The following is a 57,671-nucleotide window of genomic DNA, read 5'->3' as shown; positions in this document are numbered from 1 at the left end:
AAGCCTGAACACATTAATAAACCAAGGAGAATAGAAGATGATTGTAATGAAAACACTAAAACTGGCAGTAAAAGTAACGCGCTAATTTGTTTGGTTAATCAAACTTAAACACCGATCTACCAACTTATCGTCATCCATTGACGACCGCACACTTTTACCCGGTTTACTGTTGATCGTAAGTGATCAACATCTGCATGCCTGTAAGCATGACTCAATCCGGGGTCCTATCTATTTGAATTCGACCCAAGCTCAAACATTTTTGACGTCTCGACGCTTTTTGATCTGACCAACGCTTTTCGATCTCATCAACAACCTGAGATCTTACAAGACATTAATGCTCTCATAAGACTTTAATGCTCTCACAAGAAAAGAAAGCTCGCACGTCTGGGTAAATAGACATGAATTCACAAAACGCATTTTCTCATCCAATGTCACTTCAACAACTTGGATGGCAACCTGTATTCCAACAACAACTGACACTCGAAGACTATGACCATTCTGTCATTGCTCGTATCGTCGCACATCACCGTAGTGGCTATACCTTAGCGTCAGAGCAAGGTGAAATTGTTCTACCCATCCACCAAAACCAACCGGCAATGACCGTTGGCGACTGGGTGATTTTGAACTCCGATTTGCAATTCGACCGTTTACTAGACCGTCAATCGCTCTTCCGCCGTAAAGCTGCTGGCAGTCGCGTAGCTGAACAATATATTTCAGCCAATATCGACACGGTTTTTATCGTGGTTTCGTTAAATAACGACTTTAATCTAAGCCGCATCGAGCGTTATCTCGCTCTCGCTAATGAAGCGCAAGTTGAAGCCGTTATCGTACTGACCAAGAAAGACTTGTGTGACGATTACCAAGACAAAGTACAGCAAGTCCAAAGCCTAGACCCAATGCTGATAATCGAAGCCGTTAATAGCCTAGACCAAGACTCTACTCAAGTATTATCACCTTGGTGTAAAACGGGCAAAACGGTGGCTTTGATGGGGTCGTCTGGTGTTGGGAAATCTACACTGGTCAACTCGCTGCTTGGGGAGACTCAGCAAGCCACGGGTGGCATTCGTGAAGACGACAGCAAAGGCCGACACACAACGACGTCACGCTCACTGCATTTACTGACATCGGGCGGCTTACTGCTTGATACGCCAGGAATGCGAGAGTTGCAACTTGCAGACTGCGCCGAAGGGGTAAGCGAAACCTTTTCTGATGTCGAAGAATTAGCCATGCACTGTCGTTTCTCTGATTGCCATCATGAATCAGAACCTGGATGCAAAATACGCAAAGCCATTGAGAGTGGTGAGTTGTCTGAAAGACGATTTAATAACTATCAAAAGCTATTGCGAGAGCAAGCCAGAAATGGTGCCTCATTGGCAGAGCAACGTGCTAACAGTAAGCAGCTTTCGAAGATGTACAAAACCGTTCAATCAGAAAGTCGAAATCTTAAAAAAGCTTCTGACTAAACCTTTAAGTTAACGCCTATAAGTTGTATTTGAGACAAGCTTAGCCCCTTAGTGTTAAACACGTGGGGCTTTTTGTTTCAATTTGGTCTTAGTGCGACCATTTATGCACACAATGTTCTTACCAATAGCCGTTTACATTTCCAAATTTACAGTATATTGAGTCTATTAAATGTCATTCTGCAGATTTATAGCTCAATCAAAATACATTAATTTAACATTTAGCTCTAAAAACACCACGTAGCGCAAACAATCACCCTAAAAGTAAACTATTCCTAGACACCCTCTTAGATCCCGCTAATATGACCGCCCATTCCACTAGTGTATAGTCGGATTTGGTACAACTTTATAAAAAGATACATCACTATAATAAATTAACAATTGCAGGTATTTTATGCAAAATCACAACATGCTCGCCCGCATCGCTCGTGGAAATCTCGTTCTACAGATCCTTGCTGGTATTGTTTTCGGTGTCGTTCTCGCCATGGTTTCTCCTTCAGCAGCTCAAGATGCAGGCCTACTAGGTAGTCTGTTTGTTGGTGCTCTGAAAGCTGTTGCCCCAATTTTAGTATTCATTCTTGTTGCAGCTTCTATCGCAAACCAAAAGAAAGGTCAGCATACTCATATGCGTCCAATCATTGTGCTTTACCTGATTGGTACGTTCTCTGCTGCACTGACTGCTGTAGTACTGAGCTTCATGTTCCCAACCACTTTGACACTGGTTGCTGGCGCTGAAGGTGCTAACCCTCCTCAAGGTATCGCGGAAGTTCTTCATACCCTTCTATTCAAGCTTGTAGATAACCCAGTTAGCGCGCTAATGAACGCGAACTACATCGGTATTCTTGCTTGGGCAATCGGCCTTGGTCTTGCACTGCACCACGCATCTGCAACAACCAAAGCGGTTTTCGAAGACCTTAGCCACAGTGTTTCACACATTGTTCGCTTCATTATCCGTCTTGCACCATTTGGTATCTTTGGTCTTGTTTCGACAACATTCGCAACAACGGGCTTCGATGCACTAGCAAGCTACGGTCAACTGCTAGCGGTTCTACTAAGCTCAATGCTGATCATTGCACTTGTGGTTAACCCACTGCTTGTATTTGCAAAAACAAAACAGAACCCATACCCACTTGTACTGCAATGTATTCGTGAATCTGGTGTAACGGCATTCTTCACTCGTTCAAGTGCTGCAAACATCCCAGTGAACATGAACCTTTGTAAAAAGCTAAACCTAGACGAAGATACTTACTCTGTATCTATCCCACTAGGCGCAACGATCAACATGGCGGGTGCTGCAATCACTATCACTGTGTTAACACTTGCTGCTGTACACACAATGGGTATTGAGATTGATATCTTCACTGCAATTCTACTAAGCCTTGTTGCTGCAATTTCAGCATGTGGCGCATCGGGTGTTGCTGGCGGTTCACTACTGCTTATCCCACTAGCATGTGGTCTATTCGGTATTTCTAACGATGTAGCGATGCAGGTTGTAGCGGTTGGTTTTATTATCGGTGTGATTCAAGATTCAGCTGAAACAGCGCTTAACAGCTCAACAGACGTCGTGTTCACTGCGGCTGTATGTAAAGCTGAGCAAAACAAAGCTTAATAAGCTCTTAGGCATTAGGCTTTCACTCTAAGCTCTAAGCTCTAAGCTCTAAGCTCTAAGCTCTAAGCTCTAAAAGCAAATAGCACATAAATAAAAAGGGAAGCATCAGCTTCCCTTTTTGTTGTCTTGAGTTTCTCGATTAAAGCTAAACGACCTATCAACCGTACACAACCAATGAGTGCAATTTACTGGTTTCTGTTCCAGTTAGACTCTACCGCAGACTGACTGAAATCTAGAGAGCCACTCTGATTAGCTGGTTTATCTGTTACTACCTGATCGGCATTGACCTGTTGGCTGTAATCAACATTAGCCTCTTGAACATTCGGCGCTTGAGTCGCTATGTGGCTCGCATCTACATTCAACTCATTACCTTCTTCATCGAGCACTTCTTTTACTTTCTTCGGAATCGGTATATTACGCTTGTAGAGCTTGTTGAGCGCTTTAATGATTGAGTGCTTAGTGATTGCTTCTTGGGTCAGCTTAGTCATTATCGGCTTAGTCAGAGCCTGTAAGCCCACGACGGCATCTACACCAAGCTCCCCGCCTACTTTATCTCTCAAATGTTTGGCTTCTGAGTAACCAAAATGAGCTGATAGGAATAACCAGATATAAGCGATGGCGTTGCCGTGTTCACCATGGTCGATCCACGCTTCGCCTGCTCTAAACATCGCTTCTGCACTGTTCTTTTCTGCAGCCGTCTCAAACCAGTAAACAGCCTCACCATGGTTAGGCTCAACACCCACACCGTTCAAATAACTCATACCGAGTTTGATCTTGCCGTCTAGGTTGTTTTTTTCAGCGGCCTTTTGGTACCACTCGACAGAGCTTTCAGCCGAGTAATCTGGATTCTCTTTATCGAGACACCAGTCACCGATAAACAGCATCGCTTCGGTATTACCACCAGCCGCAGACTCTTCAATATAGGTATAACCCTTAGGGATGTTTTTATCGGTTCCACGACCAAAGACGAGCGCTTTGCCCATCTCGAATTTCGCCGATACGTCATTGTCTAAAGCAGAGATTGCTAACTGCCAAAAGTTGGCTTTCTCTCTTAAAATCAGGTCTTCTTTACGCTTCATGCTTAGGCGCACAATGCCGTACATGCCATTAATATTATCGAGTTGCGCCGCTTTATCGTACCAATACAAGGCTTCCTTAATATTGTTACGTTCGGCCTCTTTCGCTAAATACAGAATCGACGGAACATGGCCGGTTTCAGCTTTGAAGTGACGCTCTTTTTGCTCTTGTATGCGCGCTTTTTCAATCGCTTTTCGGTAAGCGACAGCACGAGCCTTACGTTCTTGTTCCAAGCGCTGCTTTCTTAGCGATAAAGAGATCAGCCACACGGCGACAAGTATTAACGAAAGAGCCGTCGCACCAATTGCGATTCCCATTGTACTCATAAAATATTTTAACCTAACTCGGCTGATATCAGCCTCAGTGTCGAGGAGTTATCAACCTATAGTGAATGTTTCGAATTACAGGGAAAAGCGCCGTTATTAAAACGTTCCGCCCTAAAATGAACTCAGTTCAGTATCTCAGGAATACATAACGATAAAAAGTCTACTTAGACCTATCCGTACGCACTCCATAAATGGTGTGATCTTGCTTCAATATCGTTTACTTATGAAGACCACCTTTCACCAGAAAATTAGTAGATTTTCCACTCTCTATCTCTTACATTTATGGTTAGGTAAGCTGCCCATAAATGTATGCCAACTCAGCGACCGTTTTCGCAGAAAACTTCTTCATCAAACTCGCTCGGTGTACTTCCACAGTTCTCATTGCGATGCACAATTCATCGGCTATTTTCTGGTTACGCTTACCGTCGATAATTTGTTTGAGGATGTCTATCTCACGATCGGTTAACGACGCGTACGCTTGGCGATACACGTTCATGTGTAAGTGCTTTTCAGAAGCGTCCAAACCTTGTTTGATCGCCTCAGCTAACTCATTACCTTTAACTGGCTTTTGAAAGAAATTCACCGCGCCGGCTTGTAAGGCTTCAACCGCCATTGGCACATCACCGTGACCCGTCAGATAAATCACCGACAGTGGGCTCTGCGCTTTCACCATCAACTTATGAACTTGCTGCCCTCTCATCTCTGGCATTCGGCTGTCTAAAACCACACAACCCGGCGCACTCAAATCCACTGAGTCCAAAAAGCTCGGGCCATCTTCATAGGCTGTCACCTTGAAATCGTGCTCTTCCAATAAGAACACCAATGAGTCACGCATCGACTCATCGTCATCAACCACATAGACCGGCAACGTTTGATGAACTTCAGGCATAACAATATTCCTTATGAATCATTTGAAATAGAGGAAGGCAGTGTCACCGCGACATGACAACCATGAGGAGCCAGTGAAGTGATGCTCATTTTGCCACTGTGGTCTTCAATTACATCTTGGCAAATCGCGAGCCCTAAACCCAAGCCGTTTTCTTTGCTGCTCACAAAGGCTTGAGTGACTTGTTGCTCAGTGAAATCTAAGCCCGTTCCGTTATCGATAATCGACAACATTATTTTATCCGGTTGATAATCGGTAATCACTTTAATTGTCGCCGGCTCACTGTTTTTGTTATCAATATCAGACGCAGCGCTTTGTTCGCGATGCTGTTGTGCATTACACGCGTCCGTTGCATTGTTAATCAGGTTTACAATCACCTGTTGCAAGCCCACAGGATCAACATTTAGTTTAATAGGCTTACCTACGGCATAGCGTTCAATGGTTATCTTGTGCTTGTGTAATCGGAATTGCAGTAACTCAATGGTGTCTGTAAGCAGCTGCTCGATATCGGTCTGAGATTTCTCTGATGAGCGTTTTTTGATCATGTTTCTCAAGCGCTGGATGATGGCGTCAGCACGATCCACTTGCGACTGGATCTTCTCAAATACAGGCTCTATATCAGTCAGCGGTTTGTTCTTCGAAATCCGCAGTAAACCACCTTCGCTATAGTTACGAATCGCTGCCAAAGGCTGATTGATCTCATGTGCTAAGCTACTTCCAAGTTCACCAACCACTGCGATACGTTGAGAGTGCTCTAACTGTTCGCTCTTGCTTTTCAGCTTGTGTAGCGTGGCTTCTAACTGCTTTTTGCTGCGGCTGAATTTGTATTCCAACCAAAAGTGGTAAGCATTCAATAGCACCACGAGAATAAAGAACGCCCATGCCCACTGTTGATTGTACTTGAGCCAGATTAACGCTTCTTTCCACCAAGGTTGTTGCAGTGGGTGCATGTCGAGTTGTTGATAAAGCTTGTCTATCGAAAGCAAACTTGTCGGTGACGTCCAACCCGATGCATTCGCTGCAATGGCCGGTGCACTGCTCTTAGGCATCGCAAATAACACCTGACTCATCTGTTTGGCCAGTGCCGAAGAAGCCCGCTCTGTCTTGGCGAACGACCAGTTGGGGTACAACGGCGTAGACACTTGGCATCGGAACCCTTCTGGCGCTTGATTCTCGATAATTCGATATTGCCCCGCCACCAGCAAACCTTCACTGATCATGTTCTCAACTAAACAGCTTGGTACGACAGCCGCTTCAATGTGCCCTTCACGCAGTTGATACAAGCTGGCGTCGATCGGGAAACCTAAAAATTGGGTGTTAGAGAAAAAGTGGTTGGGATTAAGCCCTTGCTGCATCACTTGATAACGCATTGTTAGATAGCCACCGAATGCATTTTCAGATACTGCCGCAATCGGCTTACCGCTCAATTGTTCTAGAGAGATATAAGGTGACATTCTTCTCACCACCAAGGCAGAGCCAATACTTCGGGTATTGCTGATGCTTCGATCTTCGAAGTTATGGCTGGTCATCGTCGCCATCCAAGAGAGGTCATATTGACGACCTAATCGTACCGCCTGACCCGGGTTGGTGATGACAAAGTCGACCTCAACACCTTTTACCGCATCAGCCATCTCTTCCAAGTTGAAAGGCTTGAGAACAAAGTGTTTGCCGGGAATGCGCTCCGACAACCAATCCATCGTCGGCTGCCAGCGCTGCTGCGCGGAAAGCTTGCCTCGGATAGCCAGCACACCGACCTCAATAACCTGCTCCGACTCAACAGTGCTTGTCGCTGTAATCTCTTGCTCCGTTTGAGCGGCTAAACACATTCCTGCAGTTAAGCTCAACCAACAAAGGCTAACGATTGATATTAGGTTTCGGACTGTCACTAAAATCTCTTTCTCCACACTGACGGCATGTTCACACTCAACTAACGCATCGAAGACACGTTAAATAGAGCTTTTAAACAAAGCATAACAGCTAGATTGGTAAAACCACATTTGTTCTAGATCAACTTTGACCTGGGTATGTGGAAATCCACAATACCCCGCGTACGCCCAAAATCTGACAATGAGCCCAACAGATAGAATAGTCATTTATAGGTACCAACATGGACTCATTGAAAAGACGGTTTCTCAGCCAATTCGGCAAGGTTTCCGCTGGTGCTGCGCTCATTCCCATCACCGGAATCAACACCGCAGTCGCAAGCACAGCCATTCGCAATAACAACCAACCTGACCGCAAAGGCGAAGTAGGTAAACGCTACGCCATGGCGGTTGATTTACGTAAATGCGTTGGCTGTCAGGCGTGCACCGTTGGCTGTAGCGTTGAAAACCAAGCGCCAATTGGCCAGTTCAGAACCACCGTAAAACAGTATGAAGTCTCCCTTGATGATGGTTCGACTGCTCAACAAGAGGTGAAGTCATTCATGTTGCCTCGTCTGTGCAACCACTGCGACGATGCTCCGTGCATCAAGGTTTGTCCTGTTCAAGCGACCTTCCAACGCGAAGACGGCATTGTAATGGTCGACAACGAGCGTTGTGTAGCTTGTGCTTACTGTGTTCAAGCTTGTCCTTACGACGCTCGCTTCATCAATAACGACACCCTTACCGCAGACAAATGTACCTTCTGTGCACACCGCCTTGAAGATGGCTTGTTGCCCGCTTGTGTCGAAACCTGTGTTGGTGGTGCGCGTGTCATTGGCGATCTCAAAGACCCAAACAGCGAAATCAACCTCCTGCTTAATGAAAACCAAGACGACATCAAGGTGCTTAAGCCAGAGCAAAATACCAACCCACATGTTTTCTATATCGGCATGAACGAGCGTTTCGTTAGCCATATCGAAGGTCAGCCTGCGATTTATGATCCAGCCGCCATCGATAACTCATCCTCTAGCAAACAAGAATTGGCAATCGCGACACAAGGCAAACAAGGAGAGACAGCATGAATATCACTGAGGTGTTAGTTCCCGCTCAAGAGATCGCTTGGCTACCGTGGGCGGTTCAGTATTTCTTCTACATAGGTTCGGCTTACGCGGCTGCGATTCTGTTTTTGATTGCCCTTATCTTCAAAAACTCTACCAGTCACCAATTCCGTTCTGCCCTTGTGCTTGTGATGGCCATTGGCGCGATTGTTGGGCCATTAGCCCTCACTGGTGACTTACACCAACCGGGACGTGCGTGGCACTTCTACGCTCACATCACACCTTGGTCATGGATGTCATTGGGCTCTCTGTTTCTTCCTCTGTTTTCTGGTCTGGCTGTTGCGACGGCTTGGGTTTACCTGCGTGATGACATCGCACAGCTCAAAGAGAATGAAAACCCACTTCTAAAGCGTCTGTCTTGGTTAACACTGGGCCAATGGCAGGTATCGAAAAAAGTGATGATTGCATTAGCCGCTGCAACTGCGTTATCAGGCCTAAGCATCGCGCTTTATACAGGTGCAGAGATTGCGATTTTGGCAAGCAGACCGCTTTGGCATCAACCGGCTTCCCCGCTGCTTTGGTTCACAACTGCATTTTTTGCTGCAACGGGATTAACGTTGTTGATTTGGGCTCTACTGCCTTCAAGTAAGCCAAGCTTAAAACCAACAGACCTAGCGCTAGTACAAAGAACCATTACGTTAACAGGTGGCCTTGCCATCATTCTTACGTCGATTTGGGCATCTAACCATGGTCATTTCAACCTGTATGAGAACGACGCTTGGGGTATCAACCTAGGCATCATGACCACCAGCATTATGCTGTGCATGATCTTAGTGCTGCCACTACAACGCCTATCGCAAAATAAGCTAGGAATTATCTGTGTTGCGCTTGCGACCATCGTTTCAGCATGGGCGGTACGTTGGGTCACCATGATGGAAGTTCAAACCATTCCACGCTTTGATGTGGGCGCATTCCCTTATGAATTGCCAATGGGTAGCTCAGGTTTACTTGGCATTGTTGGTATGTGTGGCCTTTGGTTAGCACTTGCGTTGTTTGCTTCTGAAATCGTGTCTACTGGATCGACAAGAACAACTGGCTCTGCGACAAAAACTGCATCTAAGCCAAACCAAAATACATCGTCACCACTTAACCGCTCACATAGCTTGTAGTCTGAGGAATCATCATGGATAACAAACGTCGTCAATTTTTGAAAACAGGCCTTGCTGCCGGTGGTGTTGGAGCTTTTGCTGCAGGTTATGCGACAACCACAAAACACATGGTTCACGGTGCTATCGATGGCACCGCGGGTAAGAAAACCAACCACATCCACCACGGTAATTCGTTAGAGACGGAATACAGTGTCGATGAGCAAGGTAAGATCTCGCCAAATCCAAACCAACGTGTGGCACCCTCTATGTGTTTTGGTTGTTGGACACTGTGTGGCTTGCGTGTACGTATCGATAATCGTAATGACGAGATCTTGCGTATCTCGGGCAACCCGTATCACCCGCTATCAAGTGACCAACAGATCCCATTCAAAACACCGGTAAAAGACGCCTACATTGGCTTGTCTGGTGAATCAGGCATCAATAACCGTTCGACGGCCTGCGCTCGTGGTAATGGCATGCTAGAGATTCAAAACAGCCCATACCGAATCACTCAACCGTTAAAACGTGTTGGTAAACGTGGTGAAGGTAAGTGGGAACCGATCAGCTACGAGCAACTTATCTCTGAGGTCACCGAAGGTGGTGACTTGTTCGGAGAAGGCGAAGTTGAAGGCTTGCGATCGATTCGCGACATCGAAACACCACTTGACCCAAACAACCCTGAATACGGTCCAAAAGCGAACCAGTTATTGGTGACTAATGCCGGAAATGAAGGCCGTGACGATATCTTGAAGCGCTTTGCATTTAACAGCTATGGCACACGCAACTTTGGTCATCATGGATCTTACTGTGGTTACGCGTTCCGTGCAGGTTCAGGCGCGATCATGAACGATCTAGACAAGTTCTCGCACTTAAAGCCTGACTTCAACAACGCAGAGTTCATTCTTTTCATCGGTATGTCTCCAGCTCAAGCGGGTAACCCGTTTAAGCGTCAAGCAAGACAGCTGGCTGAGGCTCGTACCAACGGAAAACTCAGCTACACCATTGTCACTCCAAGCCTTCCGGCAGGATCTTCAAGCCTTGCAGCGGGCGATCGCAACAACTGGCTGCCGATCAAACCGGGCACTGACTCAGCATTAGTTCTGGGTATGATCCAGTGGATCATCGAAAACCAGCGCTACAATCACAACTTCTTGTCTCGCCCAAGTGCGCAAGCGATGAAGAAAGCAGGCACCACACACTGGTGTAACGCATCTCACCTCGTGATCAGTGACGAATCGCACCCACAAAATGGGCGTATGCTTCGTGCATCGGATATGGGGTTGCTCGAAGCTGGCGAACCGATGTCTGACGATGACGGATTTATTGCACTAGATGTGACAACGTCACTGCTATCATCACATATTCAGGTGAATGAAGCGGCTCTGTTCGTCGATCAAGATGTAGAAATCGATGGTCAGACTGTTCGCGTTAAATCTTCTCTACAAAGATTGAAAGAAGAAGCCTTCAAATATGACCTTGCTTACTACAGCGAGCAGTGTGAAATCCCACAAGACCAGATTATTGCGCTAGCGAAACGCTTTACCAGCTACGGTACAAAAGCAGTCGTGGATACTCACGGTGGCAACATGCACACCAACGGCTTCTACAACTCGTTCTCTATTCTGATGCTGAACGCGCTGATCGGTAACATCAACGCGAAAGGCGGTGCGATGGCGAAAGCGGGTGGCTACCCGACTTCGGTTGCAGGTCCTCGTTACGACTTTACTAAGTTTAAAGATAAGACTAAGCCTCAAGGTGTATTCTTGTCCCGCAGCAAGTTCCCGTACCAAAAAACCAGCGAATACAAACGTCGCGTTGCCGCAGGCGAGTCACCTTACCCGACACGCGCGCCGTGGTACCCAATCTCAGCACCGCTTTTAACTGAGCACTTATCAGCTGCGATTGATGGCTACCCTTACCGAGCAAAGGCATGGATCAACCACATGGCGAACCCACTTTATGGTGTTCCGGGTTTAGACAACTTGCTGGGTGAAAAGCTTAAGGATCCAAAACAGCTTGGTTTGATCGTGTCTATCGATGCCTTCATCAATGAGACCGCAGCATTATCGGATTACCTCGTGCCAGACACAGTGACCTACGAAAGCTGGGGTATGGCAACACCTTGGCATGGCGTCGCGACTAAAGCGATCACCGCTCGCTGGCCGATTGTTGAGCCTAAAACCTCACGCACTCAAGACGGGCGTGCCATCAACCTAGAGAACTTCTTTATTGATCTAGCGAAAACGCTTGGCCTAGGTGGCTTCGGCGACAACGTAATCAAAGACAATCAAGGTAACTGGCACGGTATTCATAGCGCTGAAGACTTCTACCTGCGCTCGGCTGCTAACTTAGCGTTCGTAAAAGGTGGCGTGCCGAATGTCGATGCGGAAGATATTGTTTGGTCTGGTCTAGAACGCCTAGTGCCTGTGATGAACAAAACACTCAAGCCTGAAGAGATGCTCAAGGTAGCGTATATCTTTGCGCGTGGCGGTCGTTTCGAAGACGCCACCAATGCCTACACCAATGAAACCATGAAGTACAAATGGACTAAACCACTGGCTATCTGGAATGAAAAGCTCGGTACTTCTCGCAACACCATCAGTGGTGAGCAGTACATGGGTTGCCCAACATGGTATCCACAAAAGCTTGCAGACGGCACACCTTTGGCAGAGCAGTTCCCAGCAAAAGAGTGGCCATTTACGCTAACCAACTTTAAGTCCAATATTCACAGTGCGGTCTCTAACTTGTCACCACGCTTAGAATCCATTAAGGGAGTAAATCCAGTTTACATCCACCCGCAAGACGCCTCTTCTGCGGGTATCAAAACCGGTGACGTGTTTGCTATTGAAACACCGAGCTCAACCACACATGCGTTGGCGATGGTGATTGATGGCATCAAACCGGGAACATTAGGCTTTGAACACGGCTTTGGTCATAAAGAACTCGGTGAGCGTGCCCACTGGATCGGTGACACACAACAACCTGTGAAGATGAAGTCGAACGATGGCGTTAACATCAATGATATAGGCTTGATCGACCCGACCAGAGAAGGCAAAGGCGTGATGTTGGATTGGGTTGTGGGCGCAGCAGCAAGACAAGCGCTTCCGGCTAAAATCTACAAAGTCTAGGCGTTAAACTCCCCTATTTCAGTCAAATCACGACTGAGCATAGTAGAGCAACTTCGTCATTCGAGGTTGCTCTTCTTTTTCTAACCTATTCAACGCCCAACCATCAATTCTTCGCATCACTTCCCTGCAAGTTTCTCACCTAGCCCCATCAAGCGTCTATGCTTATACAATCGGTGCCATAAAAAGCCTTAACAAGCAGTCACACCGAGGCGAACATGGCAGTTCCCTTGCACTTCGTTAACGGCAGCTGGATTCGTCTATTGAAATCCACACTAATACCATTGTGGTGATTGAGGTTATTAATGTGAGACTTACCTCAAGTTCCAAGTGAATTAATGTGGAAATCCACAATAGCGCGAACAACCAATTATGTCGAAAATGCGTGCATTACAACCAATAGCGACGCCTCATGACTAAGCTGACAATTAAAACTCAAACTCTAACGCTTTGCATCGCTGCTCTAGGAAGCCTTTCTTTATCCGCTTTTGCACAAGCAGCACCCAATCCAATGCCAGAAGCCGCAGAAACTTGTAGCGGCTGCCATCAAGCCGACGGTAAAGGCATGCCCAACATTGCCCCTATGCTTGCAGGGCTCAATGCTGACTATCTAGAACATCAACTGGTTCTGTTCTCAAGTGGTGAGCGTCAAAGCGCGATCATGAAGGGAATGGCTGACGGTGTATCTGATCCCGCTGTTCGTCGTGAGGTCGCAGAATACTTTGCATCACTGCCTTCATACGAATTTACCGATTTAGAGCAGCGCGGCTCACAGGCTGATATCGATAACCCCTATCGTAAACTTGTATTCCAAGGCGATTGGGATAGAAACATTCCAGCCTGTGCAACCTGTCATGGGCCAAGCGGTATGGGCATAGACAAATTCCCGCGCCTAGCAAGCCAGCATGCCGACTACATTCAAACTCAGCTCAACGCTTGGAAAAACGGCACTCGTAAGGGTGATGATTTAAACATGATGGGTAATATCGCCGGCAAGTTAACCGACGATGAGATCAAAAACCTCTCTTACTACTTCGCATCTTTCCGATACTAAAGGGCTCGCATGAAAACATTACTCCTAATTACCGCAACCCTTGCCTCTGGAATCGCTTATGCCGAAGGTGAGTTACCCGATCGCCAAACCGAACTGCCCGCCGTAGAAAAACCACAAGACAATAAATATCTGGTGCCACGCGACTTGGTAGATATTCCTGATGGGGAATTTGGCGACAAAGTAAAACTGGGCTATTCCCTGTTTGTCGATTCACAACAGATGCGTGGTACGTTCGTCGGCAATGAGCAAAACTGTGTCAACTGCCACATGCAAGCGGGCATGAAGCCTAACGCTGCCCCTCTTTGGGGTGCATACATGGCCTACCCTGCGTATCGTTCCAAGAACGACAAAGTAAACAGCTACGCAGAACGTATCCAAGGTTGCTTCACCTACTCTATGAATGGCCTACCACCGGCAGAGGGTTCAAAAGAAATGGTCGCACTCACAGCTTATTCATACTGGCTGGCGATGGGCGGAATCTTAGACAAGAACGGCATGCAAGACACGCCTGTCCCTGAGATCAGCGATGCTGATTTACAAGTTGGTGGTAAAGCTGAAAGCTTCCCTCTTCCTGAAGAGCTGTTAAGCAAATACCCAATGGATGACCGCAGTAAGCTTGCCGGTCGTGGCTTCCCTAAGATTGATAACCCTGAACAAGAGCCGTCAATAGCGCGAGGTGAAAAGGTTTACCAAACCAGCTGCCAAACCTGTCATGGTCAAAATGGTGAAGGTATTAAAGGGGCGGATGGTCGCTCATACCTACCACCTCTTTGGGGCGAGAATTCGTTCAACTGGGGCGCAGGTATGCACCGTGTAAATACAGCAGCTTACTTCATCTACGAAAACATGCCGCTTGGAAAGAGCCAACAGCTTTCAATTCAGGATGCGTGGGATGTGGCCGCCTTTGTGAACAGTCATGAACGCCCACAAGATCCTAGATACAAGGGTGATGTTGCCGGCAATGCTAAGCGTTACCACAACCACCAAGGTTATTATGGCAAAGAAGTCGACGGTAATGTACTGGGTTCCAAAGCCTACTCAAGTGGTAAAGAAGTGATTCATGAGCATTGATAGACATCAGTGCACAAGAGCCTTTCACGTCAGCTATAGCTAAGCTTTACATTGTAAATCAGCTATAGCCAGAGGAATAAAAAGGAGCCAGATCGTTCGACGTTCTGGCTCCTTTTTTATGTTTGAACGATTAGAAAAACAACTAACCTTGCTGCATCTTTTCCCAAATCGTCGGAGAGCCGATATAGTCTTGAACCGTCGTAATGAACTCTTTGACCAGCTTGGTCTGTTTACGGTGCGGATACACCGCGTAGATTGCGGTATCAATCGTAGAGATCGGATAATCCGGAAGCAATGTAACCAAGCCAAGCTCTTTCATTGAGGCATACAGGTTTGATTGATCAAGGAAGCCATAACCTAGACCATCTTTCACACAAGACACCATAGTACGAACATCACTCACCTTATAGTTGCCACGAATCGTCAGGCTTTGAAAGGTATTACCATGCGGCTCTTCACTGATACGCAAGTGATCGACTGTCATATCGCCATTGGTATAAATCACCGCGGGTAGCGCGAGTAGATCTTGTGGCGTCTTCGGCTCTCCGTGCTCTTTCACAAAGTCGTTAGACGCGACCAACATAAAGTTGCTGTCGGCAATCTTCTTCGCAATCAAATTCGATTCAACAAGCTTACTGAAGCGAAACGCGATATCAAACTGCCCGGCAATGATGTTGGCGATCTTATCGTCTAGTGAGAGTACGATCTGAACATCTGGGTACTTTCTCATGAACTGAGTGATGATAGGTTGCAAATATTGCTGCCCAAAATAGATCGGTGAAGTAATTCGTAGCACACCTTTGGGTTCAGACTGGTATGAATCTGCAATGCCTTGAATCTGATTGATGGTGTCTTTAAGCACATAGGTTTGTGCGAGAATATCTTCTCCTGCCGACGTCAACGAAAACGAGCGTGTCGAACGGTTAAGCAGCTGAACACCTAAATCTTGCTCGAGCTTTTTGATCTGTTTAGAGAGCGATGAGTTGTCCATATCGTGCAAGGTTGCCGCTTTGGTAAACGACCCTTGTTGAACCACATCTAAGAACAATAACAACTGATTGGTATTTGGCACTGCGCCTCTCCTGAAATAAAACTCGACTAGCGTTCGTCTTTAGGGGTGTCCATCACAACCATAGTCGTAATAGATTGCACCTGAGCACATTCCCCAAGCACATCGGCATGAAACTTCTTATAGCCCGGTAGGTCTTTGGTTTCTACCCTTAGCAAGTACTCGTTGGCTCCAGTAATGTTGTGGCACTCCACCACCTCTTTTTCCATGCTGACGTGTTGTTCAAACTCTAACTGAGCCGCTTTGCTGTGGCTTGATAAACCAATCGAAACATATGCAATAAAACCGACCCCCATCAGCCCATTATCCAGAACCGCACGGTAACCTTGAATGATGCCTTTACGCTCAAGATCCTGGACGCGTCTTAAGGTCGCAGAAGCCGACAAGCCAATCCGTTCTGAAAGCTCAATGTTGGAGATTCTGCCGTCCAATTTAAGCTCTTGCAATATCCTTTCGTCAAATCTATCCATAAGTACTTATTATTGTGCATTTAGTGATAATAGAGGAAATAAAAGCACATAATTGCCTCACTTTCCACCTACTATGTTTCTCAACACGTGAAAGTCATGACCGGTCAGTCACTTCGTTCATTTTTTTGCTGGAGAACCATAATGCCTTTAGAACAACATAGCGCACTTGCCTTGTTTGCGTTTGTCTCGACCTTCACACCAGGTCCAAATAACATCATGCTCATGACATCAGGAGCAAATGTTGGCTTTGCCCGTACTATTCCGCACATGCTTGGCATTGCTCTAGGGTTTGCAGCCATGTTGCTGCTAGTTGGCTTCGGTTTAATGGGCATTTTCAACGCTTATCCGGTTACTCACCAAATCTTGAAATACCTAAGCCTTGCTTACCTCGTGTACCTTGCAATTAAGATAGCATTGAGCGGCAAAGCCAAAAGCACCGAGGCTTATAAGCCAATGACCTTCATCGGCGCGGCAAGTTTTCAGTGGGTGAACCCGAAAGGTTGGTCGATGGCGCTGACGGCAATTTCAGTCTATAGCAGCGGCAGTTCATGGTGGGAGCTTGCGATCATCGCAGGTATCTTCACGCTCGCCAACTTACCATCCGTGACATTCTGGACAGCGGCAGGTAAACAACTGCAACACTGGTTAACAACACCAGTCCGTATCAAAAGCTTCAACTACGGTATGGCAGGCTTGCTTCTAGCATCGACCATTCCGATGCTCTAGTCGAATAACTTCTGTATTTTAACGGTTGGTACTCCTGTGCTAACCGTTATTCTCTTTATAAATAACCCACAAGTTCACTAAGCCAACGACCAAACATCGTCTGCCCGCTCGGCGTTAACGTCCACACAAACGCCGCAACATTCACTGCCACTGTCACCCAATATATGGCTCTGAACGGCTGCTTCTGCGTTTTATGACGCAGCTTATCTTGAGCAATCAACGCCCCTAGCCAGCCACCAGCAACAGAAAAAATATGCAGAGTTTTCTCTGGCACACGCCAATTGCCATTGATCGCTGCTCGCTTGTCCTTCGCGTACACAAAAAACGTCACGAAACCGATAACCAAATACCACACCAACAGCGCTTTAGAACTTTCCGCAAACAACACAGACACCGCCACCAGAACCAAATAAGTGATAACGATTTGAATAGATGAAGACAACATGACTCCTTTTGAGCAACAGCTCACATACTGTAGCAATTACGCCCTGTAGATTTTGATAAGGATGAGTAAGGCATATTGTAATTCGGTTAGCCTGCAAAGAATAAACAAGCCCTTTCATCCCTACATAACATGATGGAAGTTAAAGGAATTATAAATATGTACAACCAAAAGTACGCCATCTACCAAGTTTTTACGCGTTTATTTGGCAATAAAAACACCCAACATGTTCCATGGGGCACAATCGAGCAAAATGGCGTCGGTAAGTTCAGTGATTTTACCGACAAAGCGCTGTCTGAAATCCGCAAACTCGGTATGACTCATATTTGGTATACCGGAGTGCCACATCATGCGCTCATCAATGACTACAAGCACCTTGGTATTTCAGACGATCACCCTAGCGTGGTAAAAGGCCGTGCGGGATCACCATATGCCGTCAAAGACTACTATTCCGTAAACCCAGATCTCGCAGACAACCCTGAATGCCGACTAGAGGAGTTCGAGGCACTCATCAAAAGAAGTCACGACAATGGTTTAAAAGTGATTATCGATATCGTACCGAATCACGTTGCGCGTCATTATAAAGGCTTAAACAACCCAGAAGGTGTCAGTGACTTCGGCGCTCAAGATGACACAACGCTGGAATACCACAAAGACAATAACTTCTACTATATTCCCAACAGCACCTTTGAATTGCCAGACATAGAGCCTGCTTTTACGCCGCTAGGTGGTGAACAGCACCCTAGCCTAAGCTCCCCGTTTATCGAAACACCAGCCAAATTGACGGGTAATGGCTCACGCTTAGCTAAACCTAATTTCGACGATTGGTATGAAACCGTAAAGATTAATTACGGTGTGCGCCCTGACGGTTCAAAAGATTTCCCTGAGATCCCCAAAGACTATGCCCAACGCGATTACCGAGAGCATCACCAATTCTGGGAATCGGTCGCTGTGCCTAGCTCTTGGGTTAAGTTCCGAGACATCGCCTTGTTCTGGTTAGACAAAGGCGTTGATGGATTCCGTTACGACATGGCTGAAATGGTGCCAGTTGAGTTTTGGAGCTACCTCAACTCATCAATAAAGATGAAAAACCACGATGCCTTTCTGATCGCAGAGGTGTATCAGCCGGACTTGTACCGTGAATACATTCACTTAGGCAAGATGGACTACCTCTATGACAAGGTAGATCTGTACGACGGCCTCAAAGCCATCATGCAAGGCAAGGCTTCAACGGCAATCATCCCTGAAATCCAACATCAAATGCACGACATTGAACATCATATGCTGCATTTTTTGGATAACCATGACGAGCAACGAATCGCCTCACCAGAGTTTGTAGGCAATCCACATATCGCAAAGCCTGCGATGCTAGTTAGCGCTCTATTGAGCAGCTCTCCAACCATGATCTACTTTGGGCAAGAAGTCGGAGAACCCGGTGCGGAGAATGCAGGCTTTGGACAGCCCTCACGAACTTCCATATTTGACTACATCGGAGTCCCACAGCATCAAAAATGGATGAACCACGGCGCATTCGATGGCGGGCTATTAGACGAAAACGAAAAACAACTACGTCACTTCTATCAGAAGGTTATGAACTTTTCGCTTGAGCATACTTCAATGACGGGGCAGTACCTAGACTTACACCAGAGCAATAATTTGAGTGATTCGGTTTACGCATTTCTGCGCTCTGACCACCAAGAGCTAACCATTGTTGCAGCTAATTTCAGCCAACATACCACTGAAAATATTCACTTAAAGATTCCAAGTGATGTAATCCAAAAACTCAAATTAGTTGATGGTCGTTACATACTCAATGAATATATTGAAGGCATAGCGCAACAAGTGCTCGACATTGAGAACAGTGTTGGCAGTTTTAATATTGAATTGAAACCGCTGGCGTCTTTGGCTTGGGTGTTATCCTTAAATGGATGATATACCTATCAATATAAATTACCGAACAACTCGCTTTTAGCTAATTGATAAATAACTTAATTTCCACATTAAATTAACACTGTCTCAATTCGATATATTACTCACATTAATAAGGATGAGTTCTCATCCTTATTAACTACGCCTAGCTTCTACGCCCTACACCATTGATATTAAACAAATGAGTCATTGATCCAATTAATTTAATAATAAACAAATACAAAGCGTGATATTGACACTATGTTTCCTATATTTACGAATTAAAAATAACTTTATACATTGCCATCACAAATAGTCGACCTTAGTTAAAGCTAGGATATTCATCTTCATAAAAAGTGAAATATGGATATCAAAACGTGAACAACATAAATATTAATAAAATTATCTCTCTACGAAATACCTTCAATGTGACCCAAAAGAGAAGCTTCAAGCGATCGACTTTGGCCAAAGCGATTTTACCTCTATTCACCGCAACTTTGATCGCAGGTTGTGGCAGTGATAGCGACAATGGTACCGACGCTGGCAACAGCGGTTTATACCAAGCTGGCGAAAACGAAGTCGTTGTTTATTACAAACGTGATGTTGCTGCTGCAAGTACATCTGGCTCAACTTACGACGGTTGGGGGCTGCATCTATGGAATGGTGAAGGCTGTACCAGCACAGACTTAGTCGCAATGGGATTGAGTGAAACCGGAACCGATTGGAACAGTCCTTACGAATATGATGGTATCAGCGATACCTACGGTGCTTACTATGTATTGAAAGTCGATCCTGATGCTTCTGACCCACATAAATGTATGAATTTCATCTTACACAATGGTGACGAAAAGGCGTTTGGTAGTGCAAACTCTAAAATCGAGCTAACCAAGCTTGGTGATTCACAAGGTGTATTCGGGTTCCATGGCAGCAGCGAGTTATATTATGACCCGATTTCAGATCGCCCAGTCAACATTGACGGTCAAAAAGCGCATTGGTTGGATGCGACCACCATTGCTTGGGAAGCCGCTAGCAATGCCGATTCAATGAAATTGTTCTACGCACTCGATAACAGCATCACGATGAACGACAAAGAGATCGTGGGTGGTACTGCAGTTGAACTAACTAAAGATGGCGAGCTATCCTCTGAATTAAAAGAGCGTTTCCGCCACCTTGCAAGCTTACCAGCCCTGGCTATCGACGTTGACGACAGCACACTTCGCACTATTTTAAAATCTCAGATAATTCTTGTTGCTTACAATGCCAATGGCGATGTTACCTCTTCAACTGAGGTTCAAAAACCTGGTGTGCTTGATGCAGTATTTGCTAACGAAGATGCTGGTAATGCAATGGGAGAAGAATTAGGTGCGATTGTTGAAGGCAGTGCGACAACCTTCAAGCTTTGGGCACCAACAGCTCAAGATGTAGAACTCGTCCTGTACAGCGAAGATCTCCAGACCTCACAAGTGATCCCGATGACGGAAAACACTGAGACAGGTATTTGGGCGACTGACGCGGTGTCTAATGCAGTCAACAGTTACTATCGCTACCAAGTGAAGGTTTACCATCCAACCACAGGCAACATAGAAACTCGCCTTGTAACGGACCCTTACTCACTCAGTTTGTCGAAAAACTCTGCATATTCTCAAGTGATTGACCTGAATGATTCAACTTTGAAACCAGCGAGCTGGGACGACTACGAACGACCAACCGTAGAAAAAGACGAAGACCACGTACTTTACGAATCTCACCTACGTGACTTTAGTTTCAGCGATAAGCTCGGCACAGCTAGCCTAAATGGAAAATACCTCGCTCTCACAGAAGCAGATCGTGAGTCGGTCAAGCACCTACAAGCTCTGAAAGATGCGGGTTTAACCACGCTGCATATCTTACCTGCATTTGATATCGCCACCGTCGATGAAGATGAAGCGAGCCGCGTCGATATTACTGACACCGTAGGCAAACTGTGTGATGTAAAACCGACTGCCGCCTTATGTGGAAACGAAGACGAAAACAAAGTCATCGAAGAAGTACTCGATGGTTATGACCCTTCAACAGGCGATGCGCAAGCGCTAATGAATGACCTTCGTATGCTTGATAGCTTCAACTGGGGCTACGACCCATTCCATTACACGGTGCCAGAGGGAAGTTACGCGACCGATCCTAATGGTTCGAAACGTATTCTAGAGTTCCGTGAAATGGTGAAAGCGACACACGACATGGATCTTAAGCTGATCATGGACGTGGTATACAACCATACCAATGCGTCTGGTGTGAACGATAAGTCGGTACTGGATAAAATTGTCCCTGGGTATTACCACCGTCTTAACGTCAACACTGGTGGCGTCGAAAACTCGACTTGTTGTGACAACACTGCGACCGAAAACCTGATGATGGGTAAATTGATGGTCGACTCACTCAAGGTATGGGCTGAAGACTACAAAGTGGATGGCTTCCGTTTTGACTTAATGGGCCACCAGCCAAAAGACGTAATGGTAGAAGCTCTTGCTGAAGTACGTAAAATCGACGAAAACACGCTGTTCTACGGTGAGGGTTGGGATTTTGGCGAAGTAGCTAACAATGCACGCTTCGATCAAGCAAACCAAATCAACATGGCGGGCACAGAAATCGGGACCTTCTCAGACCGTTTACGTGACGCAGTTCGTGGCGGTAGCCCGTTTGATGGCGGCGTCGATTCAGAAGGCAACCACCCACTTCGCTTTAACCAAGGCTTTGGTAACGCAGCGATTGCCAACGAAGAAACCAAAGTTGATCAAGATTCGATCAATGGTCGTTTACATAACCAAGACCTTGTTCGTTTAGGTATGGCAGGTAACCTCGCAGAATACGTACTGATTGATTACAAAGGTGATACCAAACTGGGTAAAAATGTTGATTACAACGGTGCGCCCGCTGGTTACACCAAGATGCCTTCAGAGAACATCTCTTACGTTTCAAAACACGATAACCAAACGCTTTGGGATAACAACGCTTACAAGATCGCCACTGGTACTAGCTCTGCAGAGCGCGCGCGTATGCAGTCGGTATCGCTATCTACCGTGATGTTAGGCCAAGGCATACCATTCATCCATATGGGTTCTGAACTGCTACGATCTAAGTCTATGCAGCGCGATTCTTACGATTCTGGTGACTGGTACAACCGCGTAATGTTTGATGGTACGGATAACAACTGGAACGTCGGCTTACCTCGTGAAGACAAAGATGGTGCGAACTGGGATCTGATCAAAACCATCATTGCTGACCCAACGGCGAAACCAGACGAAGAAGACATTAATCTGACTAAGCAGCAATTCCTAGAGCTATTAAAAATCCGTAGCTCAAGCGAACTGTTCCGCTTAGACACAGCAGACGAAGTCATGAAGCGTGTCGACTTCCGCAATGTTGGTGAAGATCAAATCGAAGGCCTGATTGTCATGTCTATCGATGATGGTGTGTCTGCGGGCGACGATCTTGACCCTGCAAATAATGCGATTGTGGCAGTTGTAAACTCAACTAATGAATCTCAATCGTTCAAAATCACAGGAGCGACAGGCTTTACACTTCATGACGTTCAACAAAACTCGGCTGACGATACAGTGAAAAGTTCAAGCTTTGCCGCTGAAACCTTCACAGTACCTGCATTAACCACCGCTGTATTTGTACAAGTTCAAGGTGATTCACAAGGTGCCGGCCTGCCGGTTGATAACACAGACAAGGATGTATCTAGCATTCCGCCATACGGCCAAACAACAGTTTACGTTAAAGGTGACATGAATGGATGGGGCGCAACGGATGATTGGGCAATGAGCTTTGTCGCTAATGGTGTTTATTCTGTGACAGGCAACTTGGAAGCGGGTAACTATGGCTTCAAGTTTGCTGATGCTGATTGGGTATCACCTAACTTTGGTTGTGATTCCGTTGAACTTGCTGATGGATCAATCGACCTAGGTACTGATGGTAACTGCCAACTAAGCGTAACAGAAGCTGGTAGCTATACATTCACTCTGAATGCGATTCACGAGCTGGATGACGACGTAGATGGCCCAGTTGTATCAGTAACCAAGAACTAAGTCTTAAAGCTTGGAATTCTAATAAAAAGATAATAAAACCAGCGAAAGCTAGCCTTTGGGAGACGTCAGTCTCCCTTTTTTTATCCTCAATAAACTCCAATCCCAATGCACCACACCATTGCTTTGCTTCCCATCGATAAATACTCACTATTAAGTGACAGATGAACCAGTTAACCCTTAGTCCTTAGTCCTTAGTCCTTAGTCCTTAGTCCTTAGTAGAAAGGATAACAACCTCAAGTGAACTGTTAGTTTAATCGAGAGGAGATATCATGAATATAATTTAGAAGCAGTTAATGGAGCAGCAGGTAATCTATAGGATTCATATCTAGTTACTCGAGAACAATAAGAGGGGGGAGCGTATTTTATGTCAAAACCTAGTCATTCAAAGCTATAAATAGCCGGCAACTTCCACTTATATTGGTTATTTATAATTATGCGCAAGTCAGTGGTCACTTTAATTTCAATAATTAAGTGAATATATACCTGCTCATTTATCTCAAACAATAAAAAAGGCTCCCTACTAGGAGCCTTTCTCTTTATATCAATCAGTATTTACGAATTAATCAACTACTTTTTATTGACGGCTTTTACAAAGACTTCTTGTGCGCCTTTAATACCCAATGCTTTTGCTTCATCTAATAAGCTAAGTGCTTTGGGAATATTGTCTGCGTCTACTGCTGCTTGAATGGCATTATGGTAGTAAGTTTGTGTTTCTGGTTGAATAGTCTCAACCTTAGCTGCTGCCGCTGGTTTAGCGTTAGATTCACTGCTAGAGCCAAATGAGAAGAAACCCACTCTATCAATAGTCACTTCAATCTTACCGACATTCGCGTTTGGAACGGGGATGTCTTCTACTTCTGGCAGGTAGTTACCGCGGCCTTCCGCATCTAAACGTGCAGGGTGAATGACATCAGTAAAACCACCAAGATCTTCTTGCTCTGTATAGATAACTAAGTAAACAGATTCAGCAGTTGTCGGTGGGTAAAAATCATTTTCTGCAACAAGACGGTTGCCCAAATGCAACCTAGGCTTCGCGTATTCGAAGCTCTCTTTGCCATAACGCTCTAACTCGCGACCGTTTTTATCGTAAATCACGGCATTCGGCACAAATGCTGTATCACCGATCATGCTGGTGATCTTAATAGAGTATTCACCGCGATCCGCTGGTAGCTCGATCGCTACTACAGGGCTGTTTATACCCTGATAGTTTAAAATTTGACTGTCTGGTGTTACATCGAAAATTGCCGAGCTTGGAAGCTTCATCGGGGCAAATTGAAGACCAGCAATAGAGTTAACTTGTTCAGCCTGTGCCACTTGCACTTGCTCGACTACTTGTGCAGATTGACAACCGGCCAACGCAACACAACCACTCAACATTAGAGCTTTAAAATACATAACCCTTCCTTCTTGTTATTTTTTAAGAAATTTACTAACTTTAATTACCACAAAGAGAACTATTCACCTAGGGAACGATCAACTTAATCGTACATTCCTTAAAAAAATAGCCGACGCGAGCCGGCTATGAATTAGGACAGTTTAGGATTTGTTAAGCTAAGTGTTTACCACCAAGCTTCAGCTTGAATACCGAACACATATTCAGTATCGTCGCCGTTGAATGCATCTTTGTTTTCAGTATCTAGGATGTAAGAACCGTAAACACGAATTTCAGGACGAGCCCAGAAGCTGTCACCCATAGCCCAAGCTTGAGCTACTGTGAATTTAGCGTTACCGAAGTCTTCGGTCGCTAGCCCCGTCAGTGGATTGGTTTCGCCACCAATGATGCGCTCACCAGCGTTGTAACCAGCTTCGAAGATTGTACGCATAGTGTCGTTCCACTTGTACATTGGACGAACTACAACTGAGTATTGGTCGATATCGAAAGTTTTGTTTGTGTAGTTACCATCTTTATCAGCACCACCGATGTCGCTACCCGCTAGGTAGGCTAGTTGGTGACCCATTTCCCAAGATTCGCCAAGGTTCATTACACCCCAGTTGATCAAACGGAAACCAGATGCTTCGTTGAATGCTTCAGTACCACGTGCGTAGTAAGAACCAGAACCCCAGAAGTTTGCAGCTTGTACGCCGTAACCGTTAGTACCGTACTGAAGTACAGTTTGGTGGAAGCCGTTGCTCGTTCCTTGGTGTAAAATTGCAGAAGCTAGTAGGCCATCATCAGCAGACTCGCTTGCGTCATTAGAATCAGTTGCGAAGTTGTACGCTAGAGCAAACTCTAGAGACGCATCTTGCCAAAGACCGATGTTCGCTAGACGAGCATCAAAGATGTAACCAGTTGAATCGTCAGTTGCGCCATCTTGAATCAGTGCAACAGATAGTTTTTGGTCACCAATTGAGATGTTCTCAACACCACCACCAGTACCTGATGTATTTAAGTAGTAGAAGTCAGTGATGTGGATGTCTTTACGTTGGTAGTATGTTTTACCAGCCCAAAGAGTCGCTTCTTGGTCAAAAGATAGAACGCCTTTCGCTTTAACAGCAAACTGAGCAACGTTAAAGTCAGAATCTTCCCAACCTTTTTCGCCTGGAGCACCAGAAGCAATCATTGATTCAACGCGCCAAGTTTGCTCACCAGTTTTCAGTTCTTCAGCTAAACCAAACTCAGAATAGTTATCGTTTTCGTTACCTAGACGACCAATACCGTTTTTATTTACAGATACGTCGCCGTTACCGTTACCGCTAATACCAGTACCAGCACGCATGTAACCATTAAAATCTACAGCGAACGCAGAGCCAGCAGCTAATGTAGTTGCCACTGCAGCAGCAATCAAACTTACTTTTTTCATTCTTAACTCCATTAAGGACGATTTATTTTAGGTTTTTATATTTTTGCTCTCTTGCGGCAACCAAAGGCAGTAATGGTAGTCGTAAGATAGAGAGGTTTAGGGTTTCCCCTGATTCGTTTCAACGGGGTCAATATTAAGAGGGGATGACAAGTTTGACTTCCTCCACCCCTAACTAAATTAAGGGGGACTAGAGGGGAGTAGAAAATATACAGAACGGTGTTTTAAAGAGGTAGATCACTTAATCTAGGAGGAGTAGGCAGCACTCAGATCTAATTATTCAGCATAAGTGAGATCTAGTTCAAATATATAATTTGAACTTCATCGATGAATTATTTTTTTAACCGTAATTATTATGTGAAGTTGCTTGACCTTACTGTGACAAAGCTTTTTACTTATAGTTCACTGATGTCGATAAACGAACAAGAAATCAAGCAATGACTAGAACGCTCGCTCGCCCTTATCCACTAGGCGCAACGCTAGGTAACACTGGCTGTAACTTTTCAATTTATTCTCCTGACTGTAAATCACTCTCTCTCGCTCTTTTTGACGAGAACGACGAATTCACCACTTATAAATTAGAAAATGAATACGCTGATATCAGATATGTCTTTATTGACGGTATTAAAGCGGGACAAAAATACGGCTTCATTGCAGAAACGGACAATGGCCCTATCCTGCTTTCAGACCCGTATGCCAAGGCAATAAGCGAACCGCTCGATTACGTCACGCCATATACCAATGAAAAAAGCTTTGCTATGGCGAAATGTGTTGTTGTTGATGACACCTTCGATTGGCAAGACGTAGAAAAGCCACGCATTAGCCGCGAAGATACTGTTCTTTTTGAAACGCATGTAAAAGGTTTATCTCAACTGCACCCAGAAGTGGCAGCCAATACTAAAGGTCGTTACTTAGGGTTAGTGAGCCCTGAAATGCTTGCGTTCTACAAACAACAAAATATCAACTCTCTACAGCTTCTACCCGTTGCTGCGTGTATGCATGAGCCTCATCTCTTGGACATGGATAAAGTGAACTATTGGGGTTACAACCCATACTTGTTCATGGTGCCAGACCCACGCTACGCAAAAAAAGACGCTGTTAATGAACTCAAAACCGCCATTCGTGAACTTCACCGCAACGGCATCGAAGTTATTCTAGACGTGGTGTACAACCATACGGCAGAAGGTGGCGAAGGTGGTACAACCTTCAACCTTAAAGCACTAGATAGCCGCTACTACATTAAACATGGCTGCCATTACGCGAACTTTACGGGTTGTGGTAACACAGTTGATCTCACCCACCAGCCAGCACTCAACTTAGTGATGGATACGCTTCGCTATTGGGTAAGTGAGTTCCAAGTCGACGGCTTCCGTTTTGATTTGGCTGCAACACTGGGGCGCGAAGGTGACAACTACAACCCTGAGGCTGCATTCTTTAAAGCTGTGGCTCAAGACCCTTTACTTAAAGAAACCAAGCTCATTGCAGAACCTTGGGACATCGGTCCGAATGGCTACCAAGTGGGTAATTTCCCATTAGGCTGGAATGAGTGTAACGACAAACTACGAGACATCACTCGTAGCTTCTGGCGTGGTGATCAAGGCTACCTAAAAGAGTTTGCAACCCGTTTGATGGGGTCACGTGACATCTACAGTGCAGCGCACTGGCCGTACAAATTAACCGTCAACTACATCACTTACCATGATGGCTTCACCATGCAGGATCTTGTTTCTTACAAGCATAAGCACAACGAAGAGAATGGTGAGAACAACCGCGATGGACACGGCGACAACCGTTCTGAAAACTACGGTGTTGAAGGTGAAACCGAAAACCTGTTAGTTATTGCGACACGTGAAAAGCAGAAGCGTAACTTCATGGCGAGCCTGCTGTTTGCTTTTGGTATTCCTCACATTTTGACGGCCGATGTGTTATCTCACACTCAAAAAGGTAACAACAACGCTTACTGCCAAGATGGCGTGACCAGCTGGCTTAACTGGGAAGATTCAGAGCGCAAGACTTACTTCAAGACTTGGTTATCTGAAATGATCTCTGCTCGTCAGCAATACATGGTGCCGTTTATTAAGGCATTCAGTGGCGAAAAGCGTAACTCTAACCGCATCTTCTGGAGCCGCGTAGATGGCACACTTATGGAACATGACGACTGGAACCGCTTAAGCTCAGTAGCTTTGCATTTAGGTATTGGTAAAGATGGCGACGAGTTGATTTATCTGATCAACCAAACCAATGCGCCCGCACGTTTCTCGTTACCTAATGATCGTGAACAAAACTGGGTAACCATTTGTGATACCAACTCGCGAAACGTCAAACCAGGTCATGCAGAAGGTGAAATGTTGTTGTCGCCAACTTCGATGGCAATTTTGCACTACTCGCCAGATAAAACTGATTTGATTAAAGCAAAAGCTAAGTCAGCTTAATAAAACACCGAAAATCATAGAGGCCGGTTATATTTATAGCTGGCTTTTTTGTTAGCTGAATATCTCAAAAATCATTCATCCATATGGAATCATTTGCATTTATGTGGTTAATGAAACTGTTTAGTATTGCCGTACTATAAAAATGAATCTATAACGTCTTTGGATATCATGGCTTTACCTAAAACATTAATTCGGCTTTTTAAACCATACATTATTTTATTAACTGGAGGGATGCTCTATCTTGCTGTGGCTCAGCTTGAAAAAGTAGAAACAGCAGCAACAGAACAATCATCAACAAACATTCGTATCGCAAGCTCTACCATTCGTTCCAACATCGAAGCCACATTCGGCAAACTCTATTTTTTAGAAACCAGTCTAGGCTTACCTAAAACGGCTCCAATCGGTGATAAAAAATTCAGGGAGTTGAGCGATAATATTCTAAAAAGAACACCAAACTTCTCTGATATCGTTCGTTACCAACCACAATCCCAACAATATATATCAAGTCGTGGATTACCTCTTTCCCGTGAACAAATTGACTCCATAAAATGGAACTCAATAGACAGTGTGGTTGAAGATTTCTACATCTCTTCGATTTACCAGAAAGCAGATGGTCGTTGGGTGTTCGCAGTTAAACACACCGCCGAAAAATTGAATGAAGAAATATGGATTGAGTTTGATCTTCTACACACCACACAAGGCTTAAGAGACTTAAAAACGCTTAATCACGGCTATGTGTTTGTCGTTGACCGAGCAACAGAACGACTGGTCTTCCACCCAGATCCAAAACGTATCGGAACTAAATCAGTCAGCTATCACGCAGGTATCAGCCATCAACTCTCACAAGGTGAAACCGTTGGTAAGCACGAATATTATTATCAAGATAACTTCAAAATATCGGTATTTGACGCTGACAACAGCTTGAACTGGGTATTCATCGCAGGCACCGATCGCCACGACATCTTAACCAGCTCACACCAATTTACGCTAACTGGCTTGGTACTTGGTTCACTGCTTCTATTGTGGATTGGCGCAAACTATTTGGCTTATCGTTTGAACGTGTCCTTGTCACAACTGAATAAGGTCGATGACCTTGTAAGCTTTAAGCGAGAGTTAAAATCCATACTGGATAGCTTTACCTACCAAAAAGGCATTCAATTCTGTCTCTATCAGCCTGAGAACCACGCATTCAGTACCATCGACTATCACGGAAACAAATCCACGGTACATTGTGACAAAGCCCTTGCAGAGCGATTTACACCGGACACTATGGCTTACCGAAGTGGTAAGTACGCCGATCCACTGGCGTGTAAACTCAAAATACACCAACGTCATTACTGTATTCCTTTGCACTCTCGTCAGCAGTTGATCGCAGTGTTGTACGTAAACGCAAACTTACCGATCAGCCAGAGTATTCTGCGAATGATCCGTGATTACACTGAAGTCTCTTTGTCTAACTTACTGCTTCAACATCAATTGAGCAGCAAAGATCTGATGACGCAGTTAGACAATAAGAGCAGTTTCAGCATCGCCATCGAAAACTACGTGAGCGAGCCCGATACCTATGTCGCTTTGCTAGATATCGATAACTTCGACCACGTAAACCGAGCCTACGGTGAAGCGGTGGGTGACAAGATGATCAAACTGACTGCAGAATCGATACGCTATTACTTCCCGAAGCCGAAAGGACTTTGCTTGGCGCGTATAGGAGGAAAGGAGTTCGCTGTATTGTTCAAAGCCAATGATGTGAAAGATGCCAAATTCCAACTAGACCAGTGCAGAGTCGGAATCGCGGAGAAAACCATCGTCACTCCAGATATCACCTTATCACTAGGGGTTAGTGTGGGGTACTCACAAATAGAAGGCGAAACAGACTCAGCTTTAGCGCTAGCGGAACAGGCAAAGCTTATCGCACAACAACTTGGTAAGAACCGAGTGGAAGGCCATATCAGAGCCGTTGCCAAAGCATCGTAAACGCATTCTAACAAGTCTATAGCCATCACACGCCACAAAGCATCTAGGATTCATACCCTAGGTGCTTTTGTTTTTCTAGAAAGTCATTACAATGCGCCTTCGATAAGACAATATCCCCTTTTCTAATGACACAAACCTTATGAAGCTAAGTAACCGACTGCAAACTCTCCATTCCCTTGTCAGCAATGACTACCAACATATTTGGGACTGTTGCTGTGATCATGGCTTTTTGGGTGTTCAACTGCTGTCGGATAATAAAGCGCCTCAGATTCACTTTGTCGATATAGTCCCGTCTCTGATGAATGAACTTGAAGGCAAGCTAGCGCGTTACTTTCCCCAAGGTGCAACCGCAGAACAAACGGTTACTAGCCAATGGCAAGTCTACTGCTTAGATGTCGCCACTATCCCGCTTGAGAAACATACTGGCAAACACCTGGTTATTATTGCGGGCGTCGGTGGCGATCTTACTCAAAAACTTGTTGATGATATTCATCGTCTACACCCAAACAAAGCGATCGATTTCTTGCTTTGTCCGGTGCATCAACAGTTCGAGCTAAGAAGTCATTTAAAAGCACTCAAGTTCGGTCTTATTGATGAAATGTTGATTGAAGAGAACCGTCGTTATTACGAGATTTTATTGGTGAGCAATAACCAAGGCGAGGCAGAAAAGAGCCAAACCATTAGCGAGATATCAAACGTCGGTGACAAGATCTGGACACCAAGCTGTGATGAACAAGTGAAGGTATCACAGCAATACAAAGCCAAAACATTGCAGCACTACGTGCGCATTCATCAAGGACAAGAGAAGCAAGGCAAACTGAGCCAAGTGAAACACATCATCGAGGCTTATCAAGCAATTTAACTTTGTATTCTCTTTGAGTGTCTTCGCTTTAAAGAGTTAAAAACATAGTAAGTACTAACTTCACGGTTCAAAGCCGATAAAACCAATTCAATAAAAAAGCCGACAGTTCAATGAACTATCGGCTTTTTTGATGCTATCTGTTTGGTTTGATCTTACTGCTCTTGCTTCTTATTAATCGTATCAAGCCCATCAATCGTTTCAGCCTCACGGAGCGTTTCAACCCCATAAACCGTATCAAGATAGGCGTCTTTCTCTTTCCACGTGTTATTCAACCAACTGTGGAAACGGCGCTTAAACGCTTTATCTTCAAAGTAATTACCGTTTACGTTCTCGTCCATCGGATGCAGTTTAATACGCACCACGACCTTGGTCATTTTGCCTTTTAGCATGTCTTCAAACGGAGAAGTCTGGTTTTCTGGATAAGCCAGAGTGACATCAACAATGCCATCTAAGATTGGTCCCATTGCCGATAATGCAAATGCTACACCACCAGTTTTAGGCTTCAATAGGTGTCGGTAAGGTGTTTTCGCGGTCGCCAGTTTCTCGTGATTGGCACGCGTCCCTTCAACGAAGTTAACCAAGGTTGTCGGCGCTAGCTTGAACTTAGTACACGCTTTGTTGATTGCATCGAAGTCATCATTACGACGCTCGGGATTACGCAGCAAAAACTCACGCGAGTGACGTCTCATGAAGGGCATATCTAGCCCCCAACATGCCAACCCAACAAAAGGGACATACAGCAGTTCATGCTTAAGGAAGAACTTAGTCATCGGCATCTTGTCTTTCAAGATAGAAGACAAAATCACGATATCCGCCCAACTCAGATGATTCGACATCATCAAATACCACTGTTTGGTCGAGATATCTTCCCCGCCTTCCACTTGCCACTCGATGTCATTGTTCACGTTCAACATCCAAAGGTTGAGCGAAGCCCAGCACCAAAATGTGAAGTTAGCTAAACGAGTACACGACTTCTGTACAACAGAGATTGGCAGAATCAATTTGATGAGGCCAAAGAAGCTCACGGTAAACGCAGTCATTGCGGTATTGATGGTCACGAACAATACGTTCAAGGCCATACGAAGATTATCAAGCATAAAACACGGCTATATTGAGATCGAAAGCCGCCATTATACTCATCTGCAAAATATTCTCTTTAGTAATTGGTTGAATACCCTAGGGGTCAAACCACTGTACTAATTTTGCTTGTATCCAAAGACCAGTTCATCGTTCTTAATCAACAAAATCAACATCAAAAAACACCAACAGCGTCATTTAGACACAAATTTAAATAAGTCCATTTGACACAAATGCAAATTATTTTCACCATAAAGCTAGTATTGATAAGCATTCTCATTATTGGCATGGTACATGCAACTCCAAAATGTAAATAGTTGAGTATCCTTAATGAGATAACTTCTCTACGTAAAGGTGATGATATGACAGATATTCCTCATGGTTTGGTAACCGGTAAAGTCTTAAACAAGACGGAATGGACAGATCAACTGTTCTCACTTCAAGTCAGTGCTCCTGTCTCTCCCTATCAGGCGGGGCAATTCACGAAACTTGGCTTGCTTAACAGTGAGGATGAGTTCGTAAGACGCGCCTATTCGATGGTGAACGCGCCAGAGCACGAACAAGGTCATCAACATCTGGAGTTTTTGATTATTAAGGATCAGAACGGTCAGCTTTCACCTCAACTTCATGAGTTGAAGGTGGGCGATGACATCTTTGTCGGCAAAGACCCAAGTGGCTTTATGACCTTAGATGAGATCCCAGAGATCGCCGACGATCTATGGATGCTTTCGACCGGAACCGCTGTTGGGCCTTTTATCTCAATGCTCGAAAGCATGCAGATACAGCAGCAAAACGGCTCTGAATCTGAAAAAGTCGCCTCGTTCAAAAACCTTGTACTGGTTCATGCCGTAAGAACAGAACAAGATCTGACTTATCGAGACCGTATCGCTCAACTCGTTAATCACTTCCAAGGGAAACTACAATATGTGCCAATTATTTCTAGAGAATCAGTCACCGGAACTTTGCGCGGACGAATCCCAAGCTTGTTACTTGGAGGCGACCTTGAGCAAACCGCGTCTGTCGCTTTCAATCAAACCCGCAGTTTTTTCTACCTTTGCGGCAATCCGCAAATGGTTCGCGACACAAGCGAAGCATTAACCAGCTTGGGTTTCGAGAAGCACTTGCACAGAAAACCCGGTCAATTCAGCAGCGAGAACTACTGGTAAATAACAACCGCCACCACTTATACCGAAGCACAGAACAGTTAGAGAAGAGGTTTTATATGAGTCATTTACGTATTCCGTCACACTGGAAAATTCAACGTTCCACTCCATTTTTCACCAAAGACAACATACCAGCAGCGCTTCTCAATCATCACAATACCGCTGAGGGCGTGTTCGGCCAGATCTGTGTAATGGAAGGCACGGTCACCTTCTATGGTTTTGCTAATGCTGAAGCAACAGAACCAGAAAATGTTATCACAATCGAAGCTGGGCAATTTGCCACAAGCCCGCCTCAATATTGGCATCGTGTAGAACTTAGCGACGACGCACAATTCAACATTAACTTCTGGTCAGAGAAAGAGACCAAGAAGATGTTCAACACCAGAAAGTAAGATCCATTCAATATTGATGAACTTATAAGCAAGCTACTTCGTAGTGTGATTTTCGATGTTCAAAAAGTGAAGACAAAAGACCAAATAACCATAGTAATTACAATGACTAATGGTGATAGACAAGAGAAAAAAACTCTAGCACACTGAACAGAGTTATTAGTTTTAATCCCGTTTCAGAGAATGAATCAGTGGGTTATTTATATTTTAGGTAAGAGAGGAAGCCATGCTCAACATTGCTTTTTTTAGCTCAAAATCATACGACGAAAAATCATTCGAACTGGCAAAAGGCGAACTCAACGCTGAGTTTCATTTTCACGATTTTCGACTCACCACAACAACAGCAAAAATGGCGCACGACAACGAAGTGGTTTGTGCGTTTGTAAACGATGACCTATCACGAGACGTGTTAGAGATTCTTGCTCAAGGCGGCACCAAGCTGATCGCGATGCGCTGTGCAGGCTTTGACAAGGTCGACCTAGACGCAGCTAAAGAGTTTGGCCTGCAAGTGGTTCGCGTTCCGGCTTACTCACCAGAATCGGTAGCAGAACACACGGTTGGCATGATGATGTGTTTGAACCGTAAACTACACAAGGCATACCAACGTACTCGTGATGCGAACTTCTCTCTTGAAGGCTTGGTAGGGTTTAACTTCCACGGTAAAACCGTTGGTGTGATCGGTTCAGGTAAGATTGGCTTAGCGACGATGCGTATTCTGAAAGGTTTAGGCATGAACATCCTATGCTACGACCCATATCCAAACCCGTTAGCTGTTGAGTTAGGCGCTAAATACGTAGAACTCGACGAGCTTTACCAAGAATCTGACGTGATTTCTTTGCATTGCCCAATGAGTAAAGAGAACTACCACCTGTTGGATGCAACGGCATTTGGCAAAATGAAAGATGGCGTGATGATCGTCAACACCAGTCGTGGTGAACTGCTGGATTCAACTGCTGCAATTGAAGCACTCAAACAAAGCAAAATTGGCGCGCTTGGTCTTGATGTTTACGACAATGAGAAAGAGTTGTTCTTCCAAGACAAATCTAACGACGTGATTGTCGATGACGTATTCCGTCGCCTATCTGCTTGTCACAACGTATTGTTCACTGGTCACCAAGCTTTCTTGACCAAAGATGCTCTGTTCAACATCGCCAATACAACGCTCACCAGTGTTGATGCCTTCTTTGCTGGCAACACCAGCGGCAACGAACTCGTTTAATAGCAGATTGAGTTAATCGCAGACTGAGTTAAAAACAAACTAGGTCTACAAATACAAAGCCACGCTATTCTGAAGTGAACAGCGTGGCTTTGTCGTTTATCCAGTATCCTAAAAACGTTCCTAGACGCAGAAATGACAATCTTCGGTGTCTAAACCATACACGCCTTTTCGAATGGCAAGGTGCTCTTCACCCGCTTTAATGCCCATCTCGTAACCTGCATTAAGAGTACTTTGATCCATAGTTAAACGCTTCACTGCGAACGCTTCTGGCGGCGCTATCACTTTAATGGTCGCATCTTTGGGTGGGTTACGAATGAACTCCAAAGACTGATTGTAGTTGTCGGCACGCACCGCCATCGACTCAGCAATATTTGGGAATTTCTTTAACAGTTTTTTTAGCATCCATTGGTGCTTTTGAGGCTTCATTCGGTAACTCAAAGGATGAGAAAGAATCACCGTAATATCTCGCGCACCACGACGGTATGCTTCGCGCACCGGAATCGAATCCGCGACACCACCATCGGTATAACAGCCACCTGAGAAGCACGGTGTTTCTCGGTAAGCAATAGGTAACGCGGTGGTCGCTTCCACTACATTAGAAAGGTTTTCTGGCTTAATATGGTAGTAGTCTGCACTGCCCGTATCGACATTTGTGACAGCAGCAATGAGTGGGATACTTGAAAACAGCTCACCACAATCGAGCGGATAACGTTGATTGGATTCGTTCCATAACCATTTAACGTCTACCAAGTTACCGCCCTTGGCAAAGCGAGCAGGGTTAAAGAAGGTCTTATCCGTCGCCATCGTGGTGATCACATCATAACTGCGTTTTGGTGCATGAGATAAGTAACCAACCAGATTCGACACACCTGCAGATACGCCGATGGCAAAGTCATAAGGACGGAAATCGTCTTGCATAAAGGCGTCTAAAACTCCGGCAGCAAAAATGCCTCTCATTGCTCCACCTTCAACGATTAATGCGCTCTTATTCATCTCAAACTCTTCTACTTTATAAACTGATAGTCGTAGAATAATCCCATCACTCTTACAAAGATAATGGGATAAATTTATCAATTCGATAGGTAAAAACTATCAATGATAATTGTTAAATTTTTCAATGATAATTGTTGAATTTTCAATGATTTAGGGTTGCTTAATAAACGGCGAGATCAAAAAAGGCCATCAAGTGATTCACTCAACGACCTTTCATTAATCAATCATCTTGATTACGACTTAAATTCACTCACATCGATTTCAAGCAGTTTACCAATACCTTCACCGTATGCAGGGTCGGCTTTGTAACAGTGTCTTAGGTGACGCAGTTGAATCTCTTTTGGTACGCCGCCTAGGTTACGAGCAGTGTTATCAAACAGAATCGCTTGCTTCTCTGGCGTCATTAGGCGGAACAAGTCACCCGGTTGCGAGAAGTAATCTTCATCTTCGCGGTGATCCCAGTGTGCTGCTGCGCCATCTAGGTTCAATGCTGGTTCAGCGAAATCTGGCTGCTCAGCCCATTGACCTTCGTTGTTTGGCTCATAACCTAGTGTGCCACCGAAGTTACCATCGACACGCATCGCGCCATCACGGTGGTAGCTGTGTACTGGGCAACGAGGAGCATTCACTGGAATGTGCTGATGGTTAACACCCAAACGGTAACGTTGTGCATCGCCGTAAGCAAACAGACGGCCTTGTAACATCTTGTCTGGCGAGAAACTGATACCTGGAACCACGTTCGCCGGGTTGAATGCCGACTGCTCTACTTCTGCGAAGAAGTTTTGCGGGTTGCGGTTTAGCTCGAATTCACCCACTTCAATCAACGGGTAATCTGCATGAGGCCAGATCTTAGTCAAATCGAACGGGTTGTATGGAACCTTCGCTGCATCCGCTTCTGGCATCACTTGAACTTTCAACGTCCATTTCGGGAAGTCTTGGTTATCGATGCTATCTAGCAAATCACGTTGGTGGCTTTCGCGATCATCACCGATCACTTGTGCCGCTTCTGCATCAGAAAGGTTCTTAATACCTTGCTGAGATTTGAAGTGGAATTTAACCCAGAAACGTTCGTTATCAGCGTTGATGAAGCTGAACGTGTGGCTACCAAAGCCGTGCATGTGGCGGTAAGTTGCAGGGATACCACGGTCACTCATTACAATAGTAATTTGGTGTAGAGCTTCCGGCAAAGAAGTCCAGAAATCCCAGTTGTTTTTCGCGCTACGCATGTTGGTGCGTGGGTCACGTTTCACCGCGTGGTTTAAGTCAGGGAACTTAAGAGGATCACGAAGGAAGAATACTGGCGTGTTGTTACCCACCATATCCCAGTTGCCCTCTTCAGTATAAAACTTCAATGCAAAGCCACGAATATCACGCTCAGCATCGGCAGCACCACGCTCACCCGCTACTGTTGTGAAACGTGCAAACAAGTCGGTTTTTTTACCCACTTCAGAGAACAATTTTGCCTTGGTGTATTTTGTGATGTCGTGTGTAACGGTAAATGTGCCGTATGCACCTGAGCCTTTCGCGTGCATACGACGCTCTGGAATCACTTCACGATCAAAATGGGCCAATTTCTCCAAGAACCAAACATCTTGAAGAAGTTGAGGACCACGTTTGCCCGCAGTTTGAACATTCTGGTTATGAGCAACAGGACAACCCGCAGCTGTAGTTAGTTTTTTACTCATCATCAATTCCTTATTACCTTTTAGGTGCAGCATCTTTGTTGCACCGCCACTTCTGTATGGTAGTTATTCATCACACAAAACCACGCAGTAACTAAGGATATAGAATAAGCTTGAATCAAAGTAAAATATAATCGTTTGTAATTATCGTTATCATGGACAAAACCTATCAAGTTAATGATCTAAATCATAATCATTTAATATTGATAAGAATATTTACAATATAATAATCATAAACTTACAACACACAGTAAACCAAATCTCGGTTCACCCCATCTTGTAGATGCCCATTATTTTTGCGATATTTTGTGACCTAGCCGTAAAGTCGCTGCAATATTTCTTGCCGTTCTCGTCAAGTTGATATCAGCCTCTTGTAGTACTTTTTCTAAGGTTTGAGGTGATCTCACGGTACCAAACAAGCTGTTCATTTCACCATACAATGCTTCAACCTCTGTACCTAAAGAACCTGCAATCCCTATGGTCGGAATGCCCTGTAAGCTCGCACGTTTGGCAATGCCATAAGGTGTCTTCCCTTGCAGAGTTTGGTTATCCATTTGCCCTTCACCGGTAATTACAAGATCTGCGCCTTTCAATACTTCATCGGCTTGTAAAACATCAAGCACCATCTCGATACCCGGTTTAATCTGCATGTTAAACAACAAACCAAGCCCCATTGGAGCACCACCAGCCGCGCCATAACCAGTGCGCTTGTGAACGGGGTCATCGCTGCCAACAAGGCCTTGTGTTTCTGCAACTTGAGCAAAATTCTCAAGCGCCTTATCAAGCATCAAGACTTGGTCAGGAGCCGCCCCTTTTTGTGGGCCGAATATATGGCTGGCACCGTTGTCACCACACAACGGGTTATCGACATCGCACGCCACAATTAACTCGATATCAGCACAGCGTGAATCTAAACCAGTCAAATCAACAGATGCTAAATCCGCTAGTGCAGCGCCTCCTCGGTTAAGCTCTTGCTCTGTATTATCTAACAGTGTCCCACCTAACGCTTGAACAATACCCGCACCACCATCATTAGTCGCACTGCCACCCAATCCAAGAATAATCGTTTGAGCCCCCTGCTCTATCGCTTCCAAAATCAATTGTCCTGTGCCGAATGAAGAAGCAATCAACGGATCACGCTGCTCTGGTTTCAACAAGTCCAAACCCGATGCAGCGGCTATTTCAATCAATGCCGTTTTGTTCGGGTTGCTATCGGATGGCTCAAGCATCGCCCATTCAGCATTAACCAATGCGCCCAACGGACCTTCCACTTGATGTGTTCGCTTCTGCCCCGCTAATCCTTGCAGTAACACATCCACAGTCCCTTCGCCGCCATCGGCTAAAGGCAAGGTCACGTATTCAGCATCAGGGAAGATTTCACGAAAGCCCTTTTCAATGCACGCCGCCACCGATACAGCCGATAAAGATTCTTTAAACGAGTCTGGTGCAATAACAATTTTCATAGAGGTTGATCCGTAAGTGTTACCAATGAGCTTAAAAAAGAGAAATCACACCAAATAGTATAAAAGCTCCCTAATTAGTACGCCCCAAAGCTGCCATTTGTTGTGACGTCCCTTTTAGTTTTGACGACGGTAAAAGCGAGATCCGTAAAGTTACTGTTCCTTAATATCTCCACATTTTGCAAAGTTGGCACGAACCAACAATCAATTGACCACAGATATTTGATTGAAATCCAATATGGATCACACCATTTGTTCCACATTACGGAATTTATCAGTCTTTTTGTTTCACTTTTTAACCAGTTAACAGTTATTAGAGAAAAACTTAATAAGGAAATATTTCGTAACTTTGCTCACAGAATATTTTCGGAATAACAACAATAATTCATTCCGTATTATGGAATTCAACTTACCGGAGAACACAGATGCCTTTAGTATCAACTGAAAAACTACAACAAGAATACGAACGAATCCTTTTGGCTCGCGACATGAAACCAGAAATGGCAACCAAGCTTGCGGCTGGTTTTGTTGAGATGGCAAACGAAGGTACTTACTCGCATGGCATCAACCGTTTTCCAGTGTTCATTGACCAAGTAGACAAAGGTCAGATCAAATTAAATGCTGAACCAGAATGCGTTAACAGTATGGGTGCACTAGAGCAATGGGATTGTAACTACGGCCCTGGCGTTCTTAACGGTCTTATCTGTGCAGAGCGTGCCATGGAATTGGCTCGTGACTACGGCATTGGCATGGTCGGTATGCGTAATTCTAACCACTGGATGCGTGGCGGTGCTTACGTATTGAAAATGGCTCGCGAAGGTTTTGCAGGAATTGCATCAACCAACTCAATCGCAGTGATGCCAGCATGGGGAGGTAAAGATCACCGTGTTGGTTCAAACCCTCTCATCATGGCGGTTGCGGGCGATCCACCGGTGGTTGTTGACTGTTCAATGAGCCAATTTTCTTACGGCCAGCTACAAAACTTCGTGCTTGCTGACAAAGAACTCCCTGTTGTTGGTGGCTTTGACAACGAAGGTGAACTCACTAAAGACCCGCATGTACTTTGGGAAAACAAACGCCTGCTTCCAATGGGTTTCTGGAAAGGTTCATCAATGGCCATCGTACTAGACATGATGCTTACGGCAATCACTGGCGGCCACTCAGTACCTGCACTGACTGAAGATATGGGTGGCGAGTTTGGTGTATCTCAATTCCTTATCGCTATCGACTTAAGCAAGACAATGGATCAAAGCACTTATGCACAAGAGATGAAGCGCATCCGTGATTACGTGCTTGAGTCAGAGCCTGCAGAAAGTGGCTCAGTAATGATTGCTGGTTCTGAAATTGAAAACTTCATCAAGAAACACGAAGCAGCTGGCGGCATTGAAATCAACGATGGGATTTGGGAACAAATTACGTCTCTGTAATTAGCCAAAGGTAGGGAAAGCGTTATGCAAAGTGTATTTAAGAGTATTTGGAAAAGTATCGATATCATCATGGCGGTCATTCTGACCTGTATGGTTGCGCTCGTGTTTACTAACGTAGTTTTACGTTATGGCTTTTCTTCTGGTCTTCGTCCCTCTGTAGAACTATCTCGCCTTGGTCTTGTATGGGTTGTCATGCTCGGTGCCGCCGTTGTGCTGCGCCGAGGTGAACACCTCGCTGTTGCGGAGTTTTCTGAACGACTCTTCCCAAAAGCAGTACCCGTATTAAGACGTATCTGCTGGGTAATAGTACTGATTTCTGTCGGCATGCTTTACGTCGGTTCATACCGTCAAATGATGTCTAACTGGTCAGATATTTCTCAGCTTACAGGGCTTCCTTCAGCATTATTTTACTTAGCCGGTGTGGTGTCAGGTTTGTTAATGGGCGTGATTGCCTTTATGCGAATCTTCAAGCCCGACTGGCAGCTAGATAGCTTAGATGAGGAGAAAGAATAATGACGTTAGCCATTTTCTTATCGGTATTGATTGTCTCAATCTTACTTGGTCTTCCTGTTGCGTTTGCACTGTTATTGTCTTCAATGGCGCTGATGCTTCACATGGACTTCTTTAGTGCAGACATTCTTGCGCAGTCTTTAATTAATGGTGTCGACAGCTTCACTCTGCTTGCCATTCCATTCTTCCTCATTGCGGGTGAAGTAATGGCATCAGGCGGTTTGTCGCAGCGTATTGTTCGCCTAGCAACCACTTACGTGGGACACCGTCAAGGTGGCTTAGGTTACGTTGCTATCATGACTTCGGTACTGCTTGCTGGCCTTTCTGGTTCAGCTGTAGCAGATGCAGCAGCCTTGGTCAGTATTCTTTACCCAATGATGAAAGCAGCGAAATACCCAGAAGCACCTTCAATGGGCTTACTTGCTTCAGGCGGTATCATCGCACCCGTTATTCCACCTTCGATCCCTCTGATCCTTGTAGGTGTTGCTGGCGGTATCTCGATCAAAAACCTATTCCTAGGCGGCATCGTTCCTGGCCTGTTAATGGGTATGACATTGATGTTTGTGTGGCGCTGGACAGTTCGCAAAGAAAACCTAGCGACATCAGAAAAAGCGACAAAAGCAGAAAAACGCGCAGCACTTAAAGATGGTGTATGGGCCTTGATGCTGCCGGTCATCATCATTGTTGGTATTCGCTTCGGCATCTTTACACCAACAGAAGCCGCGGTAGTAGCCGCAACTTACGCAATCTTCATCTCTACGTTTGTGTACAAAGAGCTCTCGATTAAGAAGTTCTACCACATCGTACTGAACGCTGGTCGTTCTACCGCAATGGTTATGTTCTTGGTGGGTTGTGCAATGGTTGCTGCGTGGCTAATTACAGTTGCTCAACTTCCTCAACAACTCGCAGAAATGTTAGGTCCACTAGTGGATAGCCCCCGTCTACTCATGGCAGTAATTATGTTGCTTGTGCTGTGTGTTGGCATGGTTATGGACTTAAGCCCAACAATTCTGATTCTTGTACCTCTATTAATGCCTGTCATCAAGATGGCTGGGATTGACCCAACGTACTTCGGACTATTGTTCGTTATTAACTGTTCAATTGGTCTGATTACGCCTCCTGTAGGCACCGTACTGAACGTAGTGTGTGGTGTAGCTAGAGTTCCTATGTCAACGGCTGTGAAAGGTGTATTGCCATTCATCGCTGCGTACATGGCTCTGCTCACACTGTTTGTCATCTTTCCAAGCATTATCACTGTGCCAATGTCGTTTGTCATTGGTTAATCCTCGACGGAGAAAATAATAATGAAAACCCTACTAAAACTTACGTTACTTGCTTCAACGATTGCATTGAGCTCAAACGCGCTTGCAACAACCACTCTAAAACTGGCGCACGCTGCACCAGAGTCAGATTTGCAACAAGACCTATCTTTGTTCTTTAAGAAAGAAGTAGAAGCTCGTTCAAACGGCGAAATCAAAGTAAACGTATACCCACAAGGTCAACTGGGCAGTGATAAGCAGATGATCGATGGCTCACGCGCTGGCATCGTTGATTTAGCGATGGTTGGTCTAAACAACTACAACGGTTTAATGCCTGAATCAGCAGCATTCACCCTGCCATTCATGTTTCCAGATCGTCAAACAGCCTACAAAGTACTAGACGGTGAACCGGGTAAAGAAGTGTTAGCGAACTTCGAGAAATTCGGTCTTAAAGGCCTTGGTTTCCCAGAAAATGGTTACCGCAACATGACCAACAACGAGAAGCCGATTCGTCTACCTTCAGATGTCGAAGGCCTACAAATGCGTGTTAACGGCTCGAAAGCACTGAATGACATGTTCAATGAGCTAGGGGCTAACCCGCAGCAACTTCCAGTATCTGAACTTTATACTGCACTTGAAACAGGCGTTGTTGACTCTCAAGACCACCCAATTTCTGTAACGCTGTCTTTCAAGTTTGATGAAGTACAAAAATACCTAAGCCTTACACAACACGCTTACTCGCCACTGGTTCTTACTATGAACCTACGTAAGTTCGACAAGCTAACTGAGGAAGAGCAAAAAATCATCGAAGAGGTTTCTGCTGAAGCCGTGGCAATGCAGCGAGAGCTAAGCATCCAGAAAGAAGACAAGATGATTGCTCAGCTAGAAGCGAACGGTATGCAAGTAAACCGTGATGTTGATGGCGCAGCTTTCCAACAAGCAATTCAGCCAGTATGGAGCGCTTACATCGAGAAAAATGGCGATGTCATGATCAACAAGATCAAGCTAGCTACTAAGTAACGCGATTGAGTGCGATTGCCTAGCGCGTTTTTGGCTAAGAATTTAGCTAGGCAATCAACTCGTACTTCAACTCAATACAACATAGGCAAATACCATGTCTCAAGAACCAAACGCGTATCAAGAATTAAAAGAACGAGTGTTCGCAGCAAACTTACAGCTGCCTAAATATGGCTTAGTCACTTTCACATGGGGCAATGTCTCTGAGATCGACCGCGAACGCGGCGTTATTGCCATCAAACCATCTGGTGTGGAATACGATGTAATGACGGCAGACGACATTGTGGTACTGGATTTAGAAGGCAACCGTATTGAAGGCAAGCTAAACCCTTCAAGTGACACAGCAACCCACGTTGAGCTTTACAAAGCCTTCCCAAACATTGGCGGCATTGTTCATACGCACTCTCGCAACGCGACCATTTGGGCACAAGCAGGCCGAGATATTCCAGCACTAGGCACAACACACGCCGATTACTTCTACGGCGATGTCCCTTGTACTCGATTACTCACTAAATCTGAAATTGAGTCTGATTACGAGAAAAACACTGGTCTTGTGATCATCGAAGCGTTCAACCAACGCGATATTGATCCGCAAGCCATGCCAGGCGCAATCATTGCTGGTCACGCACCATTTACTTGGGGTAAAGATGGTTCAGATGCTGTCCACAACGCTGTTGTGATGGAAGAAATCGCAGCAATGGCAACCGCAACTCGCTCAATCAGCCCAGAGGTCTCGATTCAACCAGAACTGCTTGATAAGCACTACAACCGTAAACACGGCAAGAACTCATACTACGGACAGAAGTAAGGCCTCGCACATGCATAAGTCATCACCGCACAAGTCTTGTAAACATAAGCTTCTAGCTCTCGATCTCGATGGAACAGTGCTCAGCTCTCAGCACACCATCAGCCAAGAGTTAATCGACGCTATCAAGAGCATCGCAAAAGACACACATGTGGTGATAGTGACCGGACGTCACCATGTTGCAGCTAAACCTTACTGCGAACAGTTGGGTTTATCGACGCCGATCATTTGCTGTAACGGTACGTACATCTTTGATTACCAGAGCAACACCGTCCTTGAAGAAAATGCCATCGACAAACAGATTGCTGCTGAATTTATCACGCTCTCTCAAGCGCATGATCTCAAGATGGTGATGTATGTGCGTGACGCCATGCTCTACTCAAAAAGTCGCCCTATCGAATACATGGAAGCGCTACTTGAATGGTCAGAGACATTTCCACCAGCGAAACGTCCGAACATCCAGAAAGTAGATGACTTCCATCATGAAGCCGCTGTGTCCGAGTACGTTTGGAAATTTGTCGTCGAGGGAGAAGTCGACCAATTCGCCAAACTTCCATTTGTCCAAGACCACTTTAATGGCGAGCGTTCTTGGATCGATCGCGTTGATTTCGCAGCGAAAGGAAACAGCAAAGGCAATGCGCTTACTCGTTACATCGAGCCACTAGGCATCCAACTTGAAGAGTGTGTCGCTGTCGGTGATAACCACAACGACATCTCAATGCTGCAAGCCGCAGGTCTCGGTATAGCTATGCACAATGCCGACGACACCGTTAAAAACACCGCAGACCTTGTCACAGACAAAAATAACGATGACAAGACAGGGCTCGCAGAGCTTTTAAGCCGCTTATTTAAATAGAGAATTTTATGCTAGTCGGAAATACTCAACCTTCTAAATTTACCCGAAGCTACCCAATCGCTGTTCAAAATGTGCTTGAGCATATCAACAGCCTAGATACAGATGCTCTAGCGATTGGACGCCACACCTTACCTGGTTTTGATGCAGACCAAGCTTGGTTCGTTGTACTGGAATATAAAAAAGAGCCACTCGCCTGCTTTAAGCCAGAAGTACACAAGCACTACTCAGACCTACAAATTGTACTTAAAGGTTCAGAGATCATGGCTTGGTCTAAAGACACTGGCGACCACAAGCTCGCAGAACCTTACAACGAACAGAGAGATCTGCAGTTTTATGAATTCGAAGGCGTTGAACTGAATTTTATCCATGCTAAACCGCAGCAGTTCTATCTCTTCACACCCGATACAGTTCATATCACCAACATCGAAAATGACGACAGCTCGATTGTTAGAAAGTTGGTAGTAAAAATTCACAATGACTTACTGGATGCCAAATAATGAATTACTACATCGGAATTGATTCTGGCGGTACCTTTATGAAAGCCGCTCTGTTCAATGACAAAGGCGAACAGCAAGGCTTGGCACGTGTCTCAGCGAGCGTCATTAACGAAAAGCAAGGTTGGGTAGAACGCGACCTAGACGCGCTGTGGGGCAACGCTGTCGCCGTGATTAAGCAGCTACTTGAAACCACGCAAGTTGAGCCAACAGCCATCAAAGGCTTGAGCATTTCAGCGCAAGGTAAAGGAGTCTACTTGCTCGACAAGCAGGGTAAAAACTTGGGCCACGGCATCATGTCGTCAGACTCTCGTTCGCTACCTATCGTTAAAGAGTGGTTAGAGCAAGGCAAAGCACAAGAAATCTACCCAACCACACTGCAAACACTTTGGACAGGTCACCCGGTTTCTATCATTCGTTGGATCAAAGACCACGATGCAGAGCGCTATAACAACATTGGCGCAGTGATGATGTCTCACGACTACCTTCGCTATCGTTTGACGGGCGAAGTGGCCGCGGAACTGACCAATATTTCAGAAAGTAACTTTTTCAACTCCATCACTGGTGAGTATGACAAAGCCCTTCTAAAAACATTTGGTATCGAAGAAATTTGGGATGCACTCCCTCCGGTTGTGAAACCTCAGCAACAAGCAGGGAAAATCACCGCAGCAGTCGCAACAGAGACAGGCCTTGCACTTGGAACACCAGTATTTGGCGGGTTGTTTGATGTGGTATCAACCGCGATCTGTTCTGGAATCAACTCTTCTGAAGACACTCTGAATTACGTAATGGGTACTTGGGCGGTCACATCTGGTATCTCAAAGCAAGTAACTCAAGAATCGCACAACTTTGTCTATGGCCATTACGCTGTCGATGGTGAATACATCATTCATGAAGCGAGCCCTACCTCTGCGGGCAATTACGAATGGTTCGCCGATTACCTTGGTGACAATGGTCAACTCGACCACCAGCAAAACCAAGCATTAGTTGAAGCATTAGACACGGCATCAAGCAGCCTCTATTTCGTGCCATTTCTTTACGGTTCTAACCAAGGTCTCGGTTTGAAGTCAGGTTTCTATGGACTGCAATCGCACCATACAAAAGGCCACCTTATTCAAGCGATTTGGGAAGGTATTTTGTTCTGTCACAACATACACCTTGAACGTATGCGTCAGCGTTTTCCGACAGCAAACGTATTGAAAGTGACAGGCGGTCCAGCGTCTAGTCCTGTATGGATGCAAATGCTGGCTGACCTAACAGGTATGACAGTTGAGATATCAGACGTTGATGAAACGGGCTCATTAGGCGCAGCCATGATGGCGATGGTGGGCGCAGGCGAATTCGCATCACTAGAAGAATGCACGCAAGCCATTACCAATTCTGTATCACGTGTCGAACCAAACCCTGAACACTACGACCTATACCAAACAAAATATAAGCACTATCAAAGACTGGTGCAGTTGTTTAAACAATTTGAGGATGAAATGGATGCCTAAGCCCTTATTGCAAATGGCACTTGATGCCACTGATATCGACACTGCATTAGCCTCAATAGAGCATGTTGCAGATAAGTTAGATGTGATTGAAATCGGGACGATTTTAGCCTTCGCCCACGGCGTAGATAGCGTAAGAATCCTACGAGAAAAATACCCAAGCCACATCATTGTGTGTGATATGAAAATCACAGATGCCAGCGCTATTTTAACGCGTCTAGCAATGGAAGCTGGTGCTAACTGGGTAACCGTCAGTGCAGCGGCTCATATCGAAACAATACGTTCGGCCAAAAAAGTGACTGACGAATTTAGTGGCGAAGTACAAATCGAGCTCTATGGACACTGGACTCTAGACGACGCAAGAGCATGGGTCGATATGGGTATAAAGCAAGCAATTTATCACCGTTCTCGTGACGCAGAACTCGCAGGTGTGAGCTGGACCGAAGAAGATTTGATAAAAATGCAGAAATTATCGGATATTGGAATTGAACTATCCATAACTGGTGGTATTGTGCCAGACGATCTGCATTTGTTTAAGAATCTGTCTGCAAAGTCATTTATTGCTGGTCGTGCATTAGCCGGTAGCAATGGCCGTGACATCGCAGAAAACTTCCATACTGAAATAGGTAAACACTGGTAGCACATATATGAGTGAACAAATTAAATCGTTGTCTAAAGCACTGACCGTATTGGAATTCCTTGGGAATTACCCTAATGGCGTTTCGCTACAAAAAGTGTCTGAAGGGACAGGCTTCAATAAGTCTTCTGTCCACCGCATTTTAGCAACGTTTGAAGCCTCTGGTTATGTTGCTCAAATGTGTTCAGGTAAAGAATATCGCTTAACAATGAAGTTGGTTCAGCTAGGACATGCTGCTATCAACTCTGATGTCACAGGCACAGTTAAGCCATACCTATCTGAACTGCTCGACGATGTGAATGAAACGGTTAACTTTCTCTCTTTTGATGCTGACAACATCATTTTTAAAGATAAGTTTGAACCCGCTAATTCAGCCTTTAGAACTCGAACTTACGTAGGGTTACATTCTCCAATGTATTGCTCTGCGGCAGGCAAATGCTACCTCGCATTCAGCTCAGAGAGCGTTCGAGAGACCTACTGGCAACGCAATGTCAGCACCATGAAACCGTTAACTGAAAACACGATTCTCGATAAGTCTCAGTTTTTTGATGTTCTCGATAAAATCAAAGCGCGTGGCTATGCGCTGGATGATGAAGAGAACGAGGCGGGTATTTCTTGTGTTGCTGTCCCTATTTTTGACAAGAACAAATCTCCTGTATACGCGGTTAGCGTTTCTTCGCTTACGCCAAAAATGAAAGCACTTGGCTACGAAGAGATCGCTAGCAGAATTCAAGACATAACAACGCGTATAGAACAACAACTCTTTTAAGGAAAAAGAATGTTTGATTCTAAAAACAAATTCAGATTAGGTATTTACGAAAAAGCGATGCCAACCTCCCTAACATGGGAAGAGCGCTTGATTCACGCGAAAGAAGCGGGCTTTGACTTTGTAGAAATTTCAGTCGATGAGACCGACGAGCGACGCGCTCGTTTAGATTGGTCAGACGAAGAGATTTATGAACTTCGCCGTCTGTGTGAAAAGCATCAAATGCCTTTCCAATCGATGTGTTTGAGTGCACACCGTAAGTTTCCGTTTGGCTCAATGGATGACGCTATTCGCACTGAATCTCTGATCATCATGGAAAAAGCGATTTCGTTAGCGTACAAGCTTGGCATTCGCTGTATTCAAATGGCAGGCTATGACGTTTACTACGAGCCACAATCAGCTGAAACTCACGCTCGCTTCATTAAAGGTATGCAGCAAGCTACCAAAATGGCAGAGCGCGCAGGCATCATGCTAGGTGTTGAGATTATGGATACACCTTACCTGAACTCACTGAGCAAGTTTGAAGTGTTAAAGCGTGAGATCCCATCGCCTTACTTCATGGCTTACCCAGATGTGGGTAACATCTCAGGTTGGAACTACGATGTGTGTACCGAGTTAAAACTGAGCCGTGACCACCTAGTGCAAGTCCATCTTAAAGACACACTACGAGTTTCAGAAACCTGTAAAGGTCAGTTCAGAGATCTGGTGATTGGTGAAGGCCAAGTCGACTTCCCTGCTATTTTCAAAACACTCGCTGAAATTGATTACAGCGCACCATTAGTGATTGAAATGTGGGCTCAAAATGACAACTGGTTAGGCGATATCAAACAAGCAAAAGCAACGTTGAAATCTATCGCTAACCAATCTGGCTTTGAACTGTAAGGAAACGACCATGACAATTTTTCGCACCGCTTTTTTCGAAGCCGATTTAACTGAAGAACAAAAGCAAGACTTCTACCAATACATGGAAAACGAAGTCGCGCCTATTATTCGCACATTTCCGAATAACCAAGGGCTAACGCTGAATAAGCCTGAAGCGATTGAAGCTGAGAGCCATAAAAACCTACTGCTGATGATGCAGCACAGCTACGAGAACGAGTCAGCAATGGCTGCAGCTTTAGATTCTGAGCAACGAATCAAAAGTATGCATGCGACCAAAGTGATTATTGAGAAATACAACATTCATGTTCATCACATCAATTTCGTTCGTGATTAACCGCTTAATAGGCAATACACCGTAAAGTCTCAATCGAAAAGCAGAAGATCATCTTCTGCTTTTTTTATCGCTATTGATAAGGAATCACTATGAGAGTATTCCCGTTAAAAGATGCCCCACTGGTCTTACTGTCTCTGATCTTTTTTATCTGGGGTTTAATTACCGTTTCAAGTAACTCGCTAATTCCACATTACAAAGAAGCTTTCTCTCTCGATTATAAAATGGCGATGCTATTTCCCATGGCCTTTTTTATCACCCGAATTACGGTGTCGCTTCCAACGTCATTTGTCATGGCAAAAATTGGCTATAGAACTACGCTGAGGTTCTGCTTGATATGGTGCCTTCTGGGCTGTCTAGCCATGGCATATTTAGTGCGAGGAGAAGAGCTTGTTCCAACACTCATTGGGATCTTATTGATGGCCTCAGGTGTGTCAGCAATTCAAGTAGTGAGTTCACCTTACGTATCACTACTCTCGACACCTGATAAGAGTGTTATACGTCAAAGTGTGGCAACGGCATCGAACTCCGTTGGCACTGTGCTTGGCCCACTAGTGCTTACCGCTGTCATTCTCGTGGCTACAAGTTTTAACGTCGACAACACCGCCCATCAAGTTTCGTATCTGTTCTTATTCATCGCCCTGTTCTTTTTCGGCTTACTGGTATTTTTTAGCAAAATGACGCTTCCAGATATCAAACCAAAACAGATGACTGGCTTTTGGCGAGGGTTAAGGCTTCTAATTAAAAATCAGCAGTTTGTGAAATTAGCCCTGGTACTGTTGCTGTACATCGGTGTAGAGGTCAGTTTTGGTACTTTTACTATTGCGTATCTTGCCGACCAGCAATATGGCGACCTTGGTTTGGTATTCGCAACACAGATCATCGCTCTTTATTGGGTATTAATGTTTGTTGGAAGAGTGTTATTCGCCAAGTTTGGAAGCACTGTAAACAAACACTATCTATTCTCACTGTCTTGCGTTATTGCCGCTTTGATTAGTGCCGTTGCGGTCTATCAAAATTATGTTTGGATTGGCTATTTGATGCTTGTCGTAGGGTTATGTAATTCTGCGCTCTACCCTATCATTTACGCACAAGCGCTACATGCATCTGGTAAGCAAAACTCACAAGGGGCAGCAATTCTCATTATGTGTTCAATTGGAGGGGTTGTTTTACCATTCGTACAGGCGAGTTTGATTGATGAGCTTTCGCTGAGTACGAGTTATATTGCGCCCGCATTAGCGTATGTATTAATGATGGTTTTGTACTGGTCTAGTTTAAAGCATCGTGTTTAAACAGTTGGTTTAGATAGGTAACTTGGTTTAGTCAATCACTTGATTCAGTAACTAAGTCGATGACTAGAAAGTCGGCCTGATTGGCCTAGAAGATAGAGAAAGTAAACTGGAGAAAGATAAGGAAATGAATTTGGTGCTTCTGACGTTAGTTTGAATCAGTGAGTGGCTAATCACCACCACTGATCACACTTAACGCGGGTTATTTAAGAAATTAAACCCAAGCAGAAGCAACAAGTAGGATAATTGCACCCATGATAACGGTAGACTTAGCAAAAAATAGAACTTCATTCATTACTGAAGGTTTTGCTAGTGATACGTTGTTTTCATTCGTGATTACTGTAGCGTTCATACTGTGTTCTCATCGTTATGTGATCTGAGGTCAATTTTGCGCCGTTATGTGACCAAAGTCAATAATAACTGTAGTTTTATTACACAATAAAAAAACTATAACTGAAGAGAACTCCAACAACGCAACCTCCCTTACTCCACGGGGTTTTTCATTAAATCAACATCTATTAGATACAAAAAAAGCCCGAAGCCTGATACACAGAACACTTCGAGCCTTTATACAGCAATCGATACACTACTTAATTCAATTGAGCTAACTCCGTTCGCATTGAATCGATAGCTTGTTGATAATCTTCACTATCAAAAATAGCAGAACCCGCAACGAACATATCGGCACCCGCTTCAGCAATCTCTTTTATGTTGTTAACTTTCACACCACCGTCGACTTCTAAACGAATATTTCGACCTGATTCATTAATGCGCGTTCTGATTGACCGGAGCTTATCGAGCGTGGCAGGGATAAAAGATTGACCACCGAAACCTGGGTTAACCGACATAACCAATATCAGGTCAACCTTATCCATAATGTAGTCAAGGTAACTCAATGGCGTTGCAGGGTTTAGTACCACACCAGCTTGGCAACCGTGCTCTTTAATTAGCTGCAAAGTACGATCGATGTGCTCTGAGGCTTCGACATGAAAAGTAATCATAGTCGCACCCGCTTTAGCGAACTCTGGTACCAGTTGATCCACAGGCTTCGCCATTAAATGCACATCTATCGGCGCTGTAATTCCATAATCCCGCAGTGCCTTTAATACTGGCGCACCAAAAGTCAGGTTAGGTACATAGTGGTTATCCATAACATCAAAATGAATAACATCAGCTCCAGCCGCGAGAACGCGTTCTACATCCTCACCAAGACGCGCCAAATCAGCAGAAAGAATCGAAGGTGCGATAAGATATTGTTTCATTTTTTTCCTAGTTATTTTTGTATCGTTAAATTCTGTTTAGCTCGCTGGAACAAATTTAGTTATCTGCCCGTTTTCAACCATGTAGCAATCCATGCCTGCCGATGTCGCTGCGTGCTGGCCTATAATCGTATCTTCAAACACCACACAATCGCTCGGTTCAAGCTCTAACTGGCTAGCGACTTTCAGAAAAGTATCCGGGTTAGGTTTGTGATTTTCTACGTCATCGGAAGTCACAATCGTACGTATCATTGATGGGATATCGGTCGTCTTTAAAATCGCCCTTGCATGCTTGGCTTGAGCACCAGTGCCGATGCCTATCTTTTTCAACTGATACTGTTGCTGTAAGAGTGCATAGGTTTCTGGAATAACATCCCCTTTGTGCTCAATGGCTTCAAAGTTGGCAATTTTGTCCGAAGTAATTTGTTGAGCATCAAGAGTTAGATCGTAACGCTTAAGGATCTCTTGAGTCACTTTTCGCGATGGCATCCCACCAAGTTGATCGAGCCACTCTTTGTCGTAGGGAATACCAAACTTCTGACAAGTTTGTTCCCATGCATGAGCGTGTGCCACCATAGAATTGACCAGAGTCCCATCGAGATCAAAAATAATTCCTTTATATTTATCTAACTTTGGCATCGTCAATCTCTCATATTGTTTTGAGACTCATACTACTAATCACCATACATAAAACCTATTCATGATCGTCTTAATATGATCTTATTCAACAATCCGACAATTAAACGAATTGATGCAATAAAAGCCGTTGTTTTACTATTGAAATCATATTTTGAGCACATCTCACCCATTTTTACTTAAACCAAGTAGAGTTGCATAAATTGAAGATGATATAGTCCACGAAAATCAAATACCTTGGACATGACCATGCATTCTAGCGACATCATCAAATTGGCAAATTTAGGCGTTAATATCGAAATTTCAAAAGACTCTTCATTGCATCCTTCTGATGCGTTGGAAGTGGTAAAGATTGTTGCTGAAATCGGTAGCCAAATCATCATCAAGAAGAAGTACCATACGGACTACCTGATTCAGATGGCTGAAGTGGGCCGTGATCATGTAACGATCGCTGTTTAAATACTGTAGCTATTGCGAAATTGACATAACCTCCGCTGCTTTAAATAGCTTAAAGTGCCGAGTTGATATAAAAATGCAGCATATTGGGGGCAATATGCTGCATTTTCTCTTTTCGTTAGGAGCATCGAGAACGCAAAGAGAAACCCGTTAATCATTCTAGGTAGAGTTAGTGGTCAAACAACATCGGAACACCCGTTTGAACACAAACTTCATTCAAACGTTTTTGTGCCGTCAGTATATTCTCTTTCCAGCGTTCATCTTGAGCCCACATCTCGATCACGAGTGGTACAACGCACTCAGTCTCTTTCAACGTTTCAAAAATAGCATTGAAGTCAACTTCGCCATCACCAATTACTAGGTCTCGGAATTGACCTTTGTATTCGTCAGTCACTTTATACGTGTCTTTGAGGTGAATCTGAGTGATATGAGGCTTACTCAACTTCAGTTCCGTCACTATGTCGTAGTTCCAGCCAGAGATATTACCCACATCTGGATACGCCGTGAAATACGGTGAATTGACTTCACGACTCAATACTTCAAACTTGCTCAAAGAGTTCAAGTAATCGGTATCCATGATCTCCACAGCAAGCATTACGCCCGACCTTTCCGCCAACTGTGCAGAAAGCTTCATTCCTTCAATGAACCTCTGGTGAGTCACTTTATCGGCTGGCTCGTAGTAAACGTCATACCCAGCCAATTGGATGGTACGAATACCCAACTTGTAAGCGAGTGAGATAGCTTTTTCCATATGGATGACAGCTTGTTCACGAATCGCCGGATCTGCTGAACCAAATGGGAACTTACGATGCGCGCTTAAACACATGGATTGCAGCGGGATACCATGCTTTTCGCAAAGATGACGCAAGGCATAAACCTCTTCGTCATTCCAATCTAATCGGCTGCGACGCTCGTCTGATTCGTCTACCGATATCTCAAGAAAATCAAAGCCGAGTTCTTTGGTTTGCTTAAGTTTATCTTCCCAGCTGAGTTCGTTAGGTAGAGCCTTCTCATAAAGCCCAACACGGTGGCGTAACAAGTTTTGATACATAACGTCTCCTAGTTCCAGTAGCGATCGATCTGAGCTTTTAGCGCTTCTGCTGTCTCTTTACCTTTGTCGCCCGCGAGTGCGCGGCCTGCGATAAAAGTTTTCGCTTTAATGCCTTCAAATAGGTATAGGTCTTCAGGCACGATACCGCCTGTAATAGAAAGCTCAATGCCCATTTCAGACAGTGCACGCATCTTCACTAGATCTTCTTCAGTCCAACCCACACCAGCTAATTCAGCGTCACGAGAACGGTGGTAAATCGCTTGTGAAATACCTAAGTCAACCCAAGATTGAGCGTCATCCATGGTCCAGTTACCATAGATTTCGATTTGAATTTCACCGTTAAATTCGTCAGCGACTTTCTTACATGCACCAATGGTTGCGATGTGTGCAGCCGCAGAAACGGTTATCCAATCCGCACCGGCTTCGAATGCCATTCGAGCCAAAATAGCGCCACCATCGGTGGTTTTCATGTCGCACACAAGGATATGGTCTGGGTGGTTTTTACGAAGGGTAGAAACCGCAGTCATCCCTTCAGCAAAAGCCAAAATAGTGCCCACTTCAATCACATCAACAAAGCTTTCAACGTTGTTTGCCACTTCAATTGCAGCAGGAAGATTTGTTTGGTCTAGGGCGATCTGAATCATTGGTTTAGTCATGTTGTTATCCTTTAATTTGTTCACGTATTAGACGGGCTAAGCCATCATGGTTGTTATCTGTTGAGCACACGCATTGAATGTGTGACTTGACGATGTCATCAGCATTGAGCATCGCTACACCGAATCCGGCGTACTTAAGCATGGAAATATCATTGTGGTTATCACCGACGGCAATCACGTCTGTCGGTTGGTAACCAAGTTCTGAGACATATTCAGCAAGGCGCAGGCCCTTACTGTTACCTTTCGCTGCAAAGTCGATTCGGTTTGACCAAGAACGCTCACCGTTGAAGTTCTCTTCAATCCATGGGTGTTGCATTAAACGGTCGACGGAATCTTGGCTCCCCTCCACCACAAACTTCCAAACGTGTTCAGCTTGTTGAGCTGTTTCTATGAATGATTCCACTTGGTAGATTTGAGGGCGATGTTGCTCTGGTGCCGTTTCAGCCCAGCTTTCCAATGCCAACATGTAGGCAAATGGGTTGTACTGTGAGTACGTCATGGCATGAGTTATATACATCACCATCTTGAGCTGAAACTCGTCAGCCATATCAATGAAAGTAAGTGCCTTATCTTTCTCTATGGCGTTTTGAGTCAATACCGTTTCAGTTTGATAGTCATAAACATAAGTACCGTTACAGCAGATGATTGGAGTATCTAGCCCCAATTCGTAATAGTAAGGTCGTGCTGCTGTGTGGTGTCGGCCAGTAACAATCACGACGTGACAACTTTGTTTGGCTTCTTGAATAGCCTTTTTTACTTCTGGATGAATCGTGTGATCATCCTTTAACACGGTTCCATCGAGATCTAACGCCAGCACTTTATACATAGAGTCCTCTCACTTATTCCCTGAAGTCGGGCCTAATCAATATTGAAGCTACTTCGAATAGAAACGACTTAAACGGCTTACTTAAACGAAAAGCCGATTTACTGTTGGCCGTAATAAGCATTTTCACCATGCTTACGTAAGTAGTGTTTGTCGGATAGTTCTGGTTGAATTTTGATGCCGCTATTCAATGTGCGCGTTGCTAACGCCATTGCCGACACTTCTTCTAATACCACCGCGTTGTGAACCGCGTCATTGGCATCTTTACCCCAAGAGAACGGCGCATGCCCTGCAACAATCACACTTGGAACGGCCATTGGATCGATTCGACGTTGCTTGAACTCTTCAATGATCACCAAGCCAGTGTTTTTCTCGTACTCTTCAGAAATCTCAGAGTGAGACAATCGACGTGTACATGGGATGTCACCGTAGAAATAATCAGCGTGAGTGGTGCCTAAGGCTGGAATGTCGATACCGGCTTGTGCCCAAATTGTGGCACTGCGTGAATGCGTGTGAACAATGCCACTCACTTCAGGAAACGCTTTGTAGAGCTCTAAGTGCGTTGCAGTATCACTTGAAGGGTTGAGTTTCCCTTCAACAATGTTGCCTTCTAGATCGACGACCACCATGTCCTCAGCCGTCATATCACTGTATTCGACACCTGATGGTTTAATCGCTATCACTCCGTTAACACGGTCAAACTCAGAGACATTACCCCAAGTGAATGTCACCAAACCGTATTTAGGAAGCTGCAAATTCGCTTCTAAGACACGTTGTTTCAATTGGCTATATTTAGACATATCGACTCCTTAAGCCGCTTCCGCTTGCAACAAAGCAGCATCAATTAAACGCGCGACTTCTTCTGGGCTTTTGCAGGCACGAAGTTTTGAGAAGTCTTCGTCAAATTCAATCAAGTTCGCGACTTGCATCGTTCCTTCGATGTGCTCTTCTGAGTCCTTACCCGCTAGCGTGATCAACACATCAACAGGCTCATCAACACCTTCAAAAGTGATTGGCGTTTCAAGTACAGTTAGCGCAAACCCAGTACGAATAACACCGTCTTCAGGGCGGCAATGCGGCAGTGCGAACGCATCGTGAATACAGATATATGGGCCTTCTTCGCCAATCGCTTTGGTAATCGCGTCGTAGTAACGCTCTTCTGCAATACCCGCTTTCACCAATGCATCAGTCCCAAGCTTGATCGCCGCTTTCCAGTCGGCTGCTTTTGCGTTCAGTAGGATAGAGTTATTCTTGATAAGAGATTCTTTTAAGTTCATGTTATTGCTCACTTATATAATTGTTTTTATTGGCTCAGCAGTGCGACACCACTGAGCCGTTTTTAATTATTTATGGAAGTTGTTCTCGATGATGGAAACAAGTTCGTCGCCGAAAGTTTTCACCATAATCATGTTCTTAACCGCTAACTGTTGCTTACCTTCCGGCAGACCCGTGATCTTCGCTGCAAGAGCAACCGAAGTAACGATGATGTCGAATGAACCAAGGTGTGATTTGTAATCAGTGATGGCGCTGTTAAAGGTCGAGCTTGGGATGCCTTTCTTGTCCAAGTACTCTTTGATTTTCTTAGAGCACATCATTGAAGAACCTTGCCCAGAACCA

Annotated in this window: 51 protein-coding genes (1 of these 51 only partly in view); 30 read left to right on the top strand and 21 right to left on the bottom strand. The window is 44.9% G+C overall.

From position 1 onward, the window contains the following. Positions 1-398: 398 nt before the first annotated feature. Together rsgA and sstT are read left to right on the top strand one after the other, a co-directional pair. Entirely contained in the window at positions 399-1,463 is a 1,065-nt protein-coding gene (rsgA, locus tag AB6E85_RS16565; protein ID WP_372143265.1) for a ribosome small subunit-dependent GTPase A, read from the top strand. Positions 1,464-1,854: 391 nt separating this feature from the next. After that, complete coding sequence (sstT, locus tag AB6E85_RS16560; protein WP_048609829.1) at positions 1,855-3,069, top strand: serine/threonine transporter SstT; 1,215 nt, start codon at positions 1,855-1,857, stop codon at positions 3,067-3,069. Positions 3,070-3,254: 185 nt separating this feature from the next. Here sstT and AB6E85_RS16555 read toward each other — a convergent pair whose 3' ends face one another. The 3 genes from AB6E85_RS16555 to AB6E85_RS16545 all read right to left on the bottom strand — a co-directional run bounded on the left by AB6E85_RS16555 (position 3,255) and on the right by AB6E85_RS16545 (position 7,244). After that, positions 3,255-4,463, bottom strand: a complete 1,209-nt coding sequence (locus AB6E85_RS16555; RefSeq protein ID WP_372143267.1) for a tetratricopeptide repeat protein — start codon at positions 4,461-4,463, stop codon at positions 3,255-3,257. Positions 4,464-4,758: 295 nt separating this feature from the next. Then, positions 4,759-5,361 carry a response regulator transcription factor gene (locus AB6E85_RS16550; RefSeq protein ID WP_372143264.1) on the bottom strand — a complete coding sequence of 201 codons (603 nt, stop codon included), beginning with the start codon at positions 5,359-5,361 and terminating at the stop codon, positions 4,759-4,761. 11 nt (positions 5,362-5,372) lie between these two features. Next, on the bottom strand, positions 5,373-7,244 hold the full coding sequence (locus AB6E85_RS16545; RefSeq protein WP_372143263.1) for a PhnD/SsuA/transferrin family substrate-binding protein: 1,872 nt from the start codon (positions 7,242-7,244) through the stop codon (positions 5,373-5,375). Positions 7,245-7,465: 221 nt separating this feature from the next. Here AB6E85_RS16545 and dsrO point away from each other — a divergent pair, with 221 nt between their 5' ends. The 5 genes from dsrO to AB6E85_RS16520 all read left to right on the top strand — a co-directional run bounded on the left by dsrO (position 7,466) and on the right by AB6E85_RS16520 (position 14,676). Beyond that, positions 7,466-8,302: a sulfate reduction electron transfer complex DsrMKJOP subunit DsrO gene (dsrO, locus tag AB6E85_RS16540; RefSeq protein WP_372143262.1), complete on the top strand. Its 837-nt coding sequence runs from the start codon at positions 7,466-7,468 to the stop codon at positions 8,300-8,302. Then, positions 8,299-9,447 carry an NrfD/PsrC family molybdoenzyme membrane anchor subunit gene (gene nrfD / locus AB6E85_RS16535; RefSeq protein WP_372143261.1) on the top strand — a complete coding sequence of 383 codons (1,149 nt, stop codon included), beginning with the start codon at positions 8,299-8,301 and terminating at the stop codon, positions 9,445-9,447. The genes dsrO and nrfD overlap by 4 nt, the downstream gene beginning before the upstream one ends. Positions 9,448-9,461: 14 nt before the next feature. After that, positions 9,462-12,554, top strand: a complete 3,093-nt coding sequence (locus AB6E85_RS16530) for a tetrathionate reductase subunit A (RefSeq protein ID WP_372143260.1) — start codon at positions 9,462-9,464, stop codon at positions 12,552-12,554. A gap of 409 nt (positions 12,555-12,963) precedes the next feature. Then, positions 12,964-13,605, top strand: coding sequence for a cytochrome c (locus AB6E85_RS16525; RefSeq protein WP_372143259.1), 642 nt, complete (start codon positions 12,964-12,966; stop codon positions 13,603-13,605). A 9-nt stretch (positions 13,606-13,614) separates the two neighbouring features. Further along, positions 13,615-14,676, top strand: a complete 1,062-nt coding sequence (locus tag AB6E85_RS16520; RefSeq protein ID WP_372143258.1) for a c-type cytochrome — start codon at positions 13,615-13,617, stop codon at positions 14,674-14,676. Between the two features lie 142 nt (positions 14,677-14,818). Here the strand turns inward: AB6E85_RS16520 and AB6E85_RS16515 are convergent, their stop codons facing one another. Then, on the bottom strand, positions 14,819-15,748 hold the full coding sequence (locus AB6E85_RS16515; protein ID WP_017630189.1) for a LysR family transcriptional regulator: 930 nt from the start codon (positions 15,746-15,748) through the stop codon (positions 14,819-14,821). A gap of 26 nt (positions 15,749-15,774) precedes the next feature. Then, positions 15,775-16,215, bottom strand: coding sequence for an Lrp/AsnC family transcriptional regulator (locus tag AB6E85_RS16510; protein WP_009845852.1), 441 nt, complete (start codon positions 16,213-16,215; stop codon positions 15,775-15,777). A gap of 141 nt (positions 16,216-16,356) precedes the next feature. Between AB6E85_RS16510 and AB6E85_RS16505 the strand changes: the two genes are divergently transcribed. Next, positions 16,357-16,941: a LysE family translocator gene (locus AB6E85_RS16505; RefSeq protein WP_372143257.1), complete on the top strand. Its 585-nt coding sequence runs from the start codon at positions 16,357-16,359 to the stop codon at positions 16,939-16,941. Positions 16,942-16,996: 55 nt separating this feature from the next. Here the strand turns inward: AB6E85_RS16505 and AB6E85_RS16500 are convergent, their stop codons facing one another. Then, a complete protein-coding gene (locus AB6E85_RS16500; RefSeq protein WP_017064222.1) occupies positions 16,997-17,386 on the bottom strand; it encodes a DUF1294 domain-containing protein in 390 nt (129 codons plus the stop codon). A gap of 156 nt (positions 17,387-17,542) precedes the next feature. On the opposite strand from AB6E85_RS16500, the gene AB6E85_RS16495 reads away from it, so the two are divergent. Together AB6E85_RS16495 and pulA are read left to right on the top strand one after the other, a co-directional pair. Then, a complete protein-coding gene (locus AB6E85_RS16495; RefSeq protein ID WP_372143256.1) occupies positions 17,543-19,315 on the top strand; it encodes an alpha-amylase family glycosyl hydrolase in 1,773 nt (590 codons plus the stop codon). 404 nt (positions 19,316-19,719) lie between these two features. After that, on the top strand, positions 19,720-23,358 hold the full coding sequence (gene pulA, locus AB6E85_RS16490; protein WP_372143266.1) for a pullulanase-type alpha-1,6-glucosidase: 3,639 nt from the start codon (positions 19,720-19,722) through the stop codon (positions 23,356-23,358). 567 nt (positions 23,359-23,925) lie between these two features. Here the strand turns inward: pulA and AB6E85_RS16485 are convergent. Together AB6E85_RS16485 and lamB are read right to left on the bottom strand one after the other, a co-directional pair. Further along, positions 23,926-24,753: a MalM family protein gene (locus AB6E85_RS16485; RefSeq protein WP_372143255.1), complete on the bottom strand. Its 828-nt coding sequence runs from the start codon at positions 24,751-24,753 to the stop codon at positions 23,926-23,928. Positions 24,754-24,917: 164 nt separating this feature from the next. After that, entirely contained in the window at positions 24,918-26,159 is a 1,242-nt protein-coding gene (gene lamB / locus AB6E85_RS16480; protein WP_372143254.1) for a maltoporin LamB, read from the bottom strand. A gap of 434 nt (positions 26,160-26,593) precedes the next feature. On the opposite strand from lamB, the gene glgX reads away from it, so the two are divergent. From glgX to AB6E85_RS16465, 3 genes are all read left to right on the top strand, one after another. After that, entirely contained in the window at positions 26,594-28,588 is a 1,995-nt protein-coding gene (gene glgX / locus AB6E85_RS16475; protein ID WP_372143253.1) for a glycogen debranching protein GlgX, read from the top strand. Between the two features lie 231 nt (positions 28,589-28,819). Beyond that, on the top strand, positions 28,820-30,562 hold the full coding sequence (locus tag AB6E85_RS16470) for a diguanylate cyclase (protein ID WP_372143252.1): 1,743 nt from the start codon (positions 28,820-28,822) through the stop codon (positions 30,560-30,562). 139 nt (positions 30,563-30,701) lie between these two features. After that, complete coding sequence (locus AB6E85_RS16465; RefSeq protein ID WP_372143251.1) at positions 30,702-31,424, top strand: tRNA (adenine(22)-N(1))-methyltransferase TrmK; 723 nt, start codon at positions 30,702-30,704, stop codon at positions 31,422-31,424. Between the two features lie 152 nt (positions 31,425-31,576). Here the strand turns inward: AB6E85_RS16465 and AB6E85_RS16460 are convergent, their stop codons facing one another. Beyond that, positions 31,577-32,521, bottom strand: coding sequence for an acyltransferase (locus AB6E85_RS16460; RefSeq protein ID WP_050651011.1), 945 nt, complete (start codon positions 32,519-32,521; stop codon positions 31,577-31,579). 342 nt (positions 32,522-32,863) lie between these two features. Here AB6E85_RS16460 and AB6E85_RS16455 point away from each other — a divergent pair, with 342 nt between their 5' ends. From AB6E85_RS16455 to AB6E85_RS16445, 3 genes are all read left to right on the top strand, one after another. Further along, a complete protein-coding gene (locus tag AB6E85_RS16455; protein WP_050651012.1) occupies positions 32,864-33,667 on the top strand; it encodes a ferredoxin--NADP reductase in 804 nt (267 codons plus the stop codon). Between the two features lie 56 nt (positions 33,668-33,723). Further along, the gene (locus AB6E85_RS16450; protein ID WP_050651013.1) at positions 33,724-34,056 is read left to right on the top strand and encodes a DUF1971 domain-containing protein; all 333 of its coding nucleotides are present in this window, start codon (positions 33,724-33,726) and stop codon (positions 34,054-34,056) included. Positions 34,057-34,279: 223 nt separating this feature from the next. Then, the gene (locus AB6E85_RS16445) at positions 34,280-35,272 is read left to right on the top strand and encodes a 2-hydroxyacid dehydrogenase (RefSeq protein ID WP_050647743.1); all 993 of its coding nucleotides are present in this window, start codon (positions 34,280-34,282) and stop codon (positions 35,270-35,272) included. A gap of 120 nt (positions 35,273-35,392) precedes the next feature. Here AB6E85_RS16445 and AB6E85_RS16440 read toward each other — a convergent pair whose 3' ends face one another. The 3 genes from AB6E85_RS16440 to AB6E85_RS16430 all read right to left on the bottom strand — a co-directional run bounded on the left by AB6E85_RS16440 (position 35,393) and on the right by AB6E85_RS16430 (position 39,410). Continuing rightward, the gene (locus AB6E85_RS16440; RefSeq protein WP_050647742.1) at positions 35,393-36,265 is read right to left on the bottom strand and encodes a patatin family protein; all 873 of its coding nucleotides are present in this window, start codon (positions 36,263-36,265) and stop codon (positions 35,393-35,395) included. Positions 36,266-36,498: 233 nt separating this feature from the next. Continuing rightward, on the bottom strand, positions 36,499-37,950 hold the full coding sequence (locus AB6E85_RS16435; protein WP_048609850.1) for a catalase: 1,452 nt from the start codon (positions 37,948-37,950) through the stop codon (positions 36,499-36,501). Positions 37,951-38,237: 287 nt separating this feature from the next. Further along, positions 38,238-39,410, bottom strand: coding sequence for a glycerate kinase (locus AB6E85_RS16430; protein WP_372143250.1), 1,173 nt, complete (start codon positions 39,408-39,410; stop codon positions 38,238-38,240). 422 nt (positions 39,411-39,832) lie between these two features. Between AB6E85_RS16430 and yiaK the strand changes: the two genes are divergently transcribed. The 13 genes from yiaK (at position 39,833) to AB6E85_RS16365 (ending at position 51,176) form a co-directional block, all read left to right on the top strand. Then, positions 39,833-40,834: a 3-dehydro-L-gulonate 2-dehydrogenase gene (gene yiaK, locus AB6E85_RS16425; protein ID WP_017108911.1), complete on the top strand. Its 1,002-nt coding sequence runs from the start codon at positions 39,833-39,835 to the stop codon at positions 40,832-40,834. Positions 40,835-40,858: 24 nt separating this feature from the next. Further along, positions 40,859-41,347 carry a TRAP transporter small permease gene (locus AB6E85_RS16420; protein WP_050651017.1) on the top strand — a complete coding sequence of 163 codons (489 nt, stop codon included), beginning with the start codon at positions 40,859-40,861 and terminating at the stop codon, positions 41,345-41,347. After that, complete coding sequence (locus AB6E85_RS16415) at positions 41,347-42,627, top strand: TRAP transporter large permease subunit (RefSeq protein WP_017108910.1); 1,281 nt, start codon at positions 41,347-41,349, stop codon at positions 42,625-42,627. The genes AB6E85_RS16420 and AB6E85_RS16415 overlap by 1 nt, the downstream gene beginning before the upstream one ends. Before the next feature lie 21 nt (positions 42,628-42,648). Continuing rightward, on the top strand, positions 42,649-43,623 hold the full coding sequence (locus AB6E85_RS16410) for a DctP family TRAP transporter solute-binding subunit (protein ID WP_372143249.1): 975 nt from the start codon (positions 42,649-42,651) through the stop codon (positions 43,621-43,623). A 94-nt stretch (positions 43,624-43,717) separates the two neighbouring features. Further along, positions 43,718-44,428: an L-ribulose-5-phosphate 4-epimerase gene (locus AB6E85_RS16405; RefSeq protein WP_372143248.1), complete on the top strand. Its 711-nt coding sequence runs from the start codon at positions 43,718-43,720 to the stop codon at positions 44,426-44,428. A 10-nt stretch (positions 44,429-44,438) separates the two neighbouring features. Further along, on the top strand, positions 44,439-45,281 hold the full coding sequence (locus AB6E85_RS16400) for a Cof-type HAD-IIB family hydrolase (protein WP_372143247.1): 843 nt from the start codon (positions 44,439-44,441) through the stop codon (positions 45,279-45,281). An 8-nt stretch (positions 45,282-45,289) separates the two neighbouring features. Beyond that, positions 45,290-45,778, top strand: a complete 489-nt coding sequence (locus AB6E85_RS16395) for a YhcH/YjgK/YiaL family protein (RefSeq protein ID WP_372143246.1) — start codon at positions 45,290-45,292, stop codon at positions 45,776-45,778. Next, a complete protein-coding gene (locus AB6E85_RS16390) occupies positions 45,778-47,271 on the top strand; it encodes an FGGY-family carbohydrate kinase (RefSeq protein WP_372143245.1) in 1,494 nt (497 codons plus the stop codon). The genes AB6E85_RS16395 and AB6E85_RS16390 overlap by 1 nt, the downstream gene beginning before the upstream one ends. Then, positions 47,264-47,908, top strand: a complete 645-nt coding sequence (locus AB6E85_RS16385; RefSeq protein ID WP_372076401.1) for a 3-keto-L-gulonate-6-phosphate decarboxylase UlaD — start codon at positions 47,264-47,266, stop codon at positions 47,906-47,908. The genes AB6E85_RS16390 and AB6E85_RS16385 overlap by 8 nt, the downstream gene beginning before the upstream one ends. Before the next feature lie 7 nt (positions 47,909-47,915). Continuing rightward, entirely contained in the window at positions 47,916-48,674 is a 759-nt protein-coding gene (locus AB6E85_RS16380; protein ID WP_048614519.1) for an IclR family transcriptional regulator, read from the top strand. Between the two features lie 9 nt (positions 48,675-48,683). Then, a complete protein-coding gene (locus AB6E85_RS16375; protein WP_372143244.1) occupies positions 48,684-49,553 on the top strand; it encodes an L-ribulose-5-phosphate 3-epimerase in 870 nt (289 codons plus the stop codon). Between the two features lie 10 nt (positions 49,554-49,563). Continuing rightward, entirely contained in the window at positions 49,564-49,887 is a 324-nt protein-coding gene (locus AB6E85_RS16370; protein ID WP_009845890.1) for a hypothetical protein, read from the top strand. Positions 49,888-49,976: 89 nt separating this feature from the next. Continuing rightward, entirely contained in the window at positions 49,977-51,176 is a 1,200-nt protein-coding gene (locus AB6E85_RS16365) for a sugar MFS transporter (protein ID WP_052879204.1), read from the top strand. Positions 51,177-51,387: 211 nt separating this feature from the next. Here AB6E85_RS16365 and AB6E85_RS16360 read toward each other — a convergent pair whose 3' ends face one another. From AB6E85_RS16360 to AB6E85_RS16350, 3 genes are all read right to left on the bottom strand, one after another. Further along, positions 51,388-51,525: a hypothetical protein gene (locus AB6E85_RS16360; protein ID WP_012600138.1), complete on the bottom strand. Its 138-nt coding sequence runs from the start codon at positions 51,523-51,525 to the stop codon at positions 51,388-51,390. Between the two features lie 238 nt (positions 51,526-51,763). Continuing rightward, positions 51,764-52,435: a ribulose-phosphate 3-epimerase gene (rpe, locus tag AB6E85_RS16355; protein ID WP_052879205.1), complete on the bottom strand. Its 672-nt coding sequence runs from the start codon at positions 52,433-52,435 to the stop codon at positions 51,764-51,766. A gap of 36 nt (positions 52,436-52,471) precedes the next feature. Further along, positions 52,472-53,071, bottom strand: a complete 600-nt coding sequence (locus tag AB6E85_RS16350; protein ID WP_048609861.1) for an HAD family phosphatase — start codon at positions 53,069-53,071, stop codon at positions 52,472-52,474. 246 nt (positions 53,072-53,317) lie between these two features. Here AB6E85_RS16350 and AB6E85_RS16345 point away from each other — a divergent pair, with 246 nt between their 5' ends. Then, the gene (locus AB6E85_RS16345; RefSeq protein WP_017092753.1) at positions 53,318-53,527 is read left to right on the top strand and encodes a hypothetical protein; all 210 of its coding nucleotides are present in this window, start codon (positions 53,318-53,320) and stop codon (positions 53,525-53,527) included. A gap of 166 nt (positions 53,528-53,693) precedes the next feature. Here AB6E85_RS16345 and AB6E85_RS16340 read toward each other — a convergent pair whose 3' ends face one another. From AB6E85_RS16340 to AB6E85_RS16315, 6 genes are all read right to left on the bottom strand, one after another. Continuing rightward, entirely contained in the window at positions 53,694-54,575 is an 882-nt protein-coding gene (locus AB6E85_RS16340) for an L-ribulose-5-phosphate 3-epimerase (RefSeq protein WP_372143243.1), read from the bottom strand. Positions 54,576-54,583: 8 nt separating this feature from the next. Further along, a complete protein-coding gene (locus AB6E85_RS16335; RefSeq protein ID WP_009845897.1) occupies positions 54,584-55,231 on the bottom strand; it encodes a 3-keto-L-gulonate-6-phosphate decarboxylase UlaD in 648 nt (215 codons plus the stop codon). Between the two features lie 4 nt (positions 55,232-55,235). Next, the gene (locus AB6E85_RS16330) at positions 55,236-56,057 is read right to left on the bottom strand and encodes a pyridoxal phosphatase (protein WP_372143242.1); all 822 of its coding nucleotides are present in this window, start codon (positions 56,055-56,057) and stop codon (positions 55,236-55,238) included. A 98-nt stretch (positions 56,058-56,155) separates the two neighbouring features. Further along, complete coding sequence (locus AB6E85_RS16325; RefSeq protein ID WP_048609864.1) at positions 56,156-56,854, bottom strand: L-ribulose-5-phosphate 4-epimerase; 699 nt, start codon at positions 56,852-56,854, stop codon at positions 56,156-56,158. A gap of 9 nt (positions 56,855-56,863) precedes the next feature. Next, positions 56,864-57,331: a PTS sugar transporter subunit IIA gene (locus AB6E85_RS16320; protein WP_017064004.1), complete on the bottom strand. Its 468-nt coding sequence runs from the start codon at positions 57,329-57,331 to the stop codon at positions 56,864-56,866. A 66-nt stretch (positions 57,332-57,397) separates the two neighbouring features. Further along, positions 57,398-57,671, bottom strand: partial view of a PTS ascorbate-specific subunit IIBC gene (locus AB6E85_RS16315; RefSeq protein ID WP_372143241.1) — the end only. The gene runs 1,565 nt beyond the window's last position; the window shows 274 of its 1,839 coding nt (coding positions 1,566-1,839); the start codon falls outside the window, past its right edge; the stop codon is at positions 57,398-57,400.

The sequence above is a fragment of the Vibrio sp. 10N.247.311.51 genome (genome assembly GCF_041467855.1).
GTDB lineage: Bacteria > Pseudomonadota > Gammaproteobacteria > Enterobacterales > Vibrionaceae > Vibrio > Vibrio coralliirubri.
Note: the sequence above shows the minus strand (reverse complement) of the source record. Positions and strands in the feature narration are given on the sequence as shown.

Bases quoted from the DNA above. Each gene is read 5' to 3' on its own strand.
- rsgA (WP_372143265.1), top strand. From the start codon at position 399: ATGAATTCACAAAACGCATTTTCTCATCCAATGTCACTTCAACAACTT.
- sstT (WP_048609829.1), top strand. From the start codon at position 1,855: ATGCAAAATCACAACATGCTCGCCCGCATCGCTCGTGGAAATCTCGTT.
- AB6E85_RS16555 (WP_372143267.1), bottom strand. From the start codon at position 4,463: ATGGGAATCGCAATTGGTGCGACGGCTCTTTCGTTAATACTTGTCGCC.
- AB6E85_RS16550 (WP_372143264.1), bottom strand. From the start codon at position 5,361: ATGCCTGAAGTTCATCAAACGTTGCCGGTCTATGTGGTTGATGACGAT.
- dsrO (WP_372143262.1), top strand. From the start codon at position 7,466: ATGGACTCATTGAAAAGACGGTTTCTCAGCCAATTCGGCAAGGTTTCC.
- nrfD (WP_372143261.1), top strand. From the start codon at position 8,299: ATGAATATCACTGAGGTGTTAGTTCCCGCTCAAGAGATCGCTTGGCTA.
- AB6E85_RS16530 (WP_372143260.1), top strand. From the start codon at position 9,462: ATGGATAACAAACGTCGTCAATTTTTGAAAACAGGCCTTGCTGCCGGT.
- AB6E85_RS16525 (WP_372143259.1), top strand. From the start codon at position 12,964: ATGACTAAGCTGACAATTAAAACTCAAACTCTAACGCTTTGCATCGCT.
- AB6E85_RS16520 (WP_372143258.1), top strand. From the start codon at position 13,615: ATGAAAACATTACTCCTAATTACCGCAACCCTTGCCTCTGGAATCGCT.
- AB6E85_RS16510 (WP_009845852.1), bottom strand. From the start codon at position 16,215: ATGGATAGATTTGACGAAAGGATATTGCAAGAGCTTAAATTGGACGGC.
- AB6E85_RS16505 (WP_372143257.1), top strand. From the start codon at position 16,357: ATGCCTTTAGAACAACATAGCGCACTTGCCTTGTTTGCGTTTGTCTCG.
- AB6E85_RS16500 (WP_017064222.1), bottom strand. From the start codon at position 17,386: ATGTTGTCTTCATCTATTCAAATCGTTATCACTTATTTGGTTCTGGTG.
- AB6E85_RS16495 (WP_372143256.1), top strand. From the start codon at position 17,543: ATGTACAACCAAAAGTACGCCATCTACCAAGTTTTTACGCGTTTATTT.
- AB6E85_RS16485 (WP_372143255.1), bottom strand. From the start codon at position 24,753: ATGTATTTTAAAGCTCTAATGTTGAGTGGTTGTGTTGCGTTGGCCGGT.
- lamB (WP_372143254.1), bottom strand. From the start codon at position 26,159: ATGAAAAAAGTAAGTTTGATTGCTGCTGCAGTGGCAACTACATTAGCT.
- glgX (WP_372143253.1), top strand. From the start codon at position 26,594: ATGACTAGAACGCTCGCTCGCCCTTATCCACTAGGCGCAACGCTAGGT.
- AB6E85_RS16470 (WP_372143252.1), top strand. From the start codon at position 28,820: ATGCTCTATCTTGCTGTGGCTCAGCTTGAAAAAGTAGAAACAGCAGCA.
- AB6E85_RS16465 (WP_372143251.1), top strand. From the start codon at position 30,702: ATGAAGCTAAGTAACCGACTGCAAACTCTCCATTCCCTTGTCAGCAAT.
- AB6E85_RS16460 (WP_050651011.1), bottom strand. From the start codon at position 32,521: ATGCTTGATAATCTTCGTATGGCCTTGAACGTATTGTTCGTGACCATC.
- AB6E85_RS16455 (WP_050651012.1), top strand. From the start codon at position 32,864: ATGACAGATATTCCTCATGGTTTGGTAACCGGTAAAGTCTTAAACAAG.
- AB6E85_RS16450 (WP_050651013.1), top strand. From the start codon at position 33,724: ATGAGTCATTTACGTATTCCGTCACACTGGAAAATTCAACGTTCCACT.
- AB6E85_RS16445 (WP_050647743.1), top strand. From the start codon at position 34,280: ATGCTCAACATTGCTTTTTTTAGCTCAAAATCATACGACGAAAAATCA.
- AB6E85_RS16440 (WP_050647742.1), bottom strand. From the start codon at position 36,265: ATGAATAAGAGCGCATTAATCGTTGAAGGTGGAGCAATGAGAGGCATT.
- AB6E85_RS16435 (WP_048609850.1), bottom strand. From the start codon at position 37,950: ATGAGTAAAAAACTAACTACAGCTGCGGGTTGTCCTGTTGCTCATAAC.
- AB6E85_RS16430 (WP_372143250.1), bottom strand. From the start codon at position 39,410: ATGAAAATTGTTATTGCACCAGACTCGTTTAAAGAATCTTTATCGGCT.
- yiaK (WP_017108911.1), top strand. From the start codon at position 39,833: ATGCCTTTAGTATCAACTGAAAAACTACAACAAGAATACGAACGAATC.
- AB6E85_RS16420 (WP_050651017.1), top strand. From the start codon at position 40,859: ATGCAAAGTGTATTTAAGAGTATTTGGAAAAGTATCGATATCATCATG.
- AB6E85_RS16415 (WP_017108910.1), top strand. From the start codon at position 41,347: ATGACGTTAGCCATTTTCTTATCGGTATTGATTGTCTCAATCTTACTT.
- AB6E85_RS16410 (WP_372143249.1), top strand. From the start codon at position 42,649: ATGAAAACCCTACTAAAACTTACGTTACTTGCTTCAACGATTGCATTG.
- AB6E85_RS16405 (WP_372143248.1), top strand. From the start codon at position 43,718: ATGTCTCAAGAACCAAACGCGTATCAAGAATTAAAAGAACGAGTGTTC.
- AB6E85_RS16400 (WP_372143247.1), top strand. From the start codon at position 44,439: ATGCATAAGTCATCACCGCACAAGTCTTGTAAACATAAGCTTCTAGCT.
- AB6E85_RS16395 (WP_372143246.1), top strand. From the start codon at position 45,290: ATGCTAGTCGGAAATACTCAACCTTCTAAATTTACCCGAAGCTACCCA.
- AB6E85_RS16390 (WP_372143245.1), top strand. From the start codon at position 45,778: ATGAATTACTACATCGGAATTGATTCTGGCGGTACCTTTATGAAAGCC.
- AB6E85_RS16385 (WP_372076401.1), top strand. From the start codon at position 47,264: ATGCCTAAGCCCTTATTGCAAATGGCACTTGATGCCACTGATATCGAC.
- AB6E85_RS16380 (WP_048614519.1), top strand. From the start codon at position 47,916: ATGAGTGAACAAATTAAATCGTTGTCTAAAGCACTGACCGTATTGGAA.
- AB6E85_RS16375 (WP_372143244.1), top strand. From the start codon at position 48,684: ATGTTTGATTCTAAAAACAAATTCAGATTAGGTATTTACGAAAAAGCG.
- AB6E85_RS16370 (WP_009845890.1), top strand. From the start codon at position 49,564: ATGACAATTTTTCGCACCGCTTTTTTCGAAGCCGATTTAACTGAAGAA.
- AB6E85_RS16365 (WP_052879204.1), top strand. From the start codon at position 49,977: ATGAGAGTATTCCCGTTAAAAGATGCCCCACTGGTCTTACTGTCTCTG.
- AB6E85_RS16360 (WP_012600138.1), bottom strand. From the start codon at position 51,525: ATGAACGCTACAGTAATCACGAATGAAAACAACGTATCACTAGCAAAA.
- rpe (WP_052879205.1), bottom strand. From the start codon at position 52,435: ATGAAACAATATCTTATCGCACCTTCGATTCTTTCTGCTGATTTGGCG.
- AB6E85_RS16350 (WP_048609861.1), bottom strand. From the start codon at position 53,071: ATGCCAAAGTTAGATAAATATAAAGGAATTATTTTTGATCTCGATGGG.
- AB6E85_RS16345 (WP_017092753.1), top strand. From the start codon at position 53,318: ATGCATTCTAGCGACATCATCAAATTGGCAAATTTAGGCGTTAATATC.
- AB6E85_RS16340 (WP_372143243.1), bottom strand. From the start codon at position 54,575: ATGTATCAAAACTTGTTACGCCACCGTGTTGGGCTTTATGAGAAGGCT.
- AB6E85_RS16335 (WP_009845897.1), bottom strand. From the start codon at position 55,231: ATGACTAAACCAATGATTCAGATCGCCCTAGACCAAACAAATCTTCCT.
- AB6E85_RS16330 (WP_372143242.1), bottom strand. From the start codon at position 56,057: ATGTATAAAGTGCTGGCGTTAGATCTCGATGGAACCGTGTTAAAGGAT.
- AB6E85_RS16325 (WP_048609864.1), bottom strand. From the start codon at position 56,854: ATGTCTAAATATAGCCAATTGAAACAACGTGTCTTAGAAGCGAATTTG.
- AB6E85_RS16320 (WP_017064004.1), bottom strand. From the start codon at position 57,331: ATGAACTTAAAAGAATCTCTTATCAAGAATAACTCTATCCTACTGAAC.